General features: G+C 72.1%; 53 protein-coding genes, 2 tRNA genes and 1 pseudogene (2 of these 56 cut by a window edge). 43 read left to right on the forward strand and 13 right to left on the reverse strand.

Going from position 1 to position 57671, the window contains the following annotated elements; genetic code table 11:
- A protein-coding gene (gene holA, locus QOL15_RS06845; protein ID WP_071247473.1) for a DNA polymerase III subunit delta crosses the window boundary here: on the forward strand, positions 1-143 show its 3' portion. It extends 877 nt beyond the left edge of the window; only the last 143 of its 1020 coding nucleotides appear in the window; the start codon falls outside the window, past its left edge; its stop codon occupies positions 141-143.
- A gap of 303 nt (positions 144-446) precedes the next feature.
- On the opposite strand, the gene rpsT is transcribed toward holA, so the two are convergent.
- Positions 447-707 carry a 30S ribosomal protein S20 gene (gene rpsT, locus QOL15_RS06850; RefSeq protein WP_065959574.1) on the reverse strand — a complete coding sequence of 87 codons (261 nt, stop codon included), beginning with the start codon at positions 705-707 and terminating at the stop codon, positions 447-449.
- A 224-nt stretch (positions 708-931) separates the two neighbouring features.
- Here rpsT and QOL15_RS06855 point away from each other — a divergent pair, with 224 nt between their 5' ends.
- On the forward strand, positions 932-2098 hold the full coding sequence (locus QOL15_RS06855; protein ID WP_071247360.1) for a pyridoxal phosphate-dependent aminotransferase: 1167 nt from the start codon (positions 932-934) through the stop codon (positions 2096-2098).
- 155 nt (positions 2099-2253) lie between these two features.
- Positions 2254-4101 carry a translation elongation factor 4 gene (gene lepA / locus QOL15_RS06860; protein ID WP_065959570.1) on the forward strand — a complete coding sequence of 616 codons (1848 nt, stop codon included), beginning with the start codon at positions 2254-2256 and terminating at the stop codon, positions 4099-4101.
- Positions 4102-4179: 78 nt separating this feature from the next.
- Here the strand turns inward: lepA and QOL15_RS06865 are convergent, their stop codons facing one another.
- A complete protein-coding gene (locus tag QOL15_RS06865; protein WP_139197481.1) occupies positions 4180-4413 on the reverse strand; it encodes a hypothetical protein in 234 nt (77 codons plus the stop codon).
- A 187-nt stretch (positions 4414-4600) separates the two neighbouring features.
- Here QOL15_RS06865 and QOL15_RS06870 point away from each other — a divergent pair, with 187 nt between their 5' ends.
- Positions 4601-5248, forward strand: coding sequence for a DUF1990 family protein (locus QOL15_RS06870; protein ID WP_065959567.1), 648 nt, complete (start codon positions 4601-4603; stop codon positions 5246-5248).
- 106 nt (positions 5249-5354) lie between these two features.
- Here QOL15_RS06870 and QOL15_RS06875 read toward each other — a convergent pair whose 3' ends face one another.
- A complete protein-coding gene (locus tag QOL15_RS06875; RefSeq protein ID WP_083395069.1) occupies positions 5355-6047 on the reverse strand; it encodes an HAD family hydrolase in 693 nt (230 codons plus the stop codon).
- A gap of 29 nt (positions 6048-6076) precedes the next feature.
- Between QOL15_RS06875 and hemW the strand changes: the two genes are divergently transcribed.
- Complete coding sequence (gene hemW / locus QOL15_RS06880) at positions 6077-7312, forward strand: radical SAM family heme chaperone HemW (RefSeq protein ID WP_071247467.1); 1236 nt, start codon at positions 6077-6079, stop codon at positions 7310-7312.
- Between the two features lie 114 nt (positions 7313-7426).
- On the opposite strand, the gene QOL15_RS06885 is transcribed toward hemW, so the two are convergent.
- Complete coding sequence (locus tag QOL15_RS06885; RefSeq protein WP_065959566.1) at positions 7427-7834, reverse strand: DUF4870 domain-containing protein; 408 nt, start codon at positions 7832-7834, stop codon at positions 7427-7429.
- A 108-nt stretch (positions 7835-7942) separates the two neighbouring features.
- On the opposite strand from QOL15_RS06885, the gene hrcA reads away from it, so the two are divergent.
- From hrcA to QOL15_RS06960, 15 genes are all read left to right on the forward strand, one after another.
- Complete coding sequence (gene hrcA, locus QOL15_RS06890; protein ID WP_065959565.1) at positions 7943-8962, forward strand: heat-inducible transcriptional repressor HrcA; 1020 nt, start codon at positions 7943-7945, stop codon at positions 8960-8962.
- Positions 8963-9117: 155 nt separating this feature from the next.
- Positions 9118-10230 carry a molecular chaperone DnaJ gene (gene dnaJ / locus QOL15_RS06895; protein WP_065959562.1) on the forward strand — a complete coding sequence of 371 codons (1113 nt, stop codon included), beginning with the start codon at positions 9118-9120 and terminating at the stop codon, positions 10228-10230.
- Complete coding sequence (locus tag QOL15_RS06900) at positions 10230-11000, forward strand: 16S rRNA (uracil(1498)-N(3))-methyltransferase (protein WP_071247356.1); 771 nt, start codon at positions 10230-10232, stop codon at positions 10998-11000. Before dnaJ ends, QOL15_RS06900 begins: the two co-directional genes overlap by 1 nt.
- A 48-nt stretch (positions 11001-11048) precedes the next feature.
- Positions 11049-11399: an HIT domain-containing protein gene (locus tag QOL15_RS06905; protein ID WP_065959558.1), complete on the forward strand. Its 351-nt coding sequence runs from the start codon at positions 11049-11051 to the stop codon at positions 11397-11399.
- 67 nt (positions 11400-11466) lie between these two features.
- Complete coding sequence (locus tag QOL15_RS06910) at positions 11467-12420, forward strand: PhoH family protein (protein WP_253181528.1); 954 nt, start codon at positions 11467-11469, stop codon at positions 12418-12420.
- Positions 12417-12878, forward strand: a complete 462-nt coding sequence (gene ybeY / locus QOL15_RS06915; RefSeq protein ID WP_065959553.1) for an rRNA maturation RNase YbeY — start codon at positions 12417-12419, stop codon at positions 12876-12878. Before QOL15_RS06910 ends, ybeY begins: the two co-directional genes overlap by 4 nt.
- 4 nt (positions 12879-12882) lie before the next feature.
- Positions 12883-14202 carry a hemolysin family protein gene (locus QOL15_RS06920; protein WP_071247354.1) on the forward strand — a complete coding sequence of 440 codons (1320 nt, stop codon included), beginning with the start codon at positions 12883-12885 and terminating at the stop codon, positions 14200-14202.
- The gene (gene era, locus QOL15_RS06925) at positions 14199-15131 is read left to right on the forward strand and encodes a GTPase Era (protein ID WP_065959549.1); all 933 of its coding nucleotides are present in this window, start codon (positions 14199-14201) and stop codon (positions 15129-15131) included. The genes QOL15_RS06920 and era overlap by 4 nt, the downstream gene beginning before the upstream one ends.
- A 134-nt stretch (positions 15132-15265) precedes the next feature.
- Positions 15266-16504 carry a sensor histidine kinase gene (locus QOL15_RS06930; RefSeq protein ID WP_254780287.1) on the forward strand — a complete coding sequence of 413 codons (1239 nt, stop codon included), beginning with the start codon at positions 15266-15268 and terminating at the stop codon, positions 16502-16504.
- Positions 16501-17187: a response regulator transcription factor gene (locus QOL15_RS06935; RefSeq protein WP_065959545.1), complete on the forward strand. Its 687-nt coding sequence runs from the start codon at positions 16501-16503 to the stop codon at positions 17185-17187. The genes QOL15_RS06930 and QOL15_RS06935 overlap by 4 nt, the downstream gene beginning before the upstream one ends.
- Before the next feature lie 234 nt (positions 17188-17421).
- Positions 17422-18174, forward strand: coding sequence for an ABC transporter ATP-binding protein (locus QOL15_RS06940; protein WP_065959543.1), 753 nt, complete (start codon positions 17422-17424; stop codon positions 18172-18174).
- Positions 18171-19571, forward strand: a complete 1401-nt coding sequence (locus tag QOL15_RS06945) for an ABC transporter permease (protein WP_071247350.1) — start codon at positions 18171-18173, stop codon at positions 19569-19571. Before QOL15_RS06940 ends, QOL15_RS06945 begins: the two co-directional genes overlap by 4 nt.
- A 278-nt stretch (positions 19572-19849) precedes the next feature.
- Positions 19850-21625, forward strand: coding sequence for a 2-isopropylmalate synthase (gene leuA / locus QOL15_RS06950; protein ID WP_065959541.1), 1776 nt, complete (start codon positions 19850-19852; stop codon positions 21623-21625).
- Between the two features lie 848 nt (positions 21626-22473).
- Entirely contained in the window at positions 22474-23307 is an 834-nt protein-coding gene (recO, locus tag QOL15_RS06955; protein WP_065959537.1) for a DNA repair protein RecO, read from the forward strand.
- The gene (locus tag QOL15_RS06960) at positions 23304-24101 is read left to right on the forward strand and encodes an isoprenyl transferase (RefSeq protein ID WP_065959536.1); all 798 of its coding nucleotides are present in this window, start codon (positions 23304-23306) and stop codon (positions 24099-24101) included. The genes recO and QOL15_RS06960 overlap by 4 nt, the downstream gene beginning before the upstream one ends.
- 28 nt (positions 24102-24129) lie before the next feature.
- Here the strand turns inward: QOL15_RS06960 and QOL15_RS06965 are convergent, their stop codons facing one another.
- Positions 24130-25149 carry a LysR substrate-binding domain-containing protein gene (locus QOL15_RS06965; protein WP_071249263.1) on the reverse strand — a complete coding sequence of 340 codons (1020 nt, stop codon included), beginning with the start codon at positions 25147-25149 and terminating at the stop codon, positions 24130-24132.
- Positions 25150-25219: 70 nt separating this feature from the next.
- Between QOL15_RS06965 and QOL15_RS06970 the strand changes: the two genes are divergently transcribed.
- From QOL15_RS06970 to QOL15_RS06985, 4 genes are all read left to right on the forward strand, one after another.
- Complete coding sequence (locus tag QOL15_RS06970; protein ID WP_065959532.1) at positions 25220-26260, forward strand: aminotransferase class V-fold PLP-dependent enzyme; 1041 nt, start codon at positions 25220-25222, stop codon at positions 26258-26260.
- Positions 26261-26512: 252 nt separating this feature from the next.
- On the forward strand, positions 26513-27898 hold the full coding sequence (locus tag QOL15_RS06975) for a glycine--tRNA ligase (protein ID WP_065959529.1): 1386 nt from the start codon (positions 26513-26515) through the stop codon (positions 27896-27898).
- Between the two features lie 126 nt (positions 27899-28024).
- Complete coding sequence (locus QOL15_RS06980) at positions 28025-28759, forward strand: DsbA family protein (RefSeq protein WP_065959522.1); 735 nt, start codon at positions 28025-28027, stop codon at positions 28757-28759.
- A complete protein-coding gene (locus QOL15_RS06985; RefSeq protein WP_175473108.1) occupies positions 28756-28929 on the forward strand; it encodes a hypothetical protein in 174 nt (57 codons plus the stop codon). The genes QOL15_RS06980 and QOL15_RS06985 overlap by 4 nt, the downstream gene beginning before the upstream one ends.
- 60 nt (positions 28930-28989) lie before the next feature.
- Here QOL15_RS06985 and QOL15_RS06990 read toward each other — a convergent pair whose 3' ends face one another.
- Positions 28990-29478, reverse strand: coding sequence for an aminoacyl-tRNA deacylase (locus QOL15_RS06990; protein ID WP_071249262.1), 489 nt, complete (start codon positions 29476-29478; stop codon positions 28990-28992).
- Positions 29479-29526: 48 nt separating this feature from the next.
- On the opposite strand from QOL15_RS06990, the gene dusB reads away from it, so the two are divergent.
- The 12 genes and pseudogenes from dusB (at position 29527) to QOL15_RS07045 (ending at position 43235) form a co-directional block, all read left to right on the forward strand.
- Entirely contained in the window at positions 29527-30699 is a 1173-nt protein-coding gene (gene dusB, locus QOL15_RS06995; protein WP_071249260.1) for a tRNA dihydrouridine synthase DusB, read from the forward strand.
- Positions 30696-31982, forward strand: a complete 1287-nt coding sequence (locus tag QOL15_RS07000) for a deoxyguanosinetriphosphate triphosphohydrolase (protein WP_065959514.1) — start codon at positions 30696-30698, stop codon at positions 31980-31982. Before dusB ends, QOL15_RS07000 begins: the two co-directional genes overlap by 4 nt.
- A gap of 74 nt (positions 31983-32056) precedes the next feature.
- Positions 32057-33976: a DNA primase gene (gene dnaG, locus QOL15_RS07005; RefSeq protein ID WP_071249258.1), complete on the forward strand. Its 1920-nt coding sequence runs from the start codon at positions 32057-32059 to the stop codon at positions 33974-33976.
- Between the two features lie 655 nt (positions 33977-34631).
- Positions 34632-36248 (forward strand): ABC transporter substrate-binding protein, encoded by a 1617-nt coding sequence (locus tag QOL15_RS07010; protein WP_065959510.1) that lies wholly within the window; start codon positions 34632-34634, stop codon positions 36246-36248.
- A gap of 219 nt (positions 36249-36467) precedes the next feature.
- Positions 36468-36566 (forward strand): annotated as a pseudogene (locus QOL15_RS16655) (hypothetical protein); the annotation flags it as partial.
- A 183-nt stretch (positions 36567-36749) separates the two neighbouring features.
- The gene (locus tag QOL15_RS16660; RefSeq protein ID WP_370692482.1) at positions 36750-37415 is read left to right on the forward strand and encodes an ABC transporter permease; all 666 of its coding nucleotides are present in this window, start codon (positions 36750-36752) and stop codon (positions 37413-37415) included.
- Positions 37416-37417: 2 nt separating this feature from the next.
- Entirely contained in the window at positions 37418-38413 is a 996-nt protein-coding gene (locus QOL15_RS07020) for an ABC transporter permease (RefSeq protein WP_065959504.1), read from the forward strand.
- Positions 38410-40242, forward strand: coding sequence for an ABC transporter ATP-binding protein (locus tag QOL15_RS07025; RefSeq protein ID WP_175473868.1), 1833 nt, complete (start codon positions 38410-38412; stop codon positions 40240-40242). Before QOL15_RS07020 ends, QOL15_RS07025 begins: the two co-directional genes overlap by 4 nt.
- Positions 40243-40457: 215 nt before the next feature.
- Positions 40458-41396, forward strand: a complete 939-nt coding sequence (locus QOL15_RS07030) for an ATP-binding cassette domain-containing protein (protein ID WP_071246760.1) — start codon at positions 40458-40460, stop codon at positions 41394-41396.
- Positions 41393-42412: a D-isomer specific 2-hydroxyacid dehydrogenase family protein gene (locus QOL15_RS07035; RefSeq protein WP_139197427.1), complete on the forward strand. Its 1020-nt coding sequence runs from the start codon at positions 41393-41395 to the stop codon at positions 42410-42412. Before QOL15_RS07030 ends, QOL15_RS07035 begins: the two co-directional genes overlap by 4 nt.
- A gap of 115 nt (positions 42413-42527) precedes the next feature.
- Positions 42528-42600, forward strand: a tRNA-Asn gene (locus tag QOL15_RS07040).
- 146 nt (positions 42601-42746) lie between these two features.
- On the forward strand, positions 42747-43235 hold the full coding sequence (locus QOL15_RS07045; RefSeq protein WP_071246761.1) for a hypothetical protein: 489 nt from the start codon (positions 42747-42749) through the stop codon (positions 43233-43235).
- 115 nt (positions 43236-43350) lie between these two features.
- Here the strand turns inward: QOL15_RS07045 and def are convergent, their stop codons facing one another.
- The gene (gene def, locus QOL15_RS07050) at positions 43351-43926 is read right to left on the reverse strand and encodes a peptide deformylase (RefSeq protein ID WP_071246763.1); all 576 of its coding nucleotides are present in this window, start codon (positions 43924-43926) and stop codon (positions 43351-43353) included.
- A gap of 39 nt (positions 43927-43965) precedes the next feature.
- Here def and QOL15_RS07055 point away from each other — a divergent pair, with 39 nt between their 5' ends.
- The 6 genes from QOL15_RS07055 (at position 43966) to QOL15_RS07080 (ending at position 49111) form a co-directional block, all read left to right on the forward strand.
- Entirely contained in the window at positions 43966-44877 is a 912-nt protein-coding gene (locus QOL15_RS07055) for a multidrug DMT transporter permease (protein WP_065959496.1), read from the forward strand.
- Positions 44878-45074: 197 nt separating this feature from the next.
- The gene (locus tag QOL15_RS07060) at positions 45075-46286 is read left to right on the forward strand and encodes a glycosyltransferase (protein WP_065959495.1); all 1212 of its coding nucleotides are present in this window, start codon (positions 45075-45077) and stop codon (positions 46284-46286) included.
- Positions 46287-46296: 10 nt separating this feature from the next.
- Positions 46297-46371, forward strand: a tRNA-Ile gene (locus QOL15_RS07065).
- 54 nt (positions 46372-46425) lie between these two features.
- Complete coding sequence (locus QOL15_RS07070; RefSeq protein ID WP_083393945.1) at positions 46426-47553, forward strand: AI-2E family transporter; 1128 nt, start codon at positions 46426-46428, stop codon at positions 47551-47553.
- A 10-nt stretch (positions 47554-47563) separates the two neighbouring features.
- A complete protein-coding gene (locus tag QOL15_RS07075) occupies positions 47564-48367 on the forward strand; it encodes a DUF1684 domain-containing protein (protein ID WP_071246765.1) in 804 nt (267 codons plus the stop codon).
- Between the two features lie 264 nt (positions 48368-48631).
- Positions 48632-49111 carry a DUF3145 domain-containing protein gene (locus tag QOL15_RS07080; RefSeq protein ID WP_083229970.1) on the forward strand — a complete coding sequence of 160 codons (480 nt, stop codon included), beginning with the start codon at positions 48632-48634 and terminating at the stop codon, positions 49109-49111.
- A 259-nt stretch (positions 49112-49370) separates the two neighbouring features.
- On the opposite strand, the gene fabF is transcribed toward QOL15_RS07080, so the two are convergent.
- The 6 genes from fabF to aceE form a co-directional block, all read right to left on the reverse strand.
- Positions 49371-50615 carry a beta-ketoacyl-ACP synthase II gene (gene fabF / locus QOL15_RS07085; RefSeq protein WP_065959486.1) on the reverse strand — a complete coding sequence of 415 codons (1245 nt, stop codon included), beginning with the start codon at positions 50613-50615 and terminating at the stop codon, positions 49371-49373.
- A 115-nt stretch (positions 50616-50730) separates the two neighbouring features.
- The gene (locus QOL15_RS07090) at positions 50731-50979 is read right to left on the reverse strand and encodes an acyl carrier protein (protein WP_017886710.1); all 249 of its coding nucleotides are present in this window, start codon (positions 50977-50979) and stop codon (positions 50731-50733) included.
- Between the two features lie 83 nt (positions 50980-51062).
- Complete coding sequence (locus tag QOL15_RS07095) at positions 51063-52118, reverse strand: beta-ketoacyl-ACP synthase III (protein WP_071246767.1); 1056 nt, start codon at positions 52116-52118, stop codon at positions 51063-51065.
- Entirely contained in the window at positions 52115-53077 is a 963-nt protein-coding gene (locus QOL15_RS07100) for an ACP S-malonyltransferase (protein WP_071246769.1), read from the reverse strand. The genes QOL15_RS07095 and QOL15_RS07100 overlap by 4 nt, the downstream gene beginning before the upstream one ends.
- A 78-nt stretch (positions 53078-53155) precedes the next feature.
- Complete coding sequence (locus tag QOL15_RS07105) at positions 53156-54358, reverse strand: CdaR family transcriptional regulator (RefSeq protein ID WP_171898692.1); 1203 nt, start codon at positions 54356-54358, stop codon at positions 53156-53158.
- Positions 54359-54392: 34 nt separating this feature from the next.
- Positions 54393-57137, reverse strand: coding sequence for a pyruvate dehydrogenase (acetyl-transferring), homodimeric type (aceE, locus tag QOL15_RS07110; protein WP_071246771.1), 2745 nt, complete (start codon positions 57135-57137; stop codon positions 54393-54395).
- Positions 57138-57383: 246 nt separating this feature from the next.
- On the opposite strand from aceE, the gene QOL15_RS07115 reads away from it, so the two are divergent.
- On the forward strand, positions 57384-57671 hold the 5' portion of the coding sequence (locus QOL15_RS07115) for a peroxiredoxin (RefSeq protein ID WP_065959476.1). It continues 201 nt past the right edge of the window; the window shows 288 of its 489 coding nt (coding positions 1-288); its start codon is at positions 57384-57386; its stop codon lies off the right edge, out of view.

Consider the following 57671-nt stretch of genomic DNA (forward strand, 5'->3'; position numbering starts at 1 on the left):
CCGGGTGGAGCGAAGCCGGGCTGGCGAACGCGATCACGAGCGTCGCCGAGGCCGACACCGCGGTGAAGGGTGGCTCGCGCGACGCGCACTACGCGCTCGAGGTCATGGTCCGGGTGATCGCCCGGCGCGGCGAGGCCCGCTGACCTCTCGCGCTGCGGCCGTCGCTGGCTCCCGGCCGCCTTCGTGCCCGCCGCTGCCCGCCGCTCGCTGGTGCGCGTTGCTCCTGCACAACCGGAAGCACGTCGCACCGCGGAGGTTCGTGGCGCGACGTGCTTCCTCTTGTGCGACGCACCAGCCCGGCACCCCGCCAGCCGGCACCCGCCACCCGGCACCCCGCCACCCGGCACCCGGCACCCGGCCCCACGCCACCCCACCACCCGCCACCCCCGCACACGACGAAGGCCCCGCACCTTCCGGTACGGGGCCTTCGAGCAGCGCTCAGGAGATCAGAGCGAAGCAACCTTCTTGGCGATGGCCGACTTGCGGTTCGCCGCCTGGTTCTTGTGGATGACGCCCTTGCTCACGGCCTTGTCGAGCTTCTTGCCCGCGAGGGCGAGTGCTGCGACGGCCTTGTCCTTGTCACCGGCGGCGACGGCCTCGTTCGTGTGACGGATGACCGTCTTGAGCTCCGAACGGTAGGCCTTGTTGCGCTCCTGGGCCTTGAGGTTGGTCTTGATGCGCTTGATCTGCGACTTGATGTTCGCCATGCGTGTTGCTCCTTCGTCGTCTCTACGGGTGGTCGCGACCGCTGGGTAGAGGGGCCCTTGGTCGCATCGCGTTCCACCCGTGGGCGGGGAACGCGGAAGCCAGCAAGCAACACTACCAGCACGACGAGCCGCGACAAAGCACCGCGGGTCGGTGCCTGACGAGCCGCGCCGGGACCCCGGGCCGCGGAAACCGGGCCGCAACACGCAGCCGCTACCGTGACGGGATGCCCTCACTCGCGCCCCGGATCGACTCCGTCCCCGCCTCCGGCATCCGCCGCGTGTACGAGCAGGCCGCGCTCCTCCAGGCCGACGGCACGGACGTCGCGATGCTCGTGATCGGCGAGCCCGACGTCCCGGTCGCGGCGCACATCGGCGAGGCAGCCCGTCGGGCGTGGTCGGAGGACCGCACGGACTACACGCCGAACGGCGGCATCGCACCGCTGCGCGAGGCCGTCCGGCAGAAGCTCCTGCGCGAGAACCGCATCGAGGTCGACCTCGAGCAGGTCTGGATGACGATCGGTGCCAGCCAGGCGCTGTTCCAGGCGATGACGCTCGTGCTCAGCCCGGGCGACGAGGTGCTCGTCCCGGACCCCGGCTACACGACGTTCACGATGAACGCGCACATCCTCGGCGCGACACCGGTGCCGTACCGGCTCGAGCCGCAGCACGGGTTCGAGCCGGACCTCGAGGCGCTCGAGGCGAGCATCACCGAGCGCACCCGGGCCCTCGTGGTGAACTCGCCGTCGAACCCCCTCGGCTCGGTCTTCAGCGAGGACACGCTCCGCGGGTTGCTGGCCCTGGCGAAGCGACACGACCTCTGGGTGATCAGCGACGAGGTCTACGAGTACTTCACCTACGGCACCCGGCACGTCAGCCTGGCGGCCCTCGACGAGGACGACCGCGTCTTCACGGCGTTCTCGCTCAGCAAGACGTACGCCATGACGGGCGTCCGTGTCGGGTACCTCGTGACGCCGAAGGGCCTCGGCGCGACCATGCGGACCGTGCAGGAGTCGATGGTCAGCTGCGTCGCCGAGCCCGACCAGTGGGCAGCGCTCGCGGCGATCGTCGGGGACCACCAGGCCGTGCAGGACGCCCGAGAGCACTACCGCGCCAACCTGGTCGTGGCGAAGGAGGTCCTCGACGACGCCGGCATCCGGTACCTCGACCCGCGCGGCGCCTTCTACCTGTGGGTCGACGTCTCCCACGCCGCCGAGGGCGACGTCGCCGCCTGGGCGCTCGCCCTGCTGCACCGCGAGCACGTCGCCGTCGCGCCCGGGAGCGCGTTCGGTCGGTCGGGCGAGGGCTGGATCCGCGTCTGCCTCGCGGCGACCGCCGACGACCTCCGCCGTGGCCTGGGCGCGCTGCCCGCCCCCGCCCCGGTGACCGTCTGACGGACGGGAGGCCCGTGGCGGCGCCGCCACGGGCCTCCCGTCCGTCCTCCACAGCGACCGATGCGCCGGCCGGTCTCCACAGGGACGGCAGCGCTGCGCGCTGTCCGCGCGCAGGCGTGGGACAATCGTTCGACCGCCCCGACCCCTGAGGAACCGTGAGCCCACAAGCATCCGCGCCGCTCGAGCCCGCCGCGACCCCGGCCGAGGCGATCCGCAACTTCTGCATCATCGCGCACATCGACCACGGCAAGTCCACGCTGGCCGACCGCATGCTGCAGATCACCGGCATCGTCGAGGACCGGGCGATGCGCGCGCAGTACCTCGACCGCATGGACATCGAGCGCGAGCGCGGCATCACGATCAAGTCGCAGGCGGTCCGCATGCCGTGGGAGCTCGACGGCGAGACCTTCGCGCTGAACATGATCGACACCCCGGGGCACGTCGACTTCTCGTACGAGGTCTCCCGCTCCCTCGCCGCGTGCGAGGGAGCGATCCTGCTCGTCGACGCCGCCCAGGGGATCGAGGCGCAGACGCTCGCGAACCTGTACCTGGCGCTCGAGAACGACCTCGAGATCATCCCGGTCCTCAACAAGATCGACCTGCCGGCGGCCGACCCGGACAAGTACGCGGCCGAGCTCGCGCAGCTCATCGGCGGCAAGCCCGAGGACGTCCTCCGCGTCTCGGGCAAGACCGGCGTCGGCGTCCCGGAGCTCCTCGACCGCGTGGTCCGCACCGTGCCGCAGCCCGTCGGCAACGTCGACGCGGCGCCGCGCGCGATGATCTTCGACTCGGTCTACGACAGCTACCGCGGCGTCGTGACCTACGTGCGGATGGTGGACGGCACGATCCACCCGCGCGAGAAGGTCCAGATGATGTCGACGAAGTCGACGCACGAGATCCTCGAGATCGGTGTCTCCTCGCCGGAGCCGACCCCGACCAAGGGGCTCAGCGTCGGCGAGGTCGGCTACCTGATCACCGGCGTGAAGGACGTCCGCCAGTCGAAGGTCGGCGACACCGTCACGACGGCGCAGAAGCCCGCGACCGAAGCGCTCGCCGGCTACACCGACCCGAAGCCGATGGTCTTCTCGGGCCTGTACCCGATCGACGGTTCCGACTACCCGGACCTGCGCGAAGCCCTCGACAAGCTCAAGCTGTCGGACGCAGCCCTCGTGTACGAGCCGGAGACCTCGGTCGCGCTCGGCTTCGGGTTCCGCTGTGGCTTCCTCGGCCTGCTGCACCTCGAGATCATCACCGAGCGCCTGTCCCGCGAGTTCGGGCTCGACCTCATCACCACCGCCCCGAGCGTGATCTACGAGGTCACGAACGAGGACAACACGGTGGTCGAGGTCACGAACCCGTCCGAGTTCCCGGGCGGCCGCATCCTCGAGGTCCGCGAGCCGATGGTCCGCGCGGCCATCCTCGCCCCGAAGGACTACGTCGGCGCGATCATGGAGCTGTGCCAGTCGCGCCGCGGCTCCCTGCTCGGCATGGAGTACCTGGGCGAGGACCGCGTCGAGATCCGCTACGAGATCCCCCTCGGCGAGATCGTGTTCGACTTCTTCGACCAGCTGAAGAGCAAGACGCAGGGCTACGCGTCGCTCGACTACGAACCGACCGGCGACCAGGCGGCCGACCTCGTCAAGGTCGACATCCTGCTGCAGGGCGAACAGGTCGACGCGTTCAGCGCGATCGTGCACCGCGACAAGGCGTACGCGTACGGCACCCTCATGACCGAGCGGCTGCGCAAGCTCATCCCGCGCCAGCAGTTCGAGGTGCCGATCCAGGCTGCCATCGGCGCACGCATCATCGCCCGCGAGAGCATCCGCGCGATGCGCAAGGACGTCCTCGCGAAGTGCTACGGCGGTGACATCACCCGCAAGCGCAAGCTCCTCGAGAAGCAGAAGGAAGGCAAGAAGCGCATGAAGATGGTGGGCCGCGTCGAGGTCCCGCAGGAAGCCTTCATCGCTGCGCTCTCCGGGGACGTCGAAGAGAAGAAGAAGTAGGGCGGTCCGGCCGATGGGTCGGGACCGGGTACCCCTGGTCCCGACGGGTCAGGACCGGGTACCCCTGATCCCGACGGGTCAGGACCGGGTCCGCCCGGTCCTGACGACGGCGACCACCAGCGCCGGGAACGCCGCGACCGCCAGGCCGCCGAGCGTGGTGCGCAGCAGGACGAGTCCCGTCGCGGTGCCGAAGTCCGTCGTCCCGGCGAGCATCGCACCGACGAGTGCGGCTCCGAGCCCGAGCGCCACGGCGGCGGCGCCGAGCACCCACGGGGTCGCGGGCAGCACCGCGTGCCGGACGACCCCGGGCACGCGCACACGGTAGCGACCCTGCGGACGCGTGTCGTGCCTCCAGTCCGGGGCCCGCGGCCGAGCGCAACCGGCTGCGCCGAGCGCGGCGACCGACATGGGCACCGGGCCCAGCGACGCGACCGGCCGCGCGAACGCGGTCACCGACCAGCGGACCGGCCCCGCCGACGAGCCCGGGTAGGCTTGCCGCATGAGTTCCCGCGGCAGCTACCGGACCTCCCTGACGTACGGCGCCGTCGGCGCGACGCAGGCGGCGGACCTCATGACCTACCCGCCCGAGGGGTTCACCCCGGCGGAGTCCCGCGGCCGGATCGGGCACGGCGACCAGCGCTTCGAGACCGCGGTCACGCAGGCCCTGACGTGGCAGATCCAGGAGCGCAGCGGCATCCGCGTCCGCGTCGAGGACCAGCCCGACGACGACGAGGTCCGCTACAACCCGGTGACGTTCGACGAGCACGGGGTGCCGGTCGCGCCGGCCTCGATCGGCACGCCCCGGGTCGAGAAGTTCGCCGCCGACGGCACGCCGCTCATGACGGCGGGCACCACCGCGACGCTCGAGATGCACGCGTTCGGCCAGACGGTGCACGCGCCGGTGCGGGTCGTGTCGATCATCGACGAGCCCGACCGGAAGGGCTTCGCCTACGGCACCCTCGAGGGGCACCCGCTCTCGGGCGAGGAGTCGTTCGTCGTCGAGCGCACCCCGGACGGCTCGGTGTGGCTGCAGATCCGGCAGTTCTCGCAGCCCTCCAGCCGGAAGTGGCAGTTCGTGGCACCGCTCGTCCGTCGGCAGCAGCGGACGATGGCGGCGAAGTACCTCGTCGCACTCCGCGGCGACTGACGACGCGGCGACTGACGACGCGGCGACTGACGACGCGGCGACTGACGACGCGGCGACTGACGACGCGGCGACTGACGACGCGGCGACTGACGACGCGGCGACCGTGTCAGCGCAGCGGCGGCAGCGCCGCGATCGCCTCCTCGAGCAGGTCGGCGTCCTGCACGCAGTCCCGGGCCACCGCCACGGCGTCCGTGCGCCGGAGGGCATCGACGTCGTAGACGCCCGTCGCCACCGCGACGAACGGGATGCCGACGGCGTCGGCTGCCTCGCCGTCACGCGGGGTGTCGCCGACGATCGCCGCCCGCGTCCCGCTGAGCGCGGCGGCCGCGACCGCGGTGACCCCGGTGCGCTCGACCTCGGTGTCGCCGAAGTACGAATGTTCCCAGTCGAACGCGCCGAGGTCGAACCCGGCGCCCTGGAGCTTGACCCGGGCGCGGTGCTCGGAGTTGCCCGTCAGCAGGCCGTTGCGCCACCCGAGCTCGGCGAACCGGGCGACCAGCGCGATCGCGCCGGGGGCGGGGGAGCGGCGTTCGCCCCGTCCGTACCGCTCGTCGGTGAGGTCGCGCAGGTGGCCGCTGACGGTCGGGATGAGCGCGTCGTCGAGGTCGTGGGCCCGGACGTGCTCGGCGATGAGCCCGGCGTCGGTCCGACCGTGCTGGTGCCCGACGCGCAGGGCGAGGTCCCTCCCGACCGCGCGTTCGAGGGCCAGGTGGTACAGGTTGCCCGGCGACGCGGCGTTCAGGACGAGGGTGCCGTCGATGTCCCACAGCACCGTGGTGGGGACGGTGTGGTGCTCCATGTCCTCCATCATGGCCGAGAATGGAGCCCATGCCGAGTGCTCTCCCGATCGCCGACCCCGCCCCGGCGGACGGGCTGCTCACCCCCGGCGCCGGTGCCGGGGACGTCCCCTTCGGTGTGTACGTGCACGTCCCGTTCTGCCGGGTGCGCTGCGGGTACTGCGACTTCAACACGTACACGGCGTCCGAGCTGCGCGGGGTGCGGCGTGACGACTACGCCGGCCACGCCGTGCGCGAGGTCCGGTGGGCGGCCGAGGTGCTCGACCGGTCCGGCGTCCCGCGGCGCCCGGTGTCGACGGTGTTCTTCGGTGGCGGGACCCCGACGATGCTGCCCGCGTCCGACCTCGCGATGATCCTGCGCGCGATCGACGACACCTGGGGGATCCTGCCCGGCGCCGAGGTCACGACCGAGGCGAACCCGGACTCGGTGGACGCCGACGCGATCGCGACCCTGCAGCGCGCGGGCTTCACGCGCATGAGCTACGGCATGCAGTCGGCGGTGCCGCAGGTGCTCGCGACCCTCGACCGGACGCACGACCCCGAGCGCGTGCCGGTCGTCGTCGACCTGGCGAAGCAGCAGGGGCTCGACGTGAGCCTCGACCTCATCTACTCGACGCCCGGCGAGTCCCTCGACGACTGGCGCACGTCGCTCGACGCCGCGCTCGCCTGCGAGCCGGACCACGTGTCCGCCTACTCGCTCATCGTCGAGGACGGCACGGCGATGGGTCGCGCGGTGTCGCGGGGCGAGCTCCCGGCGCCCGACGACGACCTCGCGGCCGACATGTACGAGCTCGCCGACCGGGTCCTCGCGGACGCCGGGTACGGCTGGTACGAGGTCTCGAACTGGGCCCGGCTCGACGCGGACGGCGGGACGGACCGGCACGCGAGCCGGCACAACCTGTCCTACTGGAAGGGGCACGACTGGTGGGGCATCGGCCCGGGTGCGCACTCGGCCGTGGCCGGCACCCGCTGGTGGAACGTCAAGCACCCGGCGGCGTACGCCGCCCGTGTGCTGCAGGGGGAGTCGCCGGCCGCCGGTCGCGAGACACTCGACGACGACACCCGGTACGTCGAGCGGGTCCTGCTCGCCGCGCGGGTGCGCGGCGAGCTGACGACGGCAGAGCTCGGCCGGGAGGCCCGTGGCCGCGTCGCCGGCCTCATCGCGCGTGGTCTCGTGGACGGCTCGGCCGCGGTGCGGGGACGGCTCGAGTTGACCCTGCAGGGTCGCCTGCTCGCCGACGCCGTCGTGCGGGAACTGCTCGACTGAGCGCACGTCGGCTCGTCGGCCCGTCGGCACGTCGGCACGACGGTCCGGCACCGCGGCGGGACGGCCGCGGGCCGGGGCGGCCGCTCGTCGCGGCCGTCCCGGCCCGCGCCGCGACTACTGCTTGATGAACTCGATCGAGAGCGGGTACTTGTACATCTCGCCGCGGTTCGCCGCGACGGCCGCCAGGATCGCGAAGACGATCGTGACGATGCCGGCGGCGGCGATGAGCAGGAAGCCCACGAGCACGATCGACAGGATCGACCCGGCGACGTAGACGATCGCCATCGTGATGTGGAAGTTCAGCGCGACGCGGGTGTGCTCGCGGACGAACGCGCCACGGTCGCGCAGCACGAGGTACGCGACGAGCGGCACGACGAACGAGAAGAAGACGCCGCCGATGTGCGTGAGGGTCGCCCACAGGCGCTGGTCCTCCGGCGACATCTGCTGCGGCGGGGTGTACCCGCCGGGGTACTGCGGTCCTCCGGGGGACTGGGGGCCGCCGGGCTGCTGTCCGTAGCTCATGGCCAGAGCGTAGCGGGAGGGACGCTCCCGGTCCCGGTCCGTCGGCGGTCGGGCGTAGGATCAGCAGTCGAGACGTCCGAGTGCCAGCATCGAACGGAAGGGGTCCGGATGGTCAGCGAACGCTCCCTCGAGGTCCTCAAGGCGATCGTGCGGGACTACGTCGCGTCGCGCGAACCCGTCGGCTCGAAGTCGATCGTGGACCGCCACGCGTTCGGGGTCAGTGCCGCCACGATCCGCAACGACATGGCCCTGCTCGAGGACGAGCAGCTCATCGCGGCCCCGCACACCTCGTCCGGACGGGTGCCGACCGACAAGGGGTACCGGGTGTTCGTCGACCACCTCGCCGCGGCCCGACCGTTGTCCTCGGCCCAGCGCCACGCGATCGAGACCTTCCTCGGCACCCCGAACGACCTCGACGAGGTCCTCGGGCGGACCGTCCGCCTGCTCAGCCAGCTCACGAACCAGGTCGCCCTCGTCCAGTACCCGTCGATGGTCCGCGCACGCGTGCAGCACGTCGAGCTGGTCCGACTGGGCGACACCCGGCTCATGGTCGTGCTCATCACGGACACCGCGCGGGTCGAGCAGCGCGTCGTCGAGACCGACGTCCCGCTCGACGAAGCCGCGCTCGGCGAGCTCCGCTCCGTCCTGAACGGTGCCTCCGTCGGCCTGCTCCTGCAGGACGTGGCCCGCGCACTGCGCGAGGTGCCGCAGCAGCTCCGGCCGGACGTCCAGGCGCTCGGCGGCGTCGTCGTCGCGACGCTCATCGAGCAGGTCGCGGCGAACCGGCAGGACCGCCTCGTGATGGCCGGCGCGGCCAACCTCGCCAAGAGCGAACGGGACTTCTCCGGCGGCCTGTTCCCCGTGCTCGAGGCGATCGAGGAACAGGTGACCCTGCTGCGGTTGTTCGGCGAGATGCAGGTGGACGACGTCGCCGTCGCCGCGAGCATCGGCGTCGAGAACGCCGAGTACGGGCTCGACGCGACGAGCGTCGTCGCCGGCGGGTACCTCGCCGGGGGCGAGGTCGCGCGCCTCGGCGTGCTCGGCCCGACCCGGATGGACTACGGCACGAACATGGCCGCCGTGCGCGCCGTCGCACGGTACCTGTCCAAGCTGCTGGGCGAACATTGAGCCCCGCCGCGCCCCACCCGGGCGCGGTGCCCCGCTGACGGGCACCGCGCCTCCAGACCGACCACCGGCGCGGCGCCAGCCGCACCGAGCCGGTGCCGCCGTCCCGGCGGCGCCCACCAGACCGAACCGACCGACTCCGACCGACTGAGGGATACGTGGCAGACCACTACGACGTCCTCGGCGTCCAGCAGGACGCCTCCGATGCCGACATCAAGAAGGCCTACCGCCGCCTGGCGCGTGAGCTCCACCCGGACGTGAACCCGAGTCCCGACGCGGCCGAGCGCTTCAAGGACGTCACGCACGCGTACGACGTGCTGAGCGACCCCGAGCAGCGCCGGCGCTACGACGCCGGCCCGCAGGCCGACAGCCCGTTCGGCGGGGGAGCCGGCGGGTTCAGCGACATCTTCGACGCCTTCTTCGGTGGCGGCGGTGGTGGCGGACGCGGCAACGGCCCGCGCAGTCGTGCCGAGCGTGGCCAGGACGCCCTGCTCCGCATCGAGGTCGACCTCGACGAGGTCGTCTTCGGCACCCACAAGGACGTCGAGGTCGACACCGCCGTGCTCTGCGAGACCTGCAACGGGTCGTGCTGCGCCCCGGGCACGAGCCCGCGCACGTGCGACATCTGCGGCGGCTCCGGGCACATCCAGCGCCAGGTCCGCTCGCTGCTCGGCAACGTCGTCACGAGCGCACCCTGCGGCACGTGCCGCGGGTACGGCACCGTCATCCCGAGCCCCTGCCCGACGTGTCAGGGCCAGGGACGCGTCCGTGCCCGCCGCACCATCCCCGTCGACGTGCCCGCCGGGGTCGAGACCGGGCTGCGCCTGCAGATGCCGGGCCAGGGCGAGGTCGGGCAGGCCGGCGGTCCCGCCGGTGACCTGTACCTCGAGGTCAAGGTCCGGCACCACGACGTGTTCAGCCGCGACGGCGACGACCTGCTCGCGACGCTCGAGGTCCAGATGACCGACGCGATCCTCGGCACGACGACGACCATCGACGGCCTCGACGGCCCGGTCGAGCTCGAGCTGCGCCCCGGCGTGCAGAGCGCCGACGTGCTCGTCGTGAAGGACCGCGGCGTCACCAAGCTCCGGGGCAACGGCCGCGGTGACCTGCGCGTCGGCGTGCAGGTCGTGACCCCGACCAAGCTGTCGCACAAGGAACGCCAGCTCGTCGAGCAGCTCGCGAAGTCGCGCAAGGCCGGCGGCCCGCAGCTCGCGCGGTTCCAGCAGGGCATGTTCGGCAAGCTGCGCGACCGCTTCCTGCACTTCTGATGGCCTCGCTCTACACGGTCGACGCGGGGACGCTCGACGACGTCGCGGTCGGTGCCGAGGTGCTGCTCGACGGCGCCGAGGGTCGGCACGCGGCGACCGTCGCGCGGGTCCGGGTGGGGGAGACCCTGCGGATCGCGGACGGTGCCGGCACCGTCGTGACGGGCGCGGTGTCGGCGGTCGGCCGTGACACCGTGACCGTCGTCGTCGCGTCCCGGACCGAGGAACCCGCTCCGCGTCCGGCGCTCGTGCTCGTGCAGGCGCTGGCGAAGGGTGGCCGCGACGAGATGGCGGTGCAGGCGGCCACCGAGATCGGCGTCGACCGCATCGTGCCCTGGTCGGCCGCGCGCAGCGTCTCCCGGTGGGAGGGCACGAAGGTCGAGAAGGGCCGGGCACGGTGGGCCGCCATCGCACACGAGGCGGCGAAGCAGGCCGTGCGTGCACGTGTCCCCGCCGTCGACGCGCCCGTGACGACCGCGCAGCTGGCCGGACTCGTCGCCGCCGGGGCACCGGCCGGGGGCGACGGCACCCGGACCGTGGTGCTCGTGCTCGATCCCGTCGGCGCCGAGCGACTGTCCGCCTGGGTGCCGCCGGCGGACGTCGACGAGATCGTCCTGGTCGTCGGACCCGAGGGCGGCATCGACGGGTCGGAGTTCGACCGGCTCGAGGGCGCGGGCGCGGTCCGCGTGCGGCTCGGGGACACCGTGCTGCGGACCTCCACGGCCGGTCCGGCCGCGCTCGCCGTCCTGCAGACGCGCCTCGGACGCTGGTGAGCCCCTCGGGGAAAGCCCGGCGTCGGTCGCGGGTTCTACGATGGTGACATGAGCAGCACCCCGAGCGTCTTCTCGAAGATCATCGCGCGCGAGATCCCGGCGACCGTCGTCGCCGAGGACGACCGCGTGATCGCCATCGAGGACATCGCGCCGCAGGCCCCGGTGCACGTGCTCGTGATCCCGAAGACCGAGTACCGCGACGTCGCCGCCCTGGCAGCGGCCGACCCGGACCTCCTCGCCCACGTCGTCGCCACCGCGCAGCGCATCGCGGACGAGCGGGCCGACGGCCAGTTCCGACTCGTCTTCAACACCGGCGAAGCCGCCGGCCAGACCGTGTTCCACGTGCACGCGCACGTCCTCGCAGGTGAACTGCACGAAGGGAATCTCCTTGCCGGTTGACGCGACCGCCCACCCCGAGCCCGACCCCACGGACGTCACCGACGACATCCACGTGGACGGGATCGCCATGGTCCAGCTCCTCGGACCGCAGGACCGCCTGCTGAAGACCGTCGAGCGGCAGTACCCGGCGGTCCGTGTGCTCGTCCGGGGCAACGAGGTCACGCTGTCCGGGCCCGAGCGGGACGTCGCCCGGGCGCACGCGCTCGTCGACGAACTCGTCGGGATGGTCCGGCGTGGGCAGGACATCGGCCAGGCCGACATCCCGACCTCGGCTCGGATCCTGGACGAGGACCGCAAACCGTCCGACACGTTCGGCACGCCGATCGTCGCGAGCCGCGGCAAGTCGGTGCGGCCGAAGACGGACGGCCAGCGCGCCTACGTCGACGCGATCGACCAGCACACCATCACGTTCGGCATCGGCCCGGCCGGTACCGGCAAGACCTACCTCGCGATGGCCAAGGCCGTGCAGGCGCTCCAGCGGCGCGAGGTGAACCGCATCATCCTGACGCGTCCCGCGGTCGAGGCCGGCGAGCGTCTCGGCTTCCTGCCGGGCACGCTGACCGACAAGATCGACCCGTACCTGCGCCCGCTCTACGACGCGCTGAACGAGATGATGGACCCGGAGCTCGTCCCGAAGCTCCTCGCCGCCGGCACCGTCGAGGTCGCGCCGCTGGCGTACATGCGCGGTCGGACGCTGAACGACTCGTTCGTCATCCTCGACGAGGCGCAGAACACCACGCCCGAGCAGATGAAGATGTTCCTGACCCGCCTCGGCTTCGGCTCGAAGATGGTCGTCACGGGCGACATCACGCAGGTCGACCTGCCCGGCAACCTGTCCGGACTCCGACTCGTGACCCGGATCCTCGGCGACGTCGACGACATCCACTTCGCCCGGCTCGGCAGCGGGGACGTGGTCCGCCACACGCTCGTCGGCCGGATCGTCGACGCGTACACGGTCTACGACGAAGAGCGGCTCGCCGAACAGGCCGGCCACCAGAACGCCCGAGGAGGCACCCGGTGAGCATCGAGCTCAACAACGAGTCCGGTGTCGAGGTCGACGAGGCAGCCATCCAGCGCCTCGCCGCCTTCGCACTCGACGCGCTGCACGTCCACGCGGACGCGGAGCTCGCGATCGTCCTGGTCGACGAGGGTGCCATGGAGCAGCTGCACGTGCGGTGGATGGACGAACCCGGTCCGACCGACGTGCTGAGCTTCCCGATGGACGAGCTCCGGCCGGGCACCGAGGACGACCCGACGCCGGCCGGTCTGCTCGGCGACATCGTGGTCTGCCCGCAGGTCGCCGCCGAGCAGGCGAAGACCGCCGGGCACACGACCACGGACGAGATGCTCCTGCTCACGTGCCACGGCATCCTGCACCTGCTCGGGTTCGACCACGCCGAGCCCGACGAGAAGGCCGAGATGTTCGGACTGCAGGGCGAGATCCTGTCCGGCTTCGCGGCCCAGCGTCGCGGGCGGTGACCTGATGGTGCTCGTCGTCGCCCTGCTCGTGGTGGCGTTCGTGCTCGTCGTGGTCGGGGGGCTCCTCGCCGCGTCCGACGCGGCGCTGTCCGTGCTGTCGCGCGCGGACCTCGACGAGATCGCGCGTGACAGCAAGCACCGTCGTGCGATCGAGGCCGTCGCCGACGACGTGGGCGCGCACGTCAACGCACTCAACTTCGTCCGGGTCCTGGCCGAGACCGCCGCCGCGGTGCTCGTCACGATCGCGCTCGTCACCGTGTTCGACACCTGGTGGGTCGCCCTCGTCGTCTCCGCAGCGATCATGACCGCCGTGTCGTTCGTGCTCGTCGGCTCGAGCCCGCGGAGCGTCGGTCGGGCGCACGCCGAACGGCTCATCGGCACCACCGGCGGGTTCGTCCGGGCGGTCCGCATCGTGCTCGGCCCGCTCGCCGGGCTCCTGGTCGCGATCGGCGACCGGGTGACGCCGGGCCGTGGCGACAGCGCCTCGACGGTCTCGAGCGAGGAGCAGCTGCTCTCGCTCGTCGACGAGGCCACCGAGAGCAACGTCCTCGAACAGGACGACCGCGAGCTCATCCACTCGGTGTTCGAGTTCAGCGACACCCTGGTGCGCGAGGTCATGGTGCCCCGTACCGACATGCTCACCGTGGACGGCGACGACACGCTCGCCGCGGGCATGGAGCAGTTCCTGGTCGCGGGGGTCTCCCGCATGCCCGTCACGGGCAAGGACAGCGACGACGTGCTCGGCGTGCTCTACCTGCGCGACGTGTCCCGTGCCCTCTACGAGCGTCCGGGTGCCGGTCAGGAGCCGGTGACCGGTCTCCTGCGGCCGGCCGAGTTCGTGCCCGACTCGAAGCACGCCGACGACACGTTGCGCCACATGCAGGTCGCCAAGAACCACCTCGTGCTCGTGGTCGACGAGTACGGCGGCGTCGCGGGCCTGGTCACGATGGAGGACCTCATCGAGGAGCTCGTCGGGGACATCTCGGACGAGTACGACCGCGCCGTGGTCGACCGCACCGAGCTCACCCCCGGCACCTGGCGGGTCTCGGCCCGACTCCCGATCGACGAACTCGGCGACCTGTTCGGCGTCGAGCTCGACGACGACGACGTCGACACCGCCGGTGGACTGCTCACCAAGGAACTCGGTCGGCTCCCGGTGCGCGGCGAACAGGTCACCGTGTCCGGCATCGTGCTGACCGCCGACCGGGTCGAGGGCAAACGGCGACACCTGCTCACGGTCCTCGCCGAACGCACCGCCGCACTGCACGACGCCGAGGACGCTCTCGACGTCACGACTCCGACCACGACGGGAACGAACGCATGACCGACACCGAACCGAACGCACCCGAGCGGCCGTACCGCGCCGGGTTCGTGTCCTTCGTCGGCCGACCGAACGTGGGCAAGTCCACGCTGACGAACGCCCTGGTCGGCGAGAAGGTCGCCATCACGTCCTCGAAGCCGCAGACGACCCGCCGCGCGATCCGCGGCATCGTGCACCGGCCCGACGGCCAGGTCATCATCGTCGACACCCCGGGTGTGCACCGTCCCCGGACGCTGCTCGGCGAACGGCTGAACGACCTCGTGCAGTCGACCCTCGGCGACGTCGACGTCATCGGGTTCTGCGTCCCCGCGAACGAGCCGATCGGCCCCGGGGACCGCTGGATCAACGAGTCGCTCGACCAGTACCCGCGCGCGAAGAAGGTCGCGATCGTCACGAAGATCGACCGCACCCCGAAGGACCGCGTCGGCGAACAGCTGCTCGCGGTGTCCCGGCTGCGCGAGTGGGACGCCATCGTGCCGACGTCGGGTACCGAGGGCCTGCAGCTCGAGGCCCTGCTCGGCGAGATCACGTCACTGCTGCCGGAGTCGCCCCAGCTGTACGACTCGACCACGGTGACCGAGGAGACCGACGAGGAACGCATCGGCGAGCTGATCCGCGAGGCCGCGCTCGAGGGCGTCCGCGACGAACTCCCGCACTCGCTCGCGGTCGTCATCGAGGACGTCGTCGAACCGGACGAGGACGACGACCCGGACGGACCGCTCCGCATCTTCGCCAACCTGTTCGTCGAGCGCGACAGCCAGAAGGCGATCGTCATCGGTCGTGGCGGCGAGCGGCTGAAGGACGTCGGGTCGCGTGCCCGGACCGAGATCGAGGCGCTGCTCGGCGGCCGCCACGTGTACCTGAACATCCGGGTCAAGGTCGCCAAGGAGTGGCAGCGCGACCCGAAGCAGCTCGGTCGCCTCGGGTTCTGACGGCCCGCGGGTCGACCACCGTCGGCTCGACACCGGAGGGCGCACCGGCCGGCGGTCGTGACGGTGCCGGTCGACCGCGACGGGTCATCCGCGGGATGGACGCGTCGCGACCGTCCGGGACGTACCGTGGGGTGGTGTTCCGCCCCATGCTCCGCGCGCAGATCGCCACCGACGTGGTGGTGGCGGCGGTCATCGGTGCGTTCTTCCTGGTGACCAGGAGCGACGGGTGGCCCGACGCCGTCTCGACCCTGGTCATCGTCGGGCTGAGCAGTGCCCTGGCGCTCCGGCGACTCGCGCCGGGCCTCGCGCTGGCCGTCGCCTGGGCGGTCGCGGTCCTGCAACTCGTGACCTGGCAACCGCCCGACCCGCTCAACGCCCTGATCGGGGGCGTCACGTACACGACGAGCGCCTACGGGAGCCGACGTGTCCGCCTCGCGGGCCTGGTCTCGGCGATCAGCGGTTCGTTCATCGCAGCGGGCTACACCGCGCTCCAGGACCTGCGGACGTTGGAGGACTCGGGTCGCGACGCGCGGCTCCCCGGGCAGGAGCTCCAGCTGGTCCTCGGCGTGTTCGCGGCGGTCCTGCTCGTGCTGCTCCTGCCGTGGCTCGCGGGGCTCGTCCGGCGCGCGCGACAGGCAGCCAGCATGAGCCGCGAGGCGCTCCTCCTCGCCGAGCGCGATGCCGCTCGCGCCGACCGTGCCGTCGCCGTCGAGCAGGAACGCGTCCGCATCGCCCGCGACATGCACGACATCGTGGCCCACTCGCTCGCGGTCGTCATCGCCCAGGCAGACGGTGCCCGGTACGCCCTGAAGGCCGACCCCGCGATCGCCGACCAGGCCCTCAGCACGATCTCGAGCACCGCACGGAGTGCACTGGGCGACGTCCGCGAGCTGCTCGGCGCCCTGCGGCACGAGCAGGGGACCGCGCCGATGCCGGCGATCGACGACCTCGACCAGCTGGTCACGAGCATGCGCGACGTCGGACTCGACGTGCGCGTCGACCGTGAGGGTGACCCGGCCGGGTTGCCCACCACGACCCAGCTCGCGGTGTACCGGATCATCCAGGAGAGCCTGACGAACGCGTGGAAGCACGGCGAGCCGGGCGCGCCCGTGCACGCCGCCCTGACCTACCGTCCGGACACCGTCGAGATCACCGTCGTCAACCGCCGCGCGCAGGACGGCGCGAGCGGCCCGGGCACCGGGCACGGACTCGTCGGCATGCGCGAGCGCGCCGTGATGACCGGCGGCTCGATGACCGCCGGCCCCCGTGGCGACGACTTCACCGTGGCCGTCCGGATGCCGACGGTCCCCGCGAGCGGCCAGGTGCCGCGCGGACGCATCACCCCGACCGAGCAGGAGCACACCCGCCGATGACCTCCACCCCGCCGACCGCCCGCATCCGGGTCGCACTCGTCGACGACCAGGCGTTGTTCCGCACCGGGATCCGCATGCTCATCGACTCGCAGCCCGACCTGCAGTTCGTCGGCGAGGCCGGTGACGGCGCGGAGGGTGTCGAACTCGTCCGGCGCTCCCGCGCGGACGTCGTGCTCATGGACGTGCGCATGCCGGTCATGGACGGCATCACCGCGACCGCGCAGATCGTCGAACAGGGCGGCGCCGACGCGACCAAGGTGCTCGTGCTCACCACCTTCGACTTCGACGAGGCGGCCGCGAAGGCGATCCGGGCCGGCGCGAGTGGCTTCGTGCTCAAGGACGCGGACCCGGAGTTCCTCCTCGCGGCCGTCCGGACCGTGCACGCCGGTACCGCGGTGTTCGCCGCGTCGGCGACCCGGGAGCTCCTGCGACGGTACGAGGACCCCACCGCCCACGCGGTCCCGGTCCCGGCTGCCTTCGCGGAGCTGACGCCGCGCGAGCGGGAGATCTTCGACCTCGCGGCACGGGGGTTCAGCAACAGCGAGATCGCCCAGCACGAGTACGTGAGCGAGGCGACGGTCAAGACGCACATCTCGCGGGTGCTCACGAAGCTCGACCTGCGGGACCGCGTCCGGCTCGTCGTGTTCGCCCACGAGCACGGTCTGGTGCCGAAGGCCGACTGACCGGGCGACGGGCCGGACGGACGGCGGGCCGACGGTCCGAGGTGTCCCCGCGCAGATCGGCTGCCGGCTGCCGGCTGCCCGGCTGCCCGGCTGCCCGGCTGCCCGGCTGCCCGGCTGACGGACGGTCGGTCCTCCGATCGGATGACTCCTGCACACCAGACCGAGCCGAGCGGACCATCCACAGGAGCCGTCGGGCCGACGCGGGACGGGCCTCCCGGTCGCGATCCTGGGTGCATGACCACGACGCAGAAACCGATCATCAGACTGGACCACGTCTCGAAGCACTACGGGGACACGTCCCGGCGCGTGACGGCGCTCGACGACGTCAGCGTGGACATCGGGGCCGGTGAGTTCACGGCGGTCATGGGGCCGTCCGGTTCGGGCAAGTCGACCCTCATGCACGTCGCCGCGGGCCTCGACGCGGTGTCGTCGGGACGCATCCAGATCGACGGTGTCGAGATCACCGGGCTCGCCGACCGCGAGCTCACCGAACTCCGGCGTCGACGACTCGGTTTCGTGTTCCAGTCCTTCAACCTCGTGCCGACGCTCGACGTCGGCGAGAACATCCGGCTCCCGTTCCTGCTCGGCGGCGGGGCTCCCAGTGCCGACGAACGCGCCTGGATCGACCGGCTCGTCGACAGGCTGGGACTGAGCGACCGGCTGACGCACCGCCCCCACCAGCTCTCCGGCGGACAGCAGCAGCGCGTGGCGATCGCGCGCGCGCTCGCCTCGCGTCCCGCGGTGGTCGTCGCCGACGAACCGACGGGCGCACTCGACTCGCGCACCGGTCGCGACGTGCTCGCGATCCTGCGTGGAGCGGTGCAGGAGTGGGGGCAGAGCGTCGTCATGGTGACGCACGACCCGACCGCTGCGGCCAACGCCGACCGGATCCTCTTCCTGGCCGACGGCCGGATCGTCGACGACCGTCCTGCGATGACGGCCACCGAGATCTCCGCCACGATGCTCGGGATGGAGGCCGCAGCGTGAGCGGGCTCCGCTCCTTCGCACCGACGGTCCTCGTCGCCGCCCTCGGCACGACCTTCGGGTCGGCGCTCGTGATCGCCCCGGGCATCGTCACCGAGGCGCTCGCCACGACCGGGTTCGGCGACCTCGGGGCGATCCGCGCGATCCTGTCCGTCCTCGGGTGGCTGTTCCTCGCGATCGCGCTGTACGTCGGCGCCGTCGTCACGGCCAACACCTGCGCCACGATCATCGCCGGGCAGACCCGGATCCTGGCGCTGCAACGGCTCATCGGTGCGACCGGCGCGTCGCTCCGGGCACGGATCACCCGGACCGGGTTGCTCGTCGGTGTCGTCGGCGCGGCGATCGGTGTCGTCGTGGGGACCGGCCTCTCCGCGCTCTTCGTCGTCGCCCTGCGGGGGAACGGCTTCCTGCCGGACACGACGTACACGCTCGTCCCGGTCGAGCTCGTCCTGCCGGCGGTCGCCGTCGTGCTCGCGACCTGGGGCGCCTTCGCTGCCGGCTCCCGCCGGGTGCTCCGCGTGACCCCGCTGCAGGCGCTGTCGGAGGACGTCGAACCCACCCATGAGGACGTCCGCTCCGGCAAGGCCCGCACCGTGTGGGCGATCGTGCTGGTCGCCGCCGGGGTCCTGCTCATGCTGGTCGGCTTGGCGTTCAGCCCGGTGTCGCCGTCCGCCGTCCTCCCGGCGGCGCTCGGTGGGTTCGTGTCCTTCGCCGGCATCAGCGTCGGCGCTGCCGTCGTGATGCCGCCCGTCCTGCAGCTCATCGGTCGGATCGGGTCGTCGGACCCGGTCGTGCTCCTCGCCGGACGGAACGCGATGCGTGCGCCCGCACGGTCGTCGCGCGCCACGATCGGCCTCGTCATCGGCGTCACGCTGCTGGTGACGTTCGCCGTCGCGTTCGGGATCATGGAGCAGGTGCTGACCCAGCAGCTCGTCGCGATGGACGACGGATCGATGACGCCCGCGATGCTCGACGCGCAGCGGGGCTTCTTCGCCCAGGTGAACGCCGTGGTCGACGTGGTCGTCGGGTTCTCCGCGGTGATCGCAGCCGTCGGTGTCGTGAACGCCCTGGCGTTGAGCGTGATGCAGCGGCGACGAGAGCTCGGACTGCTGCGGGTGCTCGGTCTGACGGGTGCCCAGGTCCGCCGGATGATCGTGACCGAGGCCGTGCAGATGGTCACGGCTGCGGTGGTCACGGGCCTCGTGCTCGGCACCTGCTACGGATGGGTCGGCGGGCAGACGATGCTCGGGTCGATCGGTCGCGTCGTCACCCCGGTCCTGCCGCTCGGTACCGTCGGGGCGGTCGTCCTCGGTGCACTGGTCCTCGCGGTCGTCGCGACCGTGGCGCCGGTGCGGCGTGCCGTCCGCGTGTCGCCGACGCAGGCGCTCGCCGTCGACTGACCCGCGCCGTCGCGCCGGACGCCGCTCGCGGACCGCCGCCGGTCCCGACGGACACCGGAGGGCTGGGCGGGCGGCGTCCGCCGCTCACCGTCACGCACTTGCACCGTGCTGGTGTACCAGTGCTACGGTGGCAGCGATGTACTCGGCGCTCCTCCTCCTTCGCTGCCGCGACGAGGCCTGACACTCGGCCCACCTCGTCGCGGAGTCCGTCGTGGCCACCCACCAGCACCGACCAGGTGCAGCGCCCACCGTGGCGTGACGACGAAAGCGACCAGACGATGCAGAACACGCAGCGCCCCTCCGGGATGCCGATCCACAAGTACGTCCCGTTCCACGATCAGATCCGTGTCGACCTGCCCGACCGCACCTGGCCGACGAAGCGCATCGACCGGGCACCTCGGTGGTGCGCGGTCGACCTGCGCGACGGCAACCAGGCCCTGATCGACCCGATGGACGCCGAGCGCAAGCGGGCGATGTTCGACCTGCTCGTCCGCATGGGCTACAAGGAGATCGAGGTCGGGTTCCCGAGTGCCTCGCAGACCGACTTCGACTTCGTCCGCAGCCTGATCGACGACGGCGCCATCCCGGACGACGTGACGATCCAGGTCCTGACCCAGGCGCGTGAGCACCTCATCGACCGCACGTACGAGGCGATCGACGGCGCGAAGCAGGCCATCGTGCACCTGTACAACTCGACCTCGGTCGTGCAGCGCGAGGTCGTCTTCCGCACCGACGTCCAGGGTGTGGTGGACATCGCGGTGGCCGGGGCGCACATGTGCAAGGCGGCCGAGGCGCGGTTGCAGCACGACACCACGATCTACTACGAGTACTCGCCGGAGTCCTACACGGGCACCGAACTCGAGGTCGCCGTGCAGATCTGCAACGCCGTGCTCGAGGTGTTCGAGCCGACCCCGGAGCGCAAGGTCATCATCAACCTGCCCGCCACGGTCGAGATGGCGACGCCGAACGTCTACGCCGACTCGATCGAGTGGATGTCCCGGAACCTGGCGCACCGCGAGGACGTCATCCTCTCGCTGCACCCGCACAACGACCGTGGCACCGCGGTGGCCGCAGCGGAGCTCGGCTACATGGCCGGTGCCGACCGCATCGAGGGCTGCCTGTTCGGCAACGGGGAGCGGACCGGCAACGTCGACCTCGTCGCCCTCGGCATGAACCTGTTCACCCAGGGCATCGACCCCGAGGTCGACTTCAGCGACATCGACCAGGTCAAGCGCACGGTCGAGTACTGCAACCAGCTGCCCGTCCCCGAGCGCCAGCCCTGGGCCGGCGACCTGGTCTACACGGCGTTCAGCGGCTCGCACCAGGACGCCATCAAGAAGGGCTTCGACGCGATGCAGGCGAAGGCCGCGGCCGCCGGCACGACCGTCGACGAGATCGCCTGGGCGGTCCCGTACCTGCCGGTCGACCCGAAGGACATCGGGCGGTCGTACGAGGCCGTCATCCGCGTCAACTCGCAGTCCGGCAAGGGTGGCGTCGCGTACCTGCTCAAGACCGACCACGCGATCGACCTGCCCCGCAAGCTGCAGATCGAGTTCTCGGGCGTCGTGCAGCAGCGCACCGACACCGAGGGTGGCGAGTTCTCGTCCGAGCGCATCTGGGACCTGTTCCGCGACGAGTACCTGCCCGCCGACGACGAGTCGGACAAGTGGGGTCGCTACGAGATCACGAAGACCGCCACGTCGAGCGACTTCGACGGCACGACGAAGCTCTCGGTCGCGATGCGCGTCGACGAGGGCTCCGTGACGTCGGACGCCGTCGGAACCGGTCCGGTCGACGCGTTCCTGACGGTGATGCGCGGCCAGGGCGTCGACGTGACCCTCTACGACTACTCAGAGCACACGATGAGCGCCTCGGGCGACGCGAAGGCCGCGGCCTACGTCGAGCTCGACGTCGACGGCACGCGGCTCTGGGGTGTCGGGATCGACGCCGACATCGCGACGGCGTCGCTCAAGGCGATCGTGTCCGCGGTGAACCGCGCGGTGCGCGCAGGGGCGGCGTCCGGCTCGCCCACTCCGGAGCTCGTCTCCGCCTAGTCGCGGTCGCGACCACCGGACGGGAGGCGCGGTGCGGGTCCGTCCCGCACCGCGCCTCCCGTCCGTCCCGCTTCCCCGCCGCGCTCGGTGGCGGCTCGGTGCCGGCTCGGATCGCGGTCGAGCGGGCGAGATGTGGCACGTTCGGTGCCCTCCGGCGACCTGTTCCGCTCGTTGGGTGGGACGCGTACGGCGTGTCCTGCCCGCTCGGGCCGGCCGACGGCGCGGGGAGCGGACCGACGGCGCCGGGCGCGGATCGGCGTCGAGCGGGCGAGATGTGGCACGTTCGGTGCCTTCCGGCGACGTGTTCCGCACGTTGGGTGGGACGCGTACGGCGTGTCCTGCCCGCTCGGGCCGGCCGCCGGCGCGGGGAGCGGACCGACGGCGCCGGGTGCGGATCGGTGTCGAGTGGGCGAGATGTGTCACGTTCGGTGCCTTCCGGCGACGTGTTCCGCTCGATGGGCGGCACGCGCACGGCGTGTCCTGCCCGCTCGGGCCGGCCGACGGCGCGGGGAGCGGACCGACGGCGCCGGGCGCGGATCGGCGTCGAGCGGGCGAGATCTGTCACGTTCGGTGCCTTCCGGCGACGTGTTCCGCTCGTTGGGTGGGACGCGCACGGCGTGTCCTGCCCGCTCGGCTCGGACCGTCGGCGCGGATCCCAGCACTGGCACTGGCACTGGCACTGGCACTGGCACTGGCACTGGCACTGGCACTGGCGCCGGCGCCGGCACCGGCACCGCCCATCGGCACCGGCACCGGCACCGGCACCGCCCATCGGCACCGGCACCGGCACCGGCACTGACGACCCTGCGGCAGTCGGCGGTGTCGGCGGCCCGGGGGATACTGGTGCGATGCCGCTGTACCGGGACGAGTGCGTCGTGCTGCGCACCCACAAGCTCGGCGAGGCCGACCGCATCGTGACGATGCTGTCCCGCCAGCACGGCAAGATCCGTGCCGTGGCGAAGGGCGTCCGCCGGACCGCCTCGAAGTTCGGCTCCCGCCTCGAACCCTTCATGGTCGTCGACGCGCAGTTCTACGAGGGACGGTCGCTCGACATCGTCACGCAGGCGGAGTCGCTCGGGTCGTACGGCGCGCAGATCGTCGCGGACTACGGCGCGTACACGGCCGCGAGCGCCATGGTCGAGACCGCCGACCGGTTGAGCGAGGCGGACGCCGGGCTGCAGCAGTACCTCCTGCTCGTCGGTGCGCTGCGCTCGCTGTCCCGTCGGGAGCACGTGACGAGCGCCACCCTCGACTCCTACCTGCTCCGCGCGATGAGCATCGCGGGCTGGGCACCGTCCTTCGGGGACTGCGCGGTCACGGGCGAGCCCGGTCCGCACACGGCGTTCGTCGTACAGCTCGGCGGGGTCGTCGCCGACCGTGCGGCACCGCCCGGGACCCCGCGGCTCGACACCGACACGCTCGGCCTGCTCGGCGCCCTGCTCGCGGGGGACTGGGCGACGGTGGACGCCTCGGACGAGCGGACGCGCTCCCGTGCCTCCGGCGTGGTGGCGGCGTACGCCCAGTGGCACCTGGAACGATCGCTGCGGTCGTTGCCGCACGTCGACCGGACGGAGCACCCCGCGCCGCTCGCCCCGACGCCCGGAGGTGTCCCGGCAGCGGTGGCCGCGACCCCGGCGCCCGCCGTGCCCCTCCAGTCCGATCCCGAAGGAGCCCCTGCATGAGCCCTCGCCGGTCCGCCGAGCCCGTGGTGATGAAGCCCGTCGACTGGACGGGGGAGCAGCCGCCCGCGATCCCGGCACAGTTCGTGCCCGAGCACGTCGCGATCGTGATGGACGGTAACGGCCGGTGGGCGAACCAGCGCGGACTCACACGCGTCGAGGGGCACAAGGCGGGCGAGGCGTCGCTGCTCGACGTCGTCGCCGGGGCGATCCAGATCGGTGTCAAGCACGTGTCGGCCTACGCCTTCTCGACCGAGAACTGGAAGCGCTCACCCGAGGAGGTCCGCTTCCTGATGGGCTTCAACCGCGACGTGATCCACCGTCGCCGCGACCAGCTGCACGCGTGGGGCGTCCGCGTGCGGTGGGCCGGCCGACGGCCCCGGCTGTGGCGGTCGGTCATCGACGAACTGCAGACCGCCGAGCGGTTGACCGCCGACAACGACGTGTGCACCCTGACGATGTGCGTCAACTACGGCGGTCGGAACGAGATCGTCGACGCGGTCCGGGGCATGGCCGAGGACGTCGCCGCCGGTCGGCTGAAGCCGAACCAGGTGACCGAGAAGACCCTGGCGAAGCGGCTCTACGTGCCCGAGCTGCCCGACGTGGACCTGTTCCTCCGGAGCTCGGGGGAGCAGCGGACGTCGAACTTCATGCTGTGGCAGTCGGCGTACGCCGAGATGGTGTTCCTCGACCGGCTCTGGCCGGACTTCCGGCGCACCGACCTGTGGGGAGCGATCGAGGAGTACGCGAGCCGCGACCGGCGCTACGGCGGCGCGGTGGACACCCCGACCGCCTGACCGTCCGGGGACCCGGACGTCCCCCGCGTCAGCCGAGCACGCCGGCGGCGGCCCGGGCAGCGGCGATCGCGACCGCGGTGCTCGGCACCCGCTCCGCACCGCGGGCGACGACGACCTCGACCCGCCGGGCCAGGTCCGGGTCGACCGCGCGGACCTCGACGGTCGCGGGGACGACGGTCGTCGCGAGGGCGAGCCGGGGCAGGAGCGCGACGCCCAGCCCGGCGGCGACCATGCCGACGACGGCCGCGGCGTTGTCGGTCTCGAGGACGATGTCCGGCGAGAACCCCGCGGCGGCGCACGAGGCGAGCAGGTGCCCGCGGCAGCGTGGGCAGCCGCCGATCCAGCGTTCCTCGCGCAGACCCGCCAGGTCGACGAGGCCGGCACCGGCACCGGCACCGGCGGCACCGTCACCGGCACCGGCACCGGCACCGGCGGCACTGTCACCGTCACCGGCACCGGCACCGGCACCGGCACCGTCCCCGTCCCCGTCCCCGTCCCCGTCCCCGGCGGCCCGGTAGCGCACGAGCACGAGCGGGTCCTGCCCGAGCCCGTGCACCTGCAGCGCCGGGTCCGGCACGACGGCGTCCCCGTCGTGCGTGAAGGTCAGCGCCACGTCGACGTGCCCCGCCCGCAGCAGGTCGAGTGCCTCGGGCGGCTCCGCCTCGACGTACGAGGTGGCGATCCCCGGGGTCTCTGCGGCCATCCGCGCGAGCACGGCCGGCACGAGCGTGGACGAGGCGCTCGGGAAGCCCGCGAGCCGAACCCGTCCGCGTGCGAGTCCGTCCACGGCGTCGAGGTCCTCCTGCGCCGCGGCGAGGGCGGCGTCGACGTGCAGGGCGTGCGCGGCGAGGATCCGCCCGGCCTCGGTGAGCACGGCTGCGCGTCCGCCGGCGCGCAGCACGAGGGTCTGCCCGAGCCGCCGCTCCGCACGGCCGAGCAGCTGGCTGAGCGCCGGTTGGCTGTACCCGAGTTCGGCCGCGGCCCCGGTGATCGACCCGGTGCGACCGACGGCGTGCAGGACGCGGAGCAGATGAGGGTCGACGGTCATCACGTCATCGTATGGGACCGACAAGGAACCTGGTCTGGTGTGATGACGTCGGCGGACCGATCCTCGGAGCATGGACTCCTTCGTCGACGGTCGCCGGTACCTCGCCGCCTGCACGGCCGGCCTCCCGACCCACGGGACGCTCCGGGCGATGCGCGCCGACCTCGACGCATGGTCCCGGGCCGAGACCGGTCCCGCGGCGTACGGCGACCTCGTCGAGGAGGGGCGCGCGCTCTTCGCCGGACTCGTCGGCGTCGGGGCCGACCGGGTCGCGACGGGCTCCCAGGCCTCGGCGATGACCGCCGTGGTCGCGGCCTCGGTGCCCGACGGCGCCGAGGTGCTCGTCCCCGACGGCGACTTCAGCTCGATCGTCTTCCCCTTCCTGCAGCAGGAGCACCGGGGCGTCCGGGTCCGCAGCGTCCCGCTCGACACCCTGCCCGAGGCGGTCGACGAGCGCACGGCGCTCGTCGCGTGGTCGCACGTGCAGTCCGCCACCGGTGCGCTCGCCCCCTCGGCGGCGATCGTCGAGGCCGCCCGCGCGGTCGGCGCCCGCACGCTCTGCGACCTCACCCAGGCCGCGGGTGTCCTGCCGGTCGACGCCTCGCCGTACGACGTCACCGTGACGCACGCCTACAAGTGGCTCTGCGCGCCGCGGGGCGTGGCCTTCATGACCGTCTCGGACCGCGCGCTCGACGAGCTCCGACCGGTGCAGGCCGGCTGGTACGCCGGCGCCGACGTGTGGTCGTCCTGCTACGGCCCGACCATGCGCCTCGCCGAGGACGCCCGTCGCTTCGACGTCTCGCCGGCCTGGCAGGCCTGGCCCGGCGCGGTCGCCGCGCTCCGGCACGTCGCCTCGCTCGACCCGGTCGCGGCCTGGCGGCACGCGACGTCCCTGACGGACCGGCTCTGCGACGCCCTCGGTGCTCCCCGCCAGGGCCGGGCGATCGCGACGTTCCCCGACGCCGACGGTGCGCAGCTCGCGGCCCTCGGTGCCGCCGGCATCACGGCGTCCGGCCGCGCCGGCCGCGTCCGGCTCGCGTTCCACCACTGGAACGACGAGCGCGACGCCGACGAGGTGGCCGAGGTGATCGCGGCCGTCCGACCGGCGGGCTGACACCGGACGGGAGGCCCGTGGCGGCCCCGCACCGCGCCTCCCGTCCGCCCCGTGGTCACCGTGCGGTGCGTGCCGGGCCCGCGCCGCGCCTCCCGTCCGCCCCGTGGTCACCGTGCGGTGGATGCCGGAGCCGCGCCGCGCCTCCCGTCCCGACCGGCGGTGCCGGCGACCGCGCCGCCCTGCGGGGCCGCTACGCTTGCCCGGTACCGTTCCCGCACCGGGCACCCAGTCCGGCGACCACAGGAGTCCCTCTTGGCACCGTCCTCCCGTCTCGACAGCGTCATCGCCCTGGCCAAGGGCCGCGGCTTCGTGTTCCAGTCGGGGGAGATCTACGGTGGATCCCGCTCCGCGTGGGACTACGGGCCCCTCGGTGTCGAGCTCAAGGAGAACATCAAGCGCCAGTGGTGGCAGCGGTTCGTCCGCGGCCGTGGTGACATGGTCGGCCTCGACTCCGCCGTGATCCTGCCCCGCAAGGTGTGGGAGGCCTCCGGCCACGTCGCGACCTTCACCGACCCGCTCGTCGAGTGCCTGCACTGCCACCACCGCTTCCGCGAGGACCACCTCGTCGAGGCCTTCGTCGCGAAGAAGGACCGCCAGCCCGAGGGCGGCATGGCCGAGATCGCCTGCCCGAACTGCGGCACCCGCGGCGAGTGGACCGAGCCCCGTGAGTTCTCCGGGATGCTCAAGACCTACCTCGGCCCGGTCGAGTCCGAGGAGGGCCTGAACTTCCTCCGCCCGGAGACCGCGCAGGGCATCTTCGTGGACTTCGCGCAGGTCGTGACGACCAGCCGCATGAAGCCCCCGTTCGGCATCGGCCAGGTCGGCAAGGCGTTCCGCAACGAGATCACGCCCGGCAACTTCATCTTCCGCACGCGTGAGTTCGAGCAGATGGAGATCGAGTACTTCGTCCCGCCGGCCTCGGTCGGGGAGCACTACGAGCAGTGGATCGCCGACTCGGTCGCGTTCTTCACCGACCTCGGCATCGACCCGGAGAACCTGCGACGCTTCGACGTCCCGGACGGCGAGCGGGCGCACTACTCCGACGCGACCGCCGACATCGAGTACCGCTTCGGGTTCGCCGGCTCCGAGTGGGGCGAGCTCATGGGCGTCGCGAACCGCACCGACTTCGACCTGAACAACCACATCGAGGCCTCCGGCAAGGACCTGCGGTTCTTCGACCAGGCCGCGAACGAGAAGTACGTGCCGTACGTCATCGAGCCGTCGTTCGGCCTGACGCGAGCGCTCATGGCGTTCCTGCTCGACGCCTACCACGAGGACGAGGCCCCGAACGCGAAGGGCGGCGTCGACAAGCGCACCGTCCTGCGCCTCGACCCGCGCCTCGCGCCGGTCAAGGCCGCGGTCCTGCCGCTGTCCCGCAACGAGCAGCTCTCCCCGGTCGCGCGCGGCCTGGCCGACGACCTCCGCAAGCACTGGAACGTCGACTTCGACGACGCCGGTGCGATCGGTCGTCGCTACCGTCGCCACGACGAGATCGGCACGCCGTTCTGCATCACGGTCGACTTCGACACGCTCGACGACAAGGCCGTGACCGTGCGCGAGCGAGACACCATGGCGCAGGAGCGCGTGGCGCTCGACCAGCTGCAGGGCTACCTGGCGCAGCGTCTGCTCGGCGCGTAGCACCGAACCGGAGCGTCCGCTCGGCGCCCAGCACCGAACCGGAGCGTCCGCTCGGCGCCCAGCACCGACCGACACACGCGGCCGTGCCCCCGGGAATGCCCGGGGCGCGGCCGCGTTGTCGTCGGCGTGAACACTCCTGTGAAGGTGGACGTCTGGTCTGACATCGCCTGCCCCTGGTGCTACATCGGCAAGCGGAAGTTCGAGGCCGGCGTCGCCGCGTTCGATGCGTCCGACGACACCCCCGCGGTCGAGGTCGAGTACCACTCCTTCGAGCTGAGCCCGGACACCCCCGTCGACTTCGAGGGCACCGAGGCCGAGTTCCTGTCCGGCCACAAGGGCATGCCCGTCGAGCAGGCCCAGCAGATGCTCGACCACGTCGCCGGCATCGCCGCTTCGGTCGGGCTGTCGTACGACTTCGAGCGGATGCACCACACGAACACCGTGAAGGCGCACCAGGTCATCCACCTCGCGAAGCAGCACGGCAAGCAGCTCGAGATGGTCGAGCGCCTGTTCACCGCCTACTTCGAGCGCGGCGAGCACGTCGGGCAGGACGAGTCGCTGGCCGACCTCGGCGCGTCGATCGGGTTGGACCGCGACGAGGTCCTGGCGACCCTGCGCGACGACGCCCAGCTCGCCGCGGTGCGCGCGGACCAGGAACAGGCCCGCGCCTACGGCATCAACGGGGTGCCGTTCTTCGTCGTCGACGGCAAGTACGGCGTCTCCGGGGCGCAGGACCCGCAGGCGTTCGAGCAGGTGCTCCGGCAGGTCGTGGCACTCCGCGAGACCACGCCCGAGGAGATCGCCGAGCAGCAGCAGCGTGCCGCGGACGACGCGGCAGCGGACGCGGCGGTGACCCGGTGACGGCCGTGACGGCGGCCGGCGGGGCCGGGGCGCGCCTCCAGGCCGGCGACGGGGCGGAGGCGCGACCCGCGCTGCTCACGCTCGTACCGTCCGGCGGTGCGCCGGTGTGCGAGGGCGACAGCTGCTTCGTGCCCGGCGCCGAGGGCGACTGGGCCGAGGTTCCGGACTGACACCGCGGCCGTCCGAGCGACGGCCGCGGTCGGTCGCGTTGCCGGGTCGGCCGTGCGCGCTCAGCCCTGGCGGACCGGCTCCTCGTCGGTGATGTCGGCGACCGTCGCACCGTAGGCCGCGACCAGGGCGTCGGCGTCGACGAAGGCACTCGCGCCGTGCCGGCCGGCGCCGAGCGCGACCCGGCGGCCGAGCACGCGTTCGTCGGCGTACACCGGCAGGTCCCCGGTCGCACCGATCGGCGTGATGGTACCCCGTTCGTAGCCGGACGCCTCGAGCGCGGTGGCGGCGTCGGGCATCGAGAGCTTGTTCACGCCGACGACCGTGCGGAGCTTCTTCCAGGCGATGCTGCGGCCGCCGGGGACGAGCGCGAGCAGGAACCCGCCGTCGTGGCGCTTCACGACGAGCGTCTTGACGATGTCGCCCGGCGTGATCCCGAGCAGGGCCGCGGCCTGCTCGAGCGAGTCGGCAGCGGGGCGTTCGACGACCTCGACGTCGAGCCCGCGGGCTGCTGCGTCGGCGTCGAAGCGGGCGATGGCGGTGTCGGACATGTGGAGAACGCTACCGGCGAGGAACGGGCATGGGAGGATGGACGAGGTATGACGATCACTGACGCACCCCGCACGGGCACCCGCCCGGCGAAGCCCCTGCGCATCGGCCCGATCGAGGTCGAGGCGCCGGTCGTGCTGGCGCCGATGGCGGGCATCACGAACATGGCCTACCGGCGGCTCTGCCGCGAGTACGGCGCCGGCCTCTACGTGTGCGAGATGATCACGTCACGCGCGTTGGTCGAGCGGACCCCGGTGTCGATGCAGCTCATCCAGCACCACGAGTCCGAGACCCCGCGGTCGATCCAGCTGTACGGCGTCGAGCCGAACACCGTGGCCGAGGCCGCGACGATCCTGGTGGCCGAGGACCGTGCCGACCACATCGACCTCAACTTCGGGTGCCCGGTGCCGAAGGTCACGCGCAAGGGCGGGGGAGCGGCGCTGCCCTGGAAGCTCGACCTGTTCAAGGACCTCGTCGAGAAGACCGTCCGCGCCGCCGGTGACGTCCCGGTCACGGTGAAGATGCGCAAGGGCATCGACGCCGACCACCTCACCTACCTGGACGCGGCGCGCATCGCGCGGGACGCCGGCGTCGCCGCGGTGTCGCTGCACGCCCGCACCGCGAACGAGCACTACTCGGGGCACGCCGACTGGAGCGCGATCGCGACCCTCAAGGAGACGATCACCGACATCCCGGTCCTCGGCAACGGGGACATCTGGTCGGCGGCCGACGCGCTGCGCATGGTCGACGAGACCGGCTGCGACGGGGTCGTCGTCGGCCGCGGGTGCCTCGGGCGTCCCTGGCTGTTCGGGGACCTCGCGGCGGCGTTCCGCGGCGAGGACGTCCGTGCGATGCCGTCGATGGGCGACGTGGCCGTGGCCTTCCGTCGGCACGCCGAACTGCTCGTCGAGTTCTTCGGCTCCGAGGACCACGGCTGCCGCGACGTCCGCAAGCACGTGGCGTGGTACTTCAAGGGGTACCCGATCGGCAGCGAGGTCCGCAGCGCGCTCGCGATGGCGTCGAGCCTGCAGGAGATCGACGACCTGCTCGGCAAGCTCGACTGGTCGGCCCCGTACCCGGGCGCCGACGTCGAGGGCCCGCGTGGCCGTTCCGGGCACCCGAAGCGCACCGCGCTGCCCGACCGCTGGCTCGAGTCCCGCGACGTCGACGCCGAGTTCCGCAAGGTGCTCGCCGCCGCCGAGCTGCACCACAGCGGCGGATGAGCGCCACCGCCTCCTACGGGCCCGCCGACGCCGAGCGCTGGCTGCCCGAGACCCACGGCAACCGCCGCTCCGACTTCGCCCGCGACCGCGCCCGGCTGCTGCACTCGAGCGCCCTGCGCCGGCTCGCGGCGAAGACGCAGGTGCTCAGCCCGACCACCGGGCTCGACTTCGCCCGCAACCGCCTGACGCACTCGCTCGAGGTCGCGCAGGTCGGCCGGGAGCTCGCCGACTCCCTCGGGCTCGACCCCGACGTCGTCGACACCGCCTGCCTCGCGCACGACATCGGACACCCGCCCTTCGGTCACAACGGCGAGACCGCGGTGAACGCGTGGGCCGCCGGCATCGGTGGGTTCGAGGGCAACGCGCAGACGCTCCGGCTCCTCACTCGGCTCGAGCCCAAGGTGTACGGCACCGGTGACGACGACCGGCCGTACGGGCTCAACCTGACCCGGGCGTCCCTCGACGCCAGCTGCAAGTACCCGTGGCCCGCCGCGCAGGGGGTCGCCGAGGCGTCCTCCGGTCGCACGAAGTTCGGCTTCTACGACGACGACCACGACGCCTTCGAGTGGCTGCGCGCGGGTGCACCCCGGCGCCAGCGCTGCATCGAGGCGCAGGTCATGGACCTGTCCGACGACATCGCGTACTCGGTGCACGACTTCGAGGACGCCGTCGTCGCGGGCTTCATCGACGTGGCCGCGCTCGGCGACCGCGTGGGCGAGAACGACATCGTGAGTGCGATGCACGCGTGGGTGGGCTCGGACCTCAGCCGCGACGAACTGCTCGAGGCGTTCGACCGGCTCCGCTCACTGCCGCTCTGGATGACGTCGTACGACGGCTCCCGGCGCGACCTCGCGCGCCTGAAGAACCTGACCTCGCAGCTCATCGGACGCTTCGCCCGCACGGCCACCGCGGCGACGCGGGAGGCCTACGCGTCCGGCTCGCTCGTGCGGTTCGCCGCCTCGGTCGTCACGCCGCCCGAGATCATCGGCGAGATCGCGGTCCTCAAGGGCATCGTCGCGGCGTTCGTGATGACCCAGGGCGACCGGCAGCCCGTGTACGAGGACCAGCGGCGGGTGCTCACCGAGCTCCTCGACGCCCTGGCGGCCTCGGGCAGCGCCGACCTCGACCCGGGGTTCGCCGCCGACTGGCGCGACGCCCCCGACGACGCCGGGCGGCTCCGGGCCGTGGTCGACCAGGTCGCGAGCCTGACCGACCAGGGCGCACTGGCCTGGCACAAGCGGCTGGTCGTCGGGGAGCGCGAGACGACGCACATCCCGGTCTGACCGGGCGCGGGCGTCCGTCCACAGGGCAGCCCCTCCGGTCGGTCGGCGTCGTCGGCACGAACTAGGATCGAGGGGTGGCAGGCCGGATCGCGAGGAACGACATCGACGAGGTCCGCTCGCGTGTCAACATCGCGGACGTCGTCGGTGACCACGTCACGCTGAAGTCGGCGGGCGTCGGATCGCTCAAGGGCCTCTGCCCCTTCCACGACGAGCGGTCCCCGTCCTTCCACGTGCGCCCCCAGGTGGGCCGGTACCACTGCTTCGGGTGTGGTGAGGACGGTGACGTCTTCGAGTTCATCATCAAGATGGACCACACGACGTTCCAGGAAGCCGTCGAGCGGATGGCCGCGAAGATCGGCTTCACCCTCCACTACGAGGAGGGCGACGGCCCCCGCACCGACTACAACCAGCGCGCCCGGCTGATCGCCGCGAACGAGGCGGCGCTCGCCTTCTACCAGGCGCAGCTCACGACCCCCGCTGCCGAGCCGGCCCGCCGGTTCCTCGGGGAGCGCGGCTTCGACCCGGCGGCGGCGCAGCACTTCGGTGTCGGCTTCGCGCCGCAGTCGTACGACGCGACGCGGGAGCACCTGCGCGGGCGAGGGTTCACGATGGACGAGATCCTCGCCGCCGGGCTCGCCGGGCAGGGCGACCGGTCCCCGTACGACCGGTTCCGCGGCCGCCTCGTCTGGCCGATCCGTGACGTCACCGGGTCGACGATCGGCTTCGGCGCGCGTCGGCTGCTCGACGAGGACAAGGGCCCGAAGTACCTGAACACCCCCGAGACGCCGATCTACCACAAGAGCCAGGTGCTCTACGGGCTCGACCTCGCCCGCCGCGACATCTCGAAGGGCAAGCAGGTCGTCATCGTCGAGGGCTACACCGACGTCATGGCGTGCCACCTCGCCGGGATCACGACCGCGGTCGCGACGTGCGGCACCTCGTTCGGCGTCGACCACATCAAGGTGCTCCGCCCGATGCTCGGCGACGTCAGCGGCGCCGACCCGAACGCCAACGGCGAGGTCGTGTTCACCTTCGACCCGGACGAGGCCGGCCAGCGGGCCGCGTCGCGCGCCTTCGCCGAGGAGCAGCGCTTCGCTGCGCAGACCTTCGTCGCGGTCGCCCCGGGCGGGCTCGACCCGTGCGACCTGCGCCTGCAGCGCGGTGACGACGCGATCCGCCGGCTCGTCTCCGCGAAGCGACCGATGTTCGAGTTCATGATCCGGCGCACCCTCGACGGACACGACCTCGAGACCGTCGAGGGCCGGGTCAGCGCCCTCCGTGCGGCGGCTCCCGTCCTCGCCGGTATCCGCGACCGGTCGCTCACCCAGGGGTACGTCCGCGAGCTCGCCGGATGGCTCGGGATGGACATCCCGGACGTCCGCCGCGCCGTCGAGTCGGCTCGCCAGCGCGCGTCCCGCGCCGACCAGCCGGGAGGCCCGGTGCCGGTCGGGCAGGCGGGTCCCGGTGGCGAACTGGTCACCCCGGCAGAGGAGCCCGTGGCCGGGCTGCGCCTGCTGCCGAACGACCCGATCACCCGGATGGAGCGCGACGCCGTGATGGCGATGGTGCAGCAACCGGGGTACGTCGGTGCGCCGTTGCTCGGGCTCGCGGCACAGGCCACGTTCTCGGCGCCGATGCTCTCGGTCGTGCGGGACGCCGTCGTCGCCAACGTCGACGTGATCGGTGCGCCGAACTGGCTCGACCGTCTGCTGCAGGACGTCCCGACGCCGTTCCGGGGCCTCGTGCAGGAGCTCGCGCTCGCGCCGATCCCGGCCAGGACCGACGAGGACCTCGCGCTGTACGCGCGGAGCATCGTCGTCGCCCTGGTGGAGCGTGACCTGCTCGCCCGCAAGGCGTCGCTCCTCGGGCAGTTGCAGCGTGCCGACCCGCACGAACAGGGTGACCGACGCGCCGAGATCCAGCGGCAGCTCGTCGACATCGACCAGCAGCGGATGCGGCTCCGCGCCGACGGCGAGGCCGACGCGCAGCGCTGACCGGCGCTGTACGGTCCTCGGACTTCGCAGGCCGGTGCCCCGTGCCCCGTGCCGCGTGCCGGGGCCGGCCTGCGCCTCCCGGTCGGTCGCGCGAGCGGGCAGGACGCGCCGTGCGCCCTTCGCCGTGGGAGCCGTATCCGGCCCGCTCGGCCGCCGCGGTCGACGGGCGTCGCTCGTTCGCCGACCGCGGCCGGGCGCGTCGGCGCGCCTGCGTGCCGGGGTCGACCTGCGCCTCCCGGTCGGGGCACGCGCGTCGGGGCGCCCCGTGCCGGGGCCAGCCCGCGCCTCCCGGCCGTCGCGCGAGCGGGCAGGACGCGCCGTGTGCCCTTCGCCGCGGGAGCCGTATCCGTGCCGCTCGGCCGCAGCGACCGACGGACCTCGCTCGTTCGCCGACCGCGGCCGGGCGCGCCCACCCCACCCGCCCCTCGGAGCCGACCGTTGCACGACGCAACTTTCCTGCGTGACACGCCGTGTCAGCACGCGCGCATCATGCGCCATGCGGCGGTCTCGTGCATTACAAGGGTGTAAACAAATCTCCCTCAGCTCGTGGAATTCCGTGTCAGGGTGGTAGCAATGAGCGTCCCTGACCGGGCACACAGTCGATCCACCTCCGGTCCGGGGACCCCTTCGAACACCACCGAGAGAGGCAGCGGACATGGCATCCGTGAGCAAGTGGGGCAAGCGCGGCATCGCGCTCGGCGCCGGGGCAGCAGCGACGGCGCTGGTGCTGACCGGGTGCGCGAGCAGCAGCGTCTCCGACACCGACCTGAACGGCATGAGCATCGGCACGACGGACAAGATCACGTCCCTCGACCCCGCCGGTTCCTACGACAACGGCTCGTTCGCCGTGCAGAACCAGGTCTTCCCGTTCCTGATGAACACCCCCGTCGGCAGCCCCGACGTGAAGCCGGACATCGCCGAGAAGGCGGAGTTCACGAACGACACGACGTACGAGGTCACCCTCAAGAAGGGCCTGAAGTTCGCGAACGGCCACGACCTCACGTCCAGCGACGTGAAGTTCTCGTTCGACCGTGAGCTGAAGATCAACAACGAGAACGGCCCGCAGTCGCTGCTGGCGAACCTCAAGAGCATCGACACCCCGAACGCCACGACCGTGGTGTTCAACCTGGACCACGCCGACCAGACCTGGCCGCAGGTGCTCTCCAGCCCCGCCGGTCCGATCGTCGACGAGCAGGTGTTCTCGGCGGACAAGGTCACCCCCGCGGCGGACATCGTCAAGGGCAAGGCGTTCGCCGGGCAGTACGAGATCACCTCGTACAAGGAGAACGACACGATCCAGTACAAGGCGAACCCGAACTACGACGGGCTCCTCGGCAAGGCCAAGTCCGACTCGGTCACGGCCAGCTACTACACCAAGGAGACCGACCTCAAGCTCGCCGTGCAGAAGGGCGACGTCGACGTGGCGTACCGCTCCCTGACGCCGACGGACATCGCCGACCTCCGCAAGGACGACAAGCTCGAGGTCACCGACGGCCCCGGCGGCGAGATCCGCTACATGGTCTTCAACCTCAACACGCAGCCGTTCGGTGCGAGCCAGTCCGACGCCGACGAGGCCAAGGCCCTCGCGGTGCGCCAGGCCGTCGCCGACGTGGTCGACCGCGCGTCGATCGCGAAGGAGGTCTACAACGACACCTACTCGCCGCTGTACTCGATGGTGCCGGACGGGCTGACGGGTGCCGCGAAGCCGTTCGAGAAGCTCTACGGCAACGGTGACGGTGGCCCCGACGTCGACAAGGCGAAGGAGACCCTGTCGAAGGCCGGGGTCAGCGGCAAGGTGCAGATCGACCTGCAGTACTCGCCGGACCACTACGGCTCGACCTCGGACGACGAGTACGCGGCGATCAAGACCCAGCTCGAGAACTCGGGCCTGTTCACCGTCAACCTGCAGTCGACCGTGTGGACGACCTACTCGCAGGAGCGCGTGAAGGACGCCTACCCGGTGTACCAGCTCGGTTGGTTCCCGGACTTCTCGGACGCCGACAACTACCTGTCGCCGTTCTTCTCGAAGGACAACTTCGTGCAGAACCACTACGACGACGCCGAGATCCAGAAGCTGATCGCCGACGAGCAGCAGGAGTCCGACAAGGACAAGCGCGCCACGCTCATCGAGCAGGCACAGGAGCGCGAGGCCACCCAGATCTCGACGCTGCCGCTCCTGCAGGGCAAGTCGGTCGCGGTCGCCGCGAAGGACGTCAAGGGCCTGGTCCTCGACTCCTCGTACAAGTTCCGCTACGCAACGCTCAGCAAGTAACACCCACCGGACACCAGGGGGCGTTCCCACGAGGAACGCCCCCTGGTCACGTCCCGAAAGGCACCCCCAACCGTGACCGTCATCCCACCCGAGGCGATCGAGTCGGAGCCCACGAAGCCGCAGGCACAGCGCAGTGCCAAGGGCGGCGGCGGGCTCGGCCGGTACGTCCTCGTCAGGTTCCTGCTCATCTTCCCGACCGTCTTCATCCTGGTGACGCTCGTGTTCTTCCTGATGCGCGTCATCGGGAACCCGATCACCGCCTCGGTCGGCGGTCGACTGACGCCGTCGCAGCTGCAGGAACGCCTGCACGCGGCCGGCTACGACCGCCCCGTGTTCGTGCAGTACCTCGAGTACCTCGGCAACATCGTGCGCGGCGACTTCGGCACGACCTCGACCGACAACCGGCCGATCACCGAGATCATCGTCACGTACGGCGGCGCCACCGCGGAGCTCGTGTTCTACGCGCTCATCGTCGCGCTGCTGCTCGGCATCCCGCTCGGCATGGTCGCCGCCTACGTGCGCGACAAGTGGCCGGACGTGCTGTTCCGCGCCCTCGCGATCCTGACCTACGCGACGCCGGTGTTCTTCGGCGGTCTGCTGCTCAAGCTCGTGTTCTCGGTCTGGCTCGGCTGGCTGCCCCTCGGGGACCGCGCGTCGACACGGGTGTCGCTCATCCTCGACAACATCCCCGGCGCGACGGGCATCTACATCATCGACGCGCTGCGGACCGGCAACGCCCAGGTGATCGGCGACGTGCTCCTGCACGCCGTGCTGCCGGCGCTCACGCTCGGTCTGCTGACGGCGGGCATCTTCCTGCGCCTGGTGCGCGCGAACATGATCGGCTCGCTCGGCTCCGAGTACGTCGACGCGGCCCGCTCGCGCGGCGTCCGGGAGTCCCGGCTGGTCCGGACCCACGCGTTCCGTCCGGCGCTCGTCCCGATCATCACCGTGATGGGCCTGCAGATCGCCATGCTGCTCGGTGGCTCGGTCCTCACCGAGACCACCTTCGGCTGGCGGGGGCTCGGCTTCGAGCTCAACCAGTACCTGTCCGCCCGTGACTTCGTCGCGGTCCAGGGCATCGTCGCGATGCTCGCCGTGATCGTCGCCGTGACGAACTTCGTCGTCGACGTCGTCGCGGCCTTCATCGACCCGAGAGTGAGGTTCTAGCGATGGCCGACACCTCGCTCGTCGACCGCCACGAGCCGCTCTGGAAGCGCCTCCCCGTGGTGGTCCAGCTCCGCAAGAGCACCGGCTGGCAGCGCGGCATGCTCGTCACCGGCGTCGTCATCTGCGCGCTGTACCTCGTGGTCGCCCTCGCGGCGCCGCTCATCGCCCCGTACGGCTTCGGCCAGCTGCAGGGCGCCGACGGCCAGAGCTTCCCGCGCACCGGCTCCCCGAGCCCCGAGCACATCTGGGGCACGACGGTCGGCGGGTTCGACGTGTTCAGCCGCGTGGTGTTCGGCGCCCGCACCGCGGTCCTCGTCGTGGTCGTCGCCGTGGTGGTCTCGATCACCATCGGCGTGATCCTCGGCATGGTGTCCGGCTACCTCGGCGGCTGGCTCGACCGGATCCTCGTCGTGGTCGCCGACGCGATCTACGCCTTCCCCTCCCTGCTGCTCGCGATCGTCGTCTCGATCGTGATCTCCGGCGGGAACTCGAGCTACTCGGGCGGCATCGTCGCGGCGGCGATCTCGATCACCGTGGTCTACGTGCCGCAGTACTTCCGCGTCGTCCGGGCCGAGGCCGTCCGCCTCCGCAACGAGGCGTTCGTCGAGTCGGCTCGTGTGCTCGGGACGAACCCGTGGCGCATCATGACCCGCCACGTGCTGCGGAACTCGACCCGCTCGCTGCCGCTCATCCTGACCCTCAACGCGAGCGACGCGATCCTCACGCTCGCCGGGCTCGGCTTCCTCGGGTTCGGCATCGGTCCGACCGCGGGCGCCGAGTGGGGCTACGACCTCAGCCGTGCGCTGTCCGACGTGGCCTCCGGCGTCTGGTGGACCGGCGTCTTCCCCGGCGTCGCGATCGTCGTGCTCGTGCTCGGCGTGACCTTCATCGGCGAGAGCCTCAACGACATCTCCGACCCGCGTCTGCGTGCCCGTCGCCGGCTGAAGCAGCTGGTGTCGCGCCGCGGGGCGACCAGCACGGAAGGGGCGGCCGCATGACGGACGCAGCCCAGCGCCTCCAGGCCGACGGCGACGACGGCACCAGCCGCCGCAGCGCCGACGACGGCACCAGCCGCAGCAGCGCCGACGACGGCACCAGCCGCCGCAGCGCCGACGACGGCACCAGCCGCCGCAGCGCCGACGACGGCACCGGCCGACGCAGCGCCGACGGCGCACCCGTCGCCGTCGTCGACGACCTCACCGTCACCTTCGCGACCGACGGCGGCGCCGTCGACGCGGTCCGCGGCGTCAGCCTCGACGTCCGCCCGGGCGAGGTCCTCGCCCTCGTCGGCGAGTCCGGCTCCGGCAAGTCGGTCACGGCGCGCAGCATGCTCCGCCTGATGCCGGAGACGGCGACCCTGGGCGGCGCGGTCTACCTCGACGGCACCGACGTCATCAGCGTGGGCGCGCAGAAGCTCCGCGAACTGCGGGGGACCGCCGGGGCGATGGTGTTCCAGGAGCCGTCGACCGCGCTGAACCCGGTGTTCACGGTCGGGTGGCAGATCGCCGAGGGTCTCAGGGCGCACGGCGGCGTCTCGAAGAAGGAGGCGCGCGCCACGGCGATCGACTACCTCCGCCGCGTCGGCATCCCCGACCCGGAGGAGCGCGTCGACCACTACCCGCACCAGTTCTCGGGCGGTCAGAAGCAGCGCGTCGTCATCGCGTCGGCGCTGGCGCTCGAGCCGAGTGTCATCATCGCCGACGAGCCGACCACGGCGCTCGACGTCACGGTGCAGGCCGAGATCCTCGACCTGCTCCGACGGTGCCGCGACGAGTTCGGCGCGGCGATCGTCATCATCACGCACAACATGGGCGTCGTCGCCGACCTGGCCGACCGCGTGGCCGTGATGTACCAGGGCGAGGTCGTCGAGGAGGCCCCGGCGGCGCAGCTCTTCGCCGCCCCCCAGGCCGACTACACGAAGCGCCTGCTCGCCGCCGTGCCCCGCCTCGAGGCCTCGACCGGCACCGCCCGCCGCGCCGCGATCGCCGAGGACGTGACGCCGCTCGTGTCGGCCCGCGGGCTCGAGATCGAGTATCCCGGACGGCTCGGGTCGCCCGCGTTCCGCGCCGTCAAGGGCGTCGACCTCGACATCCGCCCCGGCGAGGTCCTCGGCCTGGTGGGGGAGTCCGGCTCCGGCAAGACCACCATCGGCCGGGCGATCGCGGGACTCACCCGGATCACGGGCGGCTCGCTCGACGTGCTCGGCACCGAGATGCTCGGGTACCGCGAGCGCGACTTCAAGCGGCACCGCAAGGACATCGGGTTCGTGTTCCAGGACCCGGCGACCTCGTTCAACCCGCTCCTGACGATCGCCGAGTGCGTCGCCGAGCCGCTCGTCGTGCACGGCGCCGAGCGCAACCCGCGCGCCGCCCGCAAGCGCGTCGACGAGCTGCTCGAGGCCGTGCAGCTCCCCGCCGCGTACGGCGACCGCTACCCGCACGAGCTGTCCGGCGGGCAGCGCCAGCGCGCCTCGCTCGCCCGGTCGCTCGCGCTCCGGCCGAAGCTGCTCATCGCCGACGAGCCGACGAGCGCGCTCGACGTGTCCGTGCAGGCGCGCGTGCTCGAGCTGTTCCTCGACCTGCAGCAGGACCTCGGGTTCGCGTCGCTCTTCATCAGCCACGACCTCGCGGTCGTCGGCGCCCTGTCGGACCGCATCGCGGTCCTGTACCGGGGCGACATGGTGGAGACCGGCACGACCGCGCAGGTGCTCGGCGCGCCGCAGCACCCGTACACGCAGCGGCTCCTCGCGTCGCTGCCGGTCCCGGACCCGGCGGAGCAGGCCGAGCGACGGCGTACGCTGGAGGCACTGGAGCGCGCCGGGTCCTGACCCGACGCCACCAGCCTGGAGGCGCGACCCGCGTCGACGACGCGGGTCGCGCCTCCAGGCCGGCACCTCCAGGGCACCGAACCGTCCCGACGACAACTCACGTCGTCGAGGCGGCACACCGCCGTGGCCGCGTTCGCGCGCCGTCACGGCACGCACCGCGCCCGGGACACGGGCCGCGTGTGGACCGTCGCCAGGGGCGGCGTGGAAGGGGACCCATGATCGCGGTGAACGGCCCGGCGGTCGTCGCAGACGACGTCTCGATCGAGTACCGGGGCGGACGTGGCTCGGCTCCGATCCGGGCGGTGGACGGCGTCAGCCTGACCGTCCGGCAGGGCGAGATCCTCGCGGTGCTCGGCGAATCGGGCTCGGGCAAGTCCACCTTCGCCGCCGCGGTCGCCGGCCAGCTCGGTGCCACCGGCGAGGGCGAGGGGGCGCACCGTCGGCACATCACCGGCGGCGAGCTCACGGTCCTCGGCGAGCACGTGCGCGGGCTCCGGCCGTCGTCGCGGAAGGCCGCCCGGCTCACCGGGCGCATCGGCTACCTGCCCCAGGACGGGGCGGACCGGCTCAGCCCCGACCTGACCGTCGGCGAGGCGATCGCCGAGCCCATCTACATGCGCGACCGCCGCTTCGACCGCAAGGAGGCCGGCCTGATCGTCGCCCGCCTAGTCGACGCGGTGCACCTGCCGCTCGGCGTCATGCGCCTGAACACGTGGGAGCTGTCGAGCGGCCAGCGGCAGCGCGTCGCGCTCGCCCGGGCGCTCGTCCTCGAGCCGCAGCTGCTCGTCGCCGACGAACCGGCACGCGGCGTCGACGTCCTCGTCCGGCAGTCGGTCCTCGAGGCCCTCACCAACCTGCAGCGCGGCCGTCAGTTCTCGGCGATCGTGGTGTCGAGCGACCTGCGCGAGGCACGGGCGCTGGCCGACCGTGTCGCGATCATGTCCGAGGGCCGCGTCGTCGGTCTCGGCACCTTCGACGAGGTCCTCGACAACCCCGTCGACCCCTACGTCCGGACCCTCGCGGCGACGGCGGCCCGGCCGGTCAAGCGTCGTCCCGCGGGCAGCTCGTCCACCGTGGCACGCCGGTCTGCGGCGCCGCGACAGCCCGCCGCCGCCGGGACCGGTCCCCGCGCCGGACGGCAGGAGAACGCATGACCCGGGACGCACCGACCACGTCGAGCGCCCGCGGACACCGCGCCGTCGTCACCGACGCCGGGGCACCGCTGCCGGTCGAGGCACCGACGCCGGGTCCGGTCGCGATCCTGCCCGAGGCCGCCGACCTGCACGAGGCCGCTGTCCGTGACGCCGGCGGGACGGTCGCGCCCCTCGGTGCCGACACCCGCGGGATCGTCTGGCTCGACGCACGCGACCCGGACGGTCTGGCCACGGCACTCGACGACGCACCCGCCGTCGGCTGGGTCCAGCTCCCGTTCGCCGGTGTCGACGCGTTCGCGCACCTCATCGAGGAACACGGCGACCGGGTGCTGTTCACGTCGGCGAAGGGCGCGTACGCGGAACCCGTCGCCGAGCACGCCCTCGCCCTGACGCTCGCGACGCTGCGGGTGCTGCCGGCGCGAGCGCGGGCGACCTCGTGGGCGACCGAGCCCGAGGGCGTGTCGCTGTACGGCCGGAACGTCGTCGTCGTCGGTGCCGGGGGCATCGCGCTCGAGTACATCCGGTTGATCGCGCCGTTCGAGACCTCGGTCACGGTGGTGCGACGGTCCTCCGACCCCGTCGACGGTGCCGACCGCTCCGTGACGACCGACGAGCTCGACGCGGTGCTGCCCGACGCCGACGTCGTGGTGGTCGCCGCGGCGATGACCAGCGGCACGGCGAAGCTGTTCGGTGCCGAGCAGTTCGCGCTGATGCAGCCCTCCGCGCGGCTCGTCAACATCGCCCGCGGGGGACTCGTCGACACCGACGCCCTCGTCGCCGCGCTCCGGGACGGCGAGATCGCCGGCGCCGGACTCGACGTCACCGACCCCGAGCCGCTGCCCGACGGCCACCCGCTGTGGACCACCCCCGGCGTGGTCGTCACGCCGCACCAGGCGGACACGCCGGACATGGTGGCGCCGCTGCTCGCCGAGCGCGTGCGGGCGAACACGACCGCGTTCCTCGGTGGGGACGGGACCGGGTTCGTCGGCGTCGTGGACCCGGCCGCGGGCTACTGATCCGCCTCCGGGAGCACGGCGCGCCCGGGATGCGCGATGGATGCGCGGACCGGGCTCCGGGTCCTGCTATGCTGGTACCCGTTGTTCGCGGGGGGTTCACCTCGGCGGGCAGTGATCCTCGATAGCTCAATTGGCAGAGCAGCCGGCTGTTAACCGGCAGGTTGTTGGTTCGAGTCCAACTCGGGGAGCAGGCAGGCCCTCACCGTTCGCGGTGGGGGCCTTCTCGCGTCCGGAGTCCTCGTGTTCCGGGGCCTTCTCGCGTCCCGGGGTCGCCGTGCTCCGGCGCCGTCGTGTTCGCAGGCGGCGTCCGGTCTGAAGCTGTTAGCGTTCACAGGTGCTCTCCTCCCGCCGTGCCCTCGTGACGATGCTCGTCGTCGTCGGTGCGCTCGGGCTCGCCGGGTGCACACCGTCGGGGGAGCCCGAGGCTGCCGACTCCGCGGACACCGGCTCCCGGACCGGAGTGGCCGCGTCGGGCAGCGCGCCGATCGTGTTCGCGTTCGTGTGCGGCACGGGCGACGGTGACGTGACCGAGACCTACTCGACCTACGCCGCGGCGTGGGAGGCCGAGCGCACCGACTGCAGCGCGAAGCCGGTCACCGGCACCGAGCCGTCCGCGCAGCAGGAGGCCGCCGTCAGCGCGGCGGACGAGGGGGCGACGCTCCAGGAGCTCGCCGCGACCTGCGCGGAGCGCGGTGTGGCGCCGTGGACCGCGCCGGTCTCCTCACCGGCCGAGGCGGGCCTGGCCGCGGGCCTCCTGGAGTACTGCCCCGGTCACCCGGAACGCGACCGCCTGCAGGAGGCGCTGCGCGTCTACCGGGGCTGAGCCGCGCCTCCCGGCCGTCGCCGGTGGCGGCGTCAGCCCGCGGGGTCGTGGCGGGGTCGTGGCGGCGTCAGCGCTCGGGGTCGTCGCTGCGTCAGCCCGCGGGGTCGTCGCTGCGTCAGCCCTCGGGGTGGTCGCGGCCGGGCAGCCAGGACTTGCCGGGGCCGCCCCAGCTGCTCTTGCGGACGGCCTTCGCGGCCTGCTTGGCGTACGGGTGCACGAGGCGGTCGGCGTACAGGTAGCCGTCCAGGTGGTCGTACTCGTGCTGGAAGATCCGGGCGAGCCAGCCGTGGGCCTCGACCTCGAACGGGGTGCCCTCGGCGTCGACGGCACGGAGCAGCGCGGCATCGGCCCGACGGAGGGGGAAGCGCTCGCCCGGGATGGACAGGCAGCCCTCGGCCTCGTCGTCCTCGTCGAGCTCCTCCACAGCCTCGGGGACGAGCGGGCTCGTCCACAGGACCGGGTTGATCGCCACACCGCGGTGCAGGACGTCGTCATCATCGGTCCATGCGTAGACGAACAGCCGCTTCCCGACCCCGACCTGGGGACCGGCGAGCCCGACGCCGGGTGCCAGGTCCATGGTCTCGAACATGTCCGCCACCAGTGCGCGCAGGTCGTCGTCGAAGACGGTGACCTCGGCTGCGCGTTCGTGCAGGACGGGTTCGCCGGTGATGCGGATCGGGAGGACGGCCATTCACCCAGGTTATCCGGACGGGACCGGTAGCCTCATCGCGTGACGACGGACCTCCAGATCCCGGGCGCGGTGAACCTGACACCGTTCCAGGCACTGATGATCCCCGTCGCCCTCGTCGGGGCCGTGTTCCTGTCGCTCGGGGCGCAGTTCCAGAGCCGCGGCGTGCAGCGCGTCGAGGCGAAGCTCGGCCGGCAGTCGAAGGGCCTGTCCGTGCGGCACGTGCTCGCGCTGCTCGGCAGCGGGTGGTGGGTGCTCGGCACCCTCATGCTCGGGCTCGCGGTCGTGCTCCAGCTCGTGAGCATCACGTACGCGCCGCTCATCGTCGTGCAGCCGCTCGGCGCCGTCGCGCTCGTGATCACCACGTGGTTCTCCTCGCGGTCCTCGGGGGTGCCGCTCGGCGACCGCGCCCGACGGGCGGTCTGGACGTGCATCATCGGCGTCGCGATCTTCGTCGGCATCGCCGCGTTCGTCGGGCACGAGAGTGCGATCGACCGGCCGCAGCTCGTCACGGTGCTGGTGATCCTGGCGGTCGTGCTCGCGATCGTGCTGACGTCGTTCCGGTTCGTGGCGAAGCACCAGAACGCGCTGTACTACATCGTCGGCGCGGGGGTCCTCTACGGCTTCGTCGCGACGCTCGCGAAGGTCGTGCTGAACCGTTTCGTGAACGGCACCTTCGACTGGCTCACGGTGCTCGCGATCGTCGGGGTGCTCGTCGCGGCGGCGCTCGGCGGGTACTTCGTGCAGAACGCGTACTCGAGCGGGTCCGCCGACCTCGTGATCGCCGGCCTCACGGTCATCGACCCGATCATCGCCGTCGGCATCGGTGTCGTGGTGCTCGGCGAGGCCGACGGGGCGCCGTGGTTCGCGGTGCTCGGGTTCCTGGTGGCGGCGGCGATCGCGATCACCGGCGTCTTCCTGCTCGCGAAGCACCACCCGCAGGGCCGGTCCTGACGGCGGCCGTCCCCAGGCCGACCTCCGGGGGGCCGGCGCCCACCGCACGGCGGCCGTGCCGCTGCGCCCTGGCGCCCACCGCACGGCGGCCGCGCCGACGCGTCCCCGGGTCCACCGCGAGGCGGACGACTCCGCCCGGACCGGTGCGGTACCGTCGAGGCCCGACCAGCAACGCCCACGAGAGGACGACGCCAGCCGTGACCGATGACGCCACCACCGCCACCGCCACGACGACGGGTGCGACGGGCGGGTCCCGACCCCTGCGCGTGCTGATCGCCGCGGACACGTTCCCACCGGACGTGAACGGCGCGGCCACCTTCGCCGAACAGCTCGCCGTCGGGCTCGCCGAGCGCGGCCACGAGGTGCACGTCGTCGCCCCGGCGGCCAGCGCCCACCACGGCACCTTCGACGAGGAGCACCGCGGCGTCACCCTCGTGGTGCACCGGCTCAAGTCGTACAAGTGGCCGTGGCACGCCTGGCTCCGCTTCGTCTGGCCCTGGAGCGTCCGGAGGTGGACCGGCCCGATCCTCGACGCCGTGCAGCCCGACGTCGTGCACATCCAGTCGCACCTCGTGATCGGCCGCGGCATCGTGCAGGAGGCACACGAGCGCGGCATCCGGGTGATCGGCACGAACCACTTCATGCCCGAGAACCTGCTCGAGTACGTGCCGTTCGGCCGACGCACCCTGCCGATCGCGCTGAAGATCGCGTGGAACGACGCCGCGAAGACCTACCGGCTGGCCGACGCCATCACGACCCCGACGGTCCTCGCCGCGGACTACCTGCGGAAGGCGATCGCCGGGCAGCAGGTCCTGGCGATCTCGTGCGGCATCGACGCGACCCGGTACGTGGCCCGCCCCGGTCGGCCGGCGACGAACGACATCGTGTTCGTCGGCCGCGTCGCCCCGGAGAAGAACCTCGACCTCCTCGTCCGGGCGCTGCCGCTGCTGCCGGCCGAGCTCGACGCGCACCTGACGATCGTCGGTGGCGGCGAGATGATCCCGAAGCTGACCGCGCTCGTGCAGGAGCTGGGCCTCGGCGACCGCGTCCGGTTCGCCGGGTTCGTGACCGACCAGGCGAAGCGCGAGGCCCTGACGAACGGCACCGTGTTCGCGATGCCGTCGACCGCCGAGCTGCAGAGCATCTCCTCGCTCGAGGCGATGGCGTCCGGCCTGCCGGTCGTGGCCGCCGACTCGATGGCCCTGCCGCACCTCATCGACGGCAACGGGTACCTGTTCGCGCCCGGCGACGTCCACGACCTCGCGGCCAAGCTGACGAGCGTCCTGACGGCGTCCGACGAGGACTACGCGGCGATGCGGGCCCGGAGCCTCGCGATGATCGAGGCGCACGACATCAACCGCACGCTCTCGACGTTCGAGTCGCTGTATCGTGGGGAACCGGTGGCCTGACGGTCGCCGCGGGGCGGTAGCCAAGCTGGTCAAGGCAGTCGGCTCATAACCGAACGATCCGCGGGTTCAAGTCCCGCCCGCCCCACTGGTACACGGCCCGCGGGCTGACGACCGGTCCAGAGAAGGTTCCCGTTCCACGATGCAGTTCAAGCGCAAGCACGACGAGGCCGACGACCGCGGACCCACGCCGAACGTGACCCTCGAGACGACCCGTGGCGGCACCGGGGTCCGCATCAACGCCTTCCGGCTCGGCTTCACCGGGGCGCTCGGCGTCCTGATCGCCCTCGTCGTCGGGGCCGTGGTCAGCGAGCTGAGCACCGTGCTCGTCTACATCGGGGTCGCGCTGTTCCTGGCCCTCGGCGTCGACCCGCTCGTGTCGTTCCTCGAGCGGTACATCCCACGGTGGACGGCGATCACGATCGTGGTCGTCGGGGTCCTGGGCGGGTTCGCCGGGGTCGTCTTCGCGGTCGTGCCGATCCTCATCCAGCAGGCCACGAACCTCATCCAGAACTTCCCCGAGATCGTCGAGGACATCGCGCGGCAGGAGTGGGTGCAGGACCTCTCGAAGCAGTTCGCCGGGTCCTTCGACATCGGCCACTCCCTGCAGTCCCTGCAGTCCTTCGTCGAGGACCCGGGCAACCTGCTCAGCCTCGGTGGCGGCATCCTGGCGGTCGGCAGCGGCATCCTCTCCGGGCTCACCGGCGCGGTCATCGTCATCATCCTGATGCTGTACTTCCTCGCCTCGATGCGTGGGCTGAAGTCGATGGCGTACCGCTTCGTGCCGGCGTCCCGTCGCCAGAACTTCGTCGACGTGAGCGAGCAGATCACGCAAGCGGTGGGCCGCTACGTCGTCGGGCAGATCAGCCAGGCGCTCATCAACGGCATCCTCAGCCTGGTGTTCCTGCTCATCATCGGTGCACCGCTGCCCGTGCTGCTCGCGACGTTCGCGTTCCTCGGGTCGCTCATCCCGCTCGTGGGCACGCTGGCGGCCGCGGTCGTCATCTCGCTGCTGTGCCTGTTCGCCTCACCCGCGACGGCCCTCGCCGCAGCGATCTACTACCTCGTGTACATGCAGGTCGAGGCGTACATCATCTCGCCGCGCATCATGTCGCGTGCGGTGCAGGTGCCCGGGGCGTTCGTCGTCATCGCTGCCGTCGCGGGCGGCACGATCGGCGGCGTGCTCGGCGCCCTCGTCGCGGTACCGTTCGCCGCGTCGGCGATCATCATCGTGCAGAAGGTCATCTACCCCCGCCAGGAGCTCTCGTGAGCGGGCGCCGGTGACCTCCCTCGAGGAGCACGTCGCCGACCGCGACCGCTGGGCGCGGGGTCCGCGCGGCCCGCTCGCGCTCGTCACGGCGCAGGCGGTCGAGCAGCCGCAGCCCGTGTGGCCGGTGCCGGGGCGCTGGGCTCCCGCGCCCGGCGGCCTGTCCGTCACGGCCGAGGCGACCGACGGCGTCGTCGTGGACGGCGTCCCGGTGGACGGCACGGAGCTGGTCGCAGGGCACACCGCCGTCGTCCCGTCCCTGGTCGCCTTCCCCGGCGGGCTGGCCGGCTCGGTGCACGGGACCACCCTGCGGGTGTGGGACCCCGCCTCCGACGCGGTCGCCCGCTTCGACCACATCGCCCGGTTCCCCGCCGACCCGACGCACGTCACGACCGGCAGGTACACGCCGGTCGACGGTCTGGAGGCACGGGGCAGCGTCCGCGACGCCGCCGGCGACCCGCTGCTGGTCGCCGGCACCGTCTCGGCCGTCATCGGCGGCGTCGCAGCGCACCTGCTCGCGGTGCAGGCCGCCGTCCACCGCGGGACACCCCGACTCCAGCTCATCGTGCAGGACGCGACGAGTGCCCTGCCCGAGGACGATCCGGGCAGCTCCCACTCGATGGGCCGCTTCCTGTTCCTCGACGACCCCGGCACCGAGGCCGAGGTCGCGCTCGACTGGGACCGGCTCGTGCTGCCGCCGTGCGCCTTCTCGTACCAGTACGCCTGCCCGATCCCGCCCGAGCAGAACCGCCTGACCGTGCCGATCCGGGCGGGGGAGCGGCACCCGGTCGACGCGTCGGGCGCGGTCCTGCACTGAGGGCTCCCGGCGCTGCCGGACGCGCCGATCCGCTCGGCGACGGTGGCGCCGATCCGCTCGGCGACGGTAGCGCCGATCCGTTCGGCGACGGCCGTGCGGTGACCCGGGTGTGGCGTTCCCAGCGCTGACGCTGCATAATGGGCGTGTCCGACAGGACATCACAATCGGATATCGATGGTTCCGGAACCGGGACTCCGCACCACAGGTCGATGGGGAAGTCGCACCTGACGAAGCGGAGGAATCGTGAACGGAACGACGACAGGGGTGCTCTACGTGCACTCCTCACCACGCGCGCTCTGCCCGCACGTCGAATGGGCGGCAGGTCGCGCAATGAGCCGCGCCGTGAACTTCTCGTGGCTCGACCAGCCCGCGCTCGACGGTTCCCGTCGGACCGAATTCACCTGGACGGGCCCGGTCGGCACCGGCGCGTCGATCGCCTCTGCCCTCCGTGGGTGGGAGCACCTGCGCTACGAGGTGACCGAGGAGCCGACGACCGACTCCGACGGCGGCCGGTGGATGCACACGCCCGACCTCGGGGTGTTCTTCGCGCAGACCGACGTGTCCGGCAACATGGTCGTCCCCGAGGACCGTGTCCGCTACGCCATGGAGGTCGCGGGCAGCAACGCACTCGAGCTGCACCGGGAGCTCCGGCTCGCGCTCGGGCAGGCCTGGGACGACGAGCTCGAGCCGTTCCGCCACGCCGCCGAGGGCAACCCCGTCGTCTGGCTGCACCGCGTCGGCTGACCCCCTCCCGTTCCTCCGCCCCACCACGGACGCCGTCCGCTCCCTCCGGAGCGGACGGCGTCCGTCGTTACGGGGCAGCATCCTCGAGCGGGCCACATCCGGCCCGCTCGGCGCCTCCACCCGACGTCCCGTGCACGCGCCGCGGACGTGAGCGGCACGTCCTGCCCACTCGCGCTCCGAACCCGCCACGGACGGCAGGAGGCCCGCCCTGCGGACGCAGGACGGGCCTCCAGACCGACGGGGGTCCCGCCGGACGCGATCAGGCCGTGCGGAACGCGACCACGGCGTTGTGCCCGCCGAAGCCGAACGAGTTGCTCACCGCGACCAGGTCGCCCGCGGGGAGCTCGCGCGGGGCGGTCGCGACGTCCATCACGATCTCCGGGTCCTGCTGCGTGAGGTTGATCGTCGGCGGGGCGACGCGCTCGTGCAGGGCGAGGACGGTGAAGACGGCCTCGATCGCGCCGGCGCCACCGAGCAGGTGCCCGGTCGACGCCTTCGTGGCGGAGACGACGATCGAGTCGAGGTGGTCGCCGAAGACGCGGCGCATCGCGTGGTACTCGGCGACGTCGCCGACCGGGGTCGACGTGGCGTGCGCGTTGACGTGCACGACGTCCTCGCGGGCGGCACCGGCGTGCTCGAGCGCGGTGATGACGGCACGTGCGGCGGCGCTGCCCTCGGGGTCCGGCGCGGTGATGTGGAACGCGTCCGAGGTGATGCCGGAGCCGGCGACCTCGGCGTAGATCTTCGCGCCGCGGGCCTCGGCGTGCTCCTTCGACTCGAGGATGAGCGCCGCGGCGCCGTCACCCAGGACGAAGCCGTCGCGCGTGACGTCGTACGGACGCGACGCGGTCTCGGGGGAGTCGTTGCGACGCGAGAGCGCCTGCATCGACGCGAACGCGGCGAGGGGCAGCGGGTGGAGCGCGGCCTCGGCGCCACCGGCGATGACGATGTCGGCCTCGCCGTTCGCGACGTGGCGGTACGCCTCGGCCAGCGACTCGGTCGAGGACGCGCACGCGGACAGGTAGGTGCGGGCACCGCCGCGGGCGCCGAACTCCATCTCGATGGCGGCGGCGGGGCCGTTCGCCATGAGCATCGGGACGGTCATCGGCAGGACGCGGCGGGGGCCCTTCTCGCGGAGGGTGTCCCAGGCGTCGAGCAGCGTGTTGACGCCGCCGATGCCGGTGGCCCAGTCGACGATGAGGCGCTCGGGCACGACGGACTCGGCGTCGATGCCGGCGTCGGCCCAGGCCTCACGCGCGGCGACGAGGGAGAGCTGCGACGACGGGTCGAGGCGCTTGGCCTCGGGGCGCGTCAGCTGGTCGGTGAGGAAGCGTCGCGCCTGGCCGGCGAACTCGACGGGGATCTCGAGGTCGGCGTAGCGCTCGTCCTCGATGCGGGAGATGCCGGACTTCCCGGCGAGCAGCGCCTCCCACGTCTCCGGGGCGGTCGCGGCGAGGGGCGTGATGGCACCGATCCCGGTGACGACGACGGTCTTGTTGGTCATGGAACGACGCGTTCTTTCGTGTGGACGAGCTGGCTCGCAGGAGCCGGGGGTGGACGAGGTGAGCGCCGCGGCCCGCGGCTGGTCCGCCGGGGCCGCGGCGCTCAGGAAGCTCGCGTCAGGCCTGCGCCTTGACGATGTAGTCGACGGCGTTGCCCACGGTCTTGAGGTTCTTGACCTCTTCGTCCGGGATCTTCACGTCGAACTTCTCCTCGGCGTTCACGACGATCGTCATCATCGAGATGGAGTCGATGTCGAGGTCGTCGGTGAACGACTTGTCGGCGGCGACGGTGTCGGTCGCGATGCCGGTCTCGTCGTTGATCAGCTCGGCCAGGCCGGCGAGGACTTCTTCGTTGGACAGGGCCATGGGTGTTCTCCTTGAGGGGGGTGTCGTTTGACCGTGGGACAGCCTAGGGCACGGGTGTGTTCCGTGCGCGGAGGCGCGGGGGACTAGGGGAGGACGACCACCTGCGCGCCGAACACGAGTCCGGCGCCGAAGCCGATCTGCAGGGCGAGGCCGCCCGACAGGTCCGGGTGCTCCTCGAGCAGGCGGTGCGTGGCGAGCGGGATGCTCGCGGCGGAGGTGTTGCCGGTCGTGGTGATGTCGCGCGCGATCGTCACCGTGTCGGGCAGGCCGAGCTGCTTGGCGAACTCGTCGATGATCCGGATGTTCGCCTGGTGCGGCACGAACGCGGCGAGGTCCTCGGGGCGGACCCCGGCGACCTCGAGCGCCTCACGGGCGACCTTGACCATCTCCCACACGGCCCAGCGGAAGACCGTCTGCCCGGCCTGGCGCATGGTGGGGCGGGGAGCGCCGGCGGCCCACTCGTTGTAGGTCGCCGTCATGCCGATGGCGTCCCACTTCGAGCCGTCCGAACCCCAGATCGTCGGGGCGATGCCGGGGAAGTCGCTCGGGCCGACGACCGCGGCACCCGCGCCGTCGCCGAGCAGGAACGAGATCGAGCGGTCGGTCGGGTCGACGACGTCGCTGAGCTTCTCGGCGCCGATCACGAGCACGTGGTCCGCCAGGCCCGACTTGATGAACGAGTCGGCCTGGGCGATGCCGTACGCGTAGCCGGCGCACGCGGCGCTGACGTCGTAGGCGGCCGCGGGCGTGGCGCCGATGCGCTCGGCGAGCAGGGACGCCATCGACGGGGTCGCGACGGTGTGCGTGACGGTGCTGACGAGCACGACGCCGATCTGGGACGGCTCGATGCCGGCCTTGGCGATCGCCTCGCGGGCGGCGGCCTCGGCGAGGTCGACGGCCTCGACGTCGGCACCGGCGCGCTTGCGGGTGACGATCCCGGTGCGCTGGCGGATCCACTCGTCGGACGAGTCGATCGGTCCGACGAGGTCGTCGTTCGGCACGACGTGCTCACCGCGGGCGGCGCCGAACGCCAGGATGCGGGTGAACTCGTGGCCGCGACGCTGCTGCAGCAGCGGCCGGGAGGCGCTGGTCGGTGCCGTCTCGTCGGTTGCGGTGGTCGGGGTGGTGGCGTCGGTCATGCGGGTGCGTCTGCTTCCTGGCCTGCGGAACCGTCGCGGTCGGCGTCGCGCTCGAGGAGCTCGATCGCCGCGGGCAGGTCGTCGGGGGTCTTGATCGCCACGGTCGGGGTGCCGCGGAGGCCGCGCTTGGCGAGGCCGACCAGGGCACCGGCCGGGGCCAGTTCGATGATGCCGGTGACACCCGCGACGGAGAACGACTCCATGACGGCGTCCCAGTGCACGGGGTTCTCGATCTGCCGGACCATGAGGTCGACGAAGCGGCGGCCGTCGTCGACGCGCGAGCCGTCGGCGTTCGTCCAGATCGGGAGCGTGGGGTCCTGCGCGGTCGCGGCGGCTGCGACCGGTGCGACACGGGCGACCGCGGGGGCCATGAACGCGGTGTGGAAGGCGCCGGCGACCGCGAGCGGGATCACGCGCGCCTTCGCGGGGGGTTCGGCGGCCAGGGCCGCGATGCCGTCCGCGGGACCCGCGACGACGGTCTGGCCGCCGCCGTTGTGGTTGGCGGGCACGAGGCCGTGCTTCGCGAGCGCGGCGGCGACGGCGTCCGGGTCGCCGCCGAGGACGGCGGCCATCGAGGTCGGCTCGAGCGCGGCGGCGTCGGCCATCGCCCGGCCACGCTCGGCGACGAGCGCGAGGGCGTCGGTCGGCTCGAGGACCCCGGCGACCGCGGCGGCGGTGAACTCGCCGACCGAGTGGCCCGCGACGCCGCCGACGAGGGTGCGGCGGCCCTCGGCGAGCAGGGCGTCCGCGGTGACGAGCCCGGCGGCCACGATCAGCGGCTGCGCGAGTGCGGTGTCCTTGATGGTGTCGGCGTCGGACTCGGTGCCGTGTCGGACCAGGTCGACGCCGATGGCCTCGGACCACGCCCCGACGCGGTCACGGACGGAGGCGTCCTCGAGCCAGGGGGCGAGGAAGCCGGGGGTCTGGGAGCCCTGTCCGGGCGCGACGACGACGATCACCGGACAATCCTCCCGGGAGCGCCCGTTGCTGTTCGTGTGGGGTTGCCACACGAAACACGCCCAGACGTTGTGCGATCCCTAGCGCCGGGACGGGACCCGGCGGCGTCCGGTGCTCGACTCGGACATCGCGCCGAGGATGAGCGCCGACTGCACGATGAGGGCGTCGCGGGCGTGCGTGGCGTCCCAGCCGATCACGTCGGCGACCCGGCGGAGGCGGTAGCGGACGGTGTTCGGGTGCACGAAGAGCTCCCGTGCGGTGGCCTCGAGCGAGCGCCCGGTGTCGAGGTAGCACCAGAGCGTCTGGAGCAGTTCGGTGGACTGGTCCTTGAGCGGGACGTAGATGCGCTGGACCAGGGCCGACCGGGCGAGGGGGTCGCCGGCCAGCGCCCGCTCCGGCAGGAGGTCGTCGGCCAGTGCGGGACGGGGTGCGCCGCGCCACGCCCGCGCGACGGCGAACCCGGCGAGGGCGCCCTTCGCGCTCGTCGACGCGTCGACGACCCCGGGGACCTCGTTGCCGAGCACGAGGTGCCCCTCGCCGAAGGACGGCTCGAGGGCCTGTGCGATCGCCGTGAACGAGACGGGTTCCTCGCCCTCGGGCACGTCGTCGCGCGGGGTGGCGCGGCCGATGACCACGACGAGCCGGGAGCCCTGCACACCGATGAGCACGTCGGCGTCCATGTGCCGCGCGGTGCGGCGGACCTGGTCGACCTCGAGCTGCTTCGGGGCGTTGCCGACGAGGACCGCGACCTCGCCGTGGCCGTGCCAGCCGAGGGCCGCGATGCGCGACGGGAGCTCGTCGTCGTACTCACCCGACAGGATCGAGTCGACCACGAGCGCCTCGAGCCGCGCGTCCCAGAGCCCGCGGGCCTCGGCCGCGCGGGCGTAGACGTCGGCCGCGGCGAAGGCGATGTCCCGCGAGTACTTGAGGATCGCCTCCTGCAGCATCTCGTCGTCCTTCGCGCGCTCCTCGACGACGGTGACCACCACGCGGATGAGCTGCAGCGTCTGCTGCAGGCTCACCGAGCGGAGGAGTTCGCGCGGCGCGGAGCCGAAGACGTCGGCCGCGGCGATCCACGGGGTCGACGCGGTGCCCTCGAGCCACGAGATGAACGACGTGATGCCGGCCTGCGCCACCATGCCGACGGCGGACCGCCGACCCGGGGGCATCTCGCTGTACCAGGGGAGGGTGTCCTCGAGCCGCTTGATGGTCGCGGTCGAGAGTTCGCCCGACACCTGCCGGAGCCAGGAGAGCGCGCGGTCGCGGTCGCTCTGCTGGCCCACGGCAGGGACGGTGCGGGGGGTGCTCACGCGCAGGTCAGCTCTCGCCGCCCGCGCTGCCGGTCGTGCCGGCGGTCACGTCGTGCAGGCGGTACTTGTCGATCGCCTGCTGGACGAGTGCCTGGTCGACCTTGCCCTGGCGGGCGAGCTGCTGCAGCGTCCGCACGACGACCGAGGGGCCGTCGATGTGGAAGTAGCGGCGGGCGGCCGGACGGGTGTCCGAGAAGCCGAAGCCGTCGGCGCCGAGCGTCGCGTAGTCGGTCGGCACGAACGGGCGGATCTGTTCCTGCACGGCGTGCATGAAGTCACTCACCGCGACGACCGGGCCCTCGGTGCCGAGCAGGCGCTCGGTCACGTACGGGGTGCGCGGTGCCTCGTTCGGGTTGAGGAACGCGTGCTGCTCCGCGTCGAGACCGTCACGGTACAGCTCACCCCAGCTCGTGACGCTCCAGACGTCGGCGGACACGCCCCAGTCCTCGGCGAGGAGCTGCTGCGCCTCGAGGATCCACGGCACCGCGACACCGGACGCGAGCAGCTGGGCCTTGGGGCCGTCGTGCTCGCTCGGCTTGAGCAGGTACATGCCCTTGACGATGCCCTCGACGTCGACGCCCTCGGGCTCGGCCGGCTGCACGAGCGGCTCGTTGTAGACCGTGAGGTAGTACATGACGTTCGGGTCGGCGTGCTTCGGCGAGCCGTCCTCGTTCGTGCCGTACATCCGCTCGAGGCCGGACCGGACGATGTGCCCGATCTCGTAGCCGTAGGCCGGGTCGTAGGACACGACGGCGGGGTTCGTCGCGGCGAGGAGCGGCGAGTGGCCGTCGGCGTGCTGCAGGCCCTCACCGGTCAGGGTGGTGCGTCCGGCGGTCGCGCCGATCATGAACCCGCGGACCATCTGGTCGCCGGCTGCCCAGATCGCGTCGCCGGTGCGCTGGAACCCGAACTGCGAGTAGAAGACGTAGACCGGGATGAGCGGCTCGCCCTGCGTCGAGTACGAGGTACCGACCGCGGTGAAGGCCGCGAGGGCGCCCGCCTCGTTGATGCCGACGTGGATGATCTGGCCCTGCGGGCTCTCCTTGTAGGCGAGGAGGAGCTCACGGTCGACCGAGGTGTAGTGCTGGCCGTTCGGGTTGTAGATCTTCGCCGTCGGGAAGTACGCGTCCATGCCGAACGTGCGTGCCTCGTCCGGGATGATCGGGACGACGCGGTTGCCGAAGTCGGGGGAGCGCAGCAGGTCCTTGAGCAGGCGGGCGAACGCCATCGTCGTGGCGACCTCCTGCTTGCCGGAGCCCTTCTTGACGACCTGGTACTTCGACTCGTCGGGCAGGGTGAACTGCGTGTACTTCGTCCGACGCTCCGGCACGTAGCCGCCGAGTTCGCGGCGACGCTCGTGCATGTACTGGATCGCCTCGTCGTCGTGGCCCGGGTGGTAGTACGGCGGCGTGTAGGGGTTCTCCTCGAGCTGCGCGTCGGAGATCGGGATGCGCATCTCGTCGCGGAACTGCTTGAGGTTGTCGAGCGTGAGCTTCTTCATCTGGTGGGTCGCGTTGCGGCCCTCGAAGCTCGGGCCGAGGCCGTAGCCCTTGACCGTCTTCGCCAGGATGACGGTCGGCTGGCCCTTGTGCTCGGTCGCGGCCTTGAACGCGGCGTAGACCTTGCGGTAGTCGTGCCCGCCGCGCTTGAGGTTCCAGATCTGGTCGTCCGAGTAGCCCTCGACCAGCTGGAGCGCCTTCGGGTCGCGCCCGAAGAAGTTCTCGCGGACGTAGGCACCGTTCTCGGCCTTGTAGGTCTGGTAGTCGCCGTCCGGCGTGGCGTTCATGAGGTTCAGCAGCGCGCCGTCGGTGTCGCGGGCGAGCAGGTCGTCCCACTCGCGGCCCCAGACGACCTTGATGACGTTCCAGCCGGCACCGCGGAAGAACGCCTCGAGCTCCTGGATGATCTTGCCGTTGCCGCGCACCGGGCCGTCGAGGCGCTGGAGGTTGCAGTTGATGACGAAGTTCAGGTTGTCGAGCCCGTCGTTCGCCGCGACCTGCAGCTGACCGCGCGACTCGACCTCGTCCATCTCGCCGTCGCCGAGGAACGCCCAGACCTGCTGGTCGGACGCGTCCTTGATGCCGCGGTTGGACAGGTACTTGGCCTGCTGCGCCTGGTAGATCGCGTTGATCGGGCCGATGCCCATCGACACGGTCGGGAACTGCCAGAAGTGCGGCATGAGGCGCGGGTGCGGGTACGACGACAGCCCGCCGCCGGCGTGCGAGTGCTCCTGGCGGAAGCCGTCGAGCTGGTCCTCGCTGAGGCGGCCCTCCATGTAGGCGCGGGCGTACATGCCGGGGGAGGCGTGGCCCTGGAAGAAGACCTGGTCGCCGCCGGACGGGTGGTCCTGCGCGCGGAAGAAGTGGTTGTAGCCGACCTCGTACATCGCGGCGCTCGACGCGTACGTCGAGATGTGGCCGCCGACGGCGATGCCGGGGCGCTGCGCGCGGTGCACGGTGATCGCGGCGTTCCACCGGATCCACCGGCGGTAGCGACGCTCGAGTTCCTCGTCACCGGGGAACTCGGGCTCGTCCTCGGGCGCGATGGTGTTCACGTAGTCGGTCGTCGGGACCATGGGCACGCCGAGGTGCAGCTCGTTCGAGCGCTTCAGCAGGCTCTGCATGATCTCGCGGGCCCGCTGGTGGCCGTGCGTCGCGACGAGTCCGTCGAGCGACTCACGCCACTCGGCGGTCTCCTCCGGGTCCTGGTCGGTCGCTGCCGTGCTGCGCGGGTCCTGGTCGTTCACCGTCACCGTTGACCTCGTTCGTTCTCGTGGTGGTGGACATGGTGGCTCCCGGGACGGTCGGGTCGCGACCGAGCAGGGAGACCCACACCACTCTAGGCCCCACCGCCGACCGTCCGGCTGACGGTGCCGTGCGGGTGGACAGGTGCTTGCATCTGCGTGTCGTCGGCGTACGATTGCCGATCGTGCGTGCGCGACCCGTGCCCGTACGACGTCGACGGGCAGACCCCACGCCCAGGAAGCAGCAGCGCACCGATGGCACTGGAGATCGGCTCCCTCGCGCCGGACTTCGAGCTCCCGAACCAGTTCGGTGAGCACGTCCGGCTCAGCGACTTCCGGGGCGTCCGCCCGGTCGCGCTCGTCTTCTTCCCGCTCGCGTTCTCGTCGGGCTGCACGAACGAGCTGTGCACCCTGCAGGACAACATCGCGATGTTCCAGGACCAGCGCGTCGAGCTGATCGGCATCTCGGTCGACTCGAAGGCCACGCTGCGCTCGTTCGCCGAGCAGAACGGCTACGACTTCGAGCTGCTCGCCGACTTCTGG

Source organism: Curtobacterium sp. MCBA15_012 (genome assembly GCF_001864935.2).
In the GTDB taxonomy this organism is placed as follows: Bacteria; Actinomycetota; Actinomycetes; order Actinomycetales; family Microbacteriaceae; genus Curtobacterium.

Excerpts from the sequence above, each read along its gene's own strand:
- rpsT (WP_065959574.1), bottom strand. The coding sequence starts at position 707 with ATGGCGAACATCAAGTCGCAGATCAAGCGCATCAAGACCAACCTCAAG.
- QOL15_RS06855 (WP_071247360.1), top strand. The coding sequence starts at position 932 with ATGCCCTCACTCGCGCCCCGGATCGACTCCGTCCCCGCCTCCGGCATC.
- QOL15_RS06870 (WP_065959567.1), top strand. The coding sequence starts at position 4,601 with ATGAGTTCCCGCGGCAGCTACCGGACCTCCCTGACGTACGGCGCCGTC.
- QOL15_RS06875 (WP_083395069.1), bottom strand. The coding sequence starts at position 6,047 with ATGGAGCACCACACCGTCCCCACCACGGTGCTGTGGGACATCGACGGC.
- hemW (WP_071247467.1), top strand. The coding sequence starts at position 6,077 with ATGCCGAGTGCTCTCCCGATCGCCGACCCCGCCCCGGCGGACGGGCTG.
- QOL15_RS06885 (WP_065959566.1), bottom strand. The coding sequence starts at position 7,834 with ATGAGCTACGGACAGCAGCCCGGCGGCCCCCAGTCCCCCGGAGGACCG.
- hrcA (WP_065959565.1), top strand. The coding sequence starts at position 7,943 with ATGGTCAGCGAACGCTCCCTCGAGGTCCTCAAGGCGATCGTGCGGGAC.
- QOL15_RS06900 (WP_071247356.1), top strand. The coding sequence starts at position 10,230 with ATGGCCTCGCTCTACACGGTCGACGCGGGGACGCTCGACGACGTCGCG.
- QOL15_RS06905 (WP_065959558.1), top strand. The coding sequence starts at position 11,049 with ATGAGCAGCACCCCGAGCGTCTTCTCGAAGATCATCGCGCGCGAGATC.
- QOL15_RS06910 (WP_253181528.1), top strand. The coding sequence starts at position 11,467 with ATGGTCCAGCTCCTCGGACCGCAGGACCGCCTGCTGAAGACCGTCGAG.
- QOL15_RS06920 (WP_071247354.1), top strand. The coding sequence starts at position 12,883 with ATGGTGCTCGTCGTCGCCCTGCTCGTGGTGGCGTTCGTGCTCGTCGTG.
- era (WP_065959549.1), top strand. The coding sequence starts at position 14,199 with ATGACCGACACCGAACCGAACGCACCCGAGCGGCCGTACCGCGCCGGG.
- QOL15_RS06935 (WP_065959545.1), top strand. The coding sequence starts at position 16,501 with ATGACCTCCACCCCGCCGACCGCCCGCATCCGGGTCGCACTCGTCGAC.
- QOL15_RS06940 (WP_065959543.1), top strand. The coding sequence starts at position 17,422 with ATGACCACGACGCAGAAACCGATCATCAGACTGGACCACGTCTCGAAG.
- leuA (WP_065959541.1), top strand. The coding sequence starts at position 19,850 with ATGCAGAACACGCAGCGCCCCTCCGGGATGCCGATCCACAAGTACGTC.
- recO (WP_065959537.1), top strand. The coding sequence starts at position 22,474 with ATGCCGCTGTACCGGGACGAGTGCGTCGTGCTGCGCACCCACAAGCTC.
- QOL15_RS06960 (WP_065959536.1), top strand. The coding sequence starts at position 23,304 with ATGAGCCCTCGCCGGTCCGCCGAGCCCGTGGTGATGAAGCCCGTCGAC.
- QOL15_RS06965 (WP_071249263.1), bottom strand. The coding sequence starts at position 25,149 with ATGACCGTCGACCCTCATCTGCTCCGCGTCCTGCACGCCGTCGGTCGC.
- QOL15_RS06970 (WP_065959532.1), top strand. The coding sequence starts at position 25,220 with ATGGACTCCTTCGTCGACGGTCGCCGGTACCTCGCCGCCTGCACGGCC.
- QOL15_RS06990 (WP_071249262.1), bottom strand. The coding sequence starts at position 29,478 with ATGTCCGACACCGCCATCGCCCGCTTCGACGCCGACGCAGCAGCCCGC.
- dusB (WP_071249260.1), top strand. The coding sequence starts at position 29,527 with ATGACGATCACTGACGCACCCCGCACGGGCACCCGCCCGGCGAAGCCC.
- QOL15_RS07000 (WP_065959514.1), top strand. The coding sequence starts at position 30,696 with ATGAGCGCCACCGCCTCCTACGGGCCCGCCGACGCCGAGCGCTGGCTG.
- QOL15_RS07010 (WP_065959510.1), top strand. The coding sequence starts at position 34,632 with ATGGCATCCGTGAGCAAGTGGGGCAAGCGCGGCATCGCGCTCGGCGCC.
- QOL15_RS16660 (WP_370692482.1), top strand. The coding sequence starts at position 36,750 with ATGGTCGCCGCCTACGTGCGCGACAAGTGGCCGGACGTGCTGTTCCGC.
- QOL15_RS07020 (WP_065959504.1), top strand. The coding sequence starts at position 37,418 with ATGGCCGACACCTCGCTCGTCGACCGCCACGAGCCGCTCTGGAAGCGC.
- QOL15_RS07025 (WP_175473868.1), top strand. The coding sequence starts at position 38,410 with ATGACGGACGCAGCCCAGCGCCTCCAGGCCGACGGCGACGACGGCACC.
- QOL15_RS07030 (WP_071246760.1), top strand. The coding sequence starts at position 40,458 with ATGATCGCGGTGAACGGCCCGGCGGTCGTCGCAGACGACGTCTCGATC.
- QOL15_RS07035 (WP_139197427.1), top strand. The coding sequence starts at position 41,393 with ATGACCCGGGACGCACCGACCACGTCGAGCGCCCGCGGACACCGCGCC.
- def (WP_071246763.1), bottom strand. The coding sequence starts at position 43,926 with ATGGCCGTCCTCCCGATCCGCATCACCGGCGAACCCGTCCTGCACGAA.
- QOL15_RS07070 (WP_083393945.1), top strand. The coding sequence starts at position 46,426 with ATGCAGTTCAAGCGCAAGCACGACGAGGCCGACGACCGCGGACCCACG.
- fabF (WP_065959486.1), bottom strand. The coding sequence starts at position 50,615 with ATGACCAACAAGACCGTCGTCGTCACCGGGATCGGTGCCATCACGCCC.
- QOL15_RS07090 (WP_017886710.1), bottom strand. The coding sequence starts at position 50,979 with ATGGCCCTGTCCAACGAAGAAGTCCTCGCCGGCCTGGCCGAGCTGATC.
- QOL15_RS07095 (WP_071246767.1), bottom strand. The coding sequence starts at position 52,118 with ATGACCGACGCCACCACCCCGACCACCGCAACCGACGAGACGGCACCG.